55 protein-coding genes, 1 tRNA gene, 1 other RNA gene and 1 pseudogene (1 of these 58 cut by a window edge) are annotated in these 55,575 nt (G+C 57.1%); 34 read left to right on the top strand and 24 right to left on the bottom strand.

Annotation, left to right across the window (positions count from 1 at the left end; genetic code table 11):
* The first annotated feature begins 50 nt into the window (after positions 1 to 50).
* The 3 genes from zapA to AC6CWS_RS16835 all read left to right on the top strand — a co-directional run bounded on the left by zapA (position 51) and on the right by AC6CWS_RS16835 (position 1,301).
* Entirely contained in the window at positions 51 to 380 is a 330-nt protein-coding gene (gene zapA / locus AC6CWS_RS16825) for a cell division protein ZapA (protein ID WP_004205298.1), read from the top strand.
* A gap of 41 nt (positions 381 to 421) precedes the next feature.
* Positions 422 to 605: non-coding RNA, 6S RNA (ssrS, locus tag AC6CWS_RS16830), on the top strand.
* A gap of 99 nt (positions 606 to 704) precedes the next feature.
* Positions 705 to 1,301, top strand: a complete 597-nt coding sequence (locus AC6CWS_RS16835) for a 5-formyltetrahydrofolate cyclo-ligase (protein ID WP_044524691.1) — start codon at positions 705 to 707, stop codon at positions 1,299 to 1,301.
* An 83-nt stretch (positions 1,302 to 1,384) separates the two neighbouring features.
* On the opposite strand, the gene serA is transcribed toward AC6CWS_RS16835, so the two are convergent.
* Both serA and rpiA read right to left on the bottom strand, forming a co-directional pair.
* The gene (serA, locus tag AC6CWS_RS16840; RefSeq protein WP_043520934.1) at positions 1,385 to 2,617 is read right to left on the bottom strand and encodes a phosphoglycerate dehydrogenase; all 1,233 of its coding nucleotides are present in this window, start codon (positions 2,615 to 2,617) and stop codon (positions 1,385 to 1,387) included.
* A gap of 269 nt (positions 2,618 to 2,886) precedes the next feature.
* A complete protein-coding gene (rpiA, locus tag AC6CWS_RS16845; protein WP_002916495.1) occupies positions 2,887 to 3,546 on the bottom strand; it encodes a ribose-5-phosphate isomerase RpiA in 660 nt (219 codons plus the stop codon).
* 167 nt (positions 3,547 to 3,713) lie between these two features.
* Between rpiA and argP the strand changes: the two genes are divergently transcribed.
* Complete coding sequence (argP, locus tag AC6CWS_RS16850; protein ID WP_002916497.1) at positions 3,714 to 4,607, top strand: DNA-binding transcriptional regulator ArgP; 894 nt, start codon at positions 3,714 to 3,716, stop codon at positions 4,605 to 4,607.
* A 54-nt stretch (positions 4,608 to 4,661) separates the two neighbouring features.
* Here the strand turns inward: argP and AC6CWS_RS16855 are convergent, their stop codons facing one another.
* The 7 genes from AC6CWS_RS16855 to tkt form a co-directional block, all read right to left on the bottom strand.
* Positions 4,662 to 5,420, bottom strand: a complete 759-nt coding sequence (locus tag AC6CWS_RS16855) for an oxidative stress defense protein (protein WP_023290983.1) — start codon at positions 5,418 to 5,420, stop codon at positions 4,662 to 4,664.
* Positions 5,421 to 5,509: 89 nt separating this feature from the next.
* Positions 5,510 to 6,145 (bottom strand): arginine exporter ArgO, encoded by a 636-nt coding sequence (argO, locus tag AC6CWS_RS16860; protein ID WP_065883840.1) that lies wholly within the window; start codon positions 6,143 to 6,145, stop codon positions 5,510 to 5,512.
* Positions 6,146 to 6,296: 151 nt separating this feature from the next.
* Positions 6,297 to 7,154: a small-conductance mechanosensitive channel MscS gene (locus AC6CWS_RS16865; protein WP_023290985.1), complete on the bottom strand. Its 858-nt coding sequence runs from the start codon at positions 7,152 to 7,154 to the stop codon at positions 6,297 to 6,299.
* Positions 7,155 to 7,344: 190 nt separating this feature from the next.
* Positions 7,345 to 8,424 carry a class II fructose-bisphosphate aldolase gene (fbaA, locus tag AC6CWS_RS16870; protein ID WP_008806452.1) on the bottom strand — a complete coding sequence of 360 codons (1,080 nt, stop codon included), beginning with the start codon at positions 8,422 to 8,424 and terminating at the stop codon, positions 7,345 to 7,347.
* A gap of 97 nt (positions 8,425 to 8,521) precedes the next feature.
* A complete protein-coding gene (gene pgk / locus AC6CWS_RS16875) occupies positions 8,522 to 9,685 on the bottom strand; it encodes a phosphoglycerate kinase (protein ID WP_023290986.1) in 1,164 nt (387 codons plus the stop codon).
* 39 nt (positions 9,686 to 9,724) lie between these two features.
* A complete protein-coding gene (gene epd, locus AC6CWS_RS16880) occupies positions 9,725 to 10,753 on the bottom strand; it encodes an erythrose-4-phosphate dehydrogenase (RefSeq protein WP_004205289.1) in 1,029 nt (342 codons plus the stop codon).
* 384 nt (positions 10,754 to 11,137) lie between these two features.
* Positions 11,138 to 13,129, bottom strand: a complete 1,992-nt coding sequence (gene tkt / locus AC6CWS_RS16885; RefSeq protein ID WP_023290987.1) for a transketolase — start codon at positions 13,127 to 13,129, stop codon at positions 11,138 to 11,140.
* A 279-nt stretch (positions 13,130 to 13,408) separates the two neighbouring features.
* On the opposite strand from tkt, the gene loiP reads away from it, so the two are divergent.
* Together loiP and AC6CWS_RS16895 are read left to right on the top strand one after the other, a co-directional pair.
* Positions 13,409 to 14,167: a metalloprotease LoiP gene (loiP, locus tag AC6CWS_RS16890; protein WP_017899781.1), complete on the top strand. Its 759-nt coding sequence runs from the start codon at positions 13,409 to 13,411 to the stop codon at positions 14,165 to 14,167.
* A gap of 377 nt (positions 14,168 to 14,544) precedes the next feature.
* The gene (locus AC6CWS_RS16895; RefSeq protein WP_065882673.1) at positions 14,545 to 15,813 is read left to right on the top strand and encodes an OprD family outer membrane porin; all 1,269 of its coding nucleotides are present in this window, start codon (positions 14,545 to 14,547) and stop codon (positions 15,811 to 15,813) included.
* Positions 15,814 to 15,945: 132 nt separating this feature from the next.
* Here AC6CWS_RS16895 and speB read toward each other — a convergent pair whose 3' ends face one another.
* The 4 genes from speB to yqgG all read right to left on the bottom strand — a co-directional run bounded on the left by speB (position 15,946) and on the right by yqgG (position 19,450).
* Positions 15,946 to 16,866 (bottom strand): agmatinase, encoded by a 921-nt coding sequence (speB, locus tag AC6CWS_RS16900; RefSeq protein WP_004205166.1) that lies wholly within the window; start codon positions 16,864 to 16,866, stop codon positions 15,946 to 15,948.
* Between the two features lie 233 nt (positions 16,867 to 17,099).
* Positions 17,100 to 19,076, bottom strand: coding sequence for a biosynthetic arginine decarboxylase (gene speA / locus AC6CWS_RS16905; protein ID WP_004205167.1), 1,977 nt, complete (start codon positions 19,074 to 19,076; stop codon positions 17,100 to 17,102).
* 8 nt (positions 19,077 to 19,084) lie between these two features.
* Positions 19,085 to 19,216 (bottom strand): acid stress response protein YqgB, encoded by a 132-nt coding sequence (gene yqgB, locus AC6CWS_RS16910; protein ID WP_002916578.1) that lies wholly within the window; start codon positions 19,214 to 19,216, stop codon positions 19,085 to 19,087.
* 84 nt (positions 19,217 to 19,300) lie between these two features.
* A complete protein-coding gene (yqgG, locus tag AC6CWS_RS16915) occupies positions 19,301 to 19,450 on the bottom strand; it encodes a small protein YqgG (protein ID WP_418272254.1) in 150 nt (49 codons plus the stop codon).
* Between the two features lie 466 nt (positions 19,451 to 19,916).
* Between yqgG and metK the strand changes: the two genes are divergently transcribed.
* From metK to ruvX, 8 genes are all read left to right on the top strand, one after another.
* Positions 19,917 to 21,071, top strand: a complete 1,155-nt coding sequence (metK, locus tag AC6CWS_RS16920) for a methionine adenosyltransferase (RefSeq protein WP_004205170.1) — start codon at positions 19,917 to 19,919, stop codon at positions 21,069 to 21,071.
* Positions 21,072 to 21,453: 382 nt separating this feature from the next.
* Positions 21,454 to 22,848, top strand: coding sequence for a sugar porter family MFS transporter (locus tag AC6CWS_RS16925; protein WP_004205171.1), 1,395 nt, complete (start codon positions 21,454 to 21,456; stop codon positions 22,846 to 22,848).
* A 77-nt stretch (positions 22,849 to 22,925) separates the two neighbouring features.
* A complete protein-coding gene (locus AC6CWS_RS16930) occupies positions 22,926 to 23,426 on the top strand; it encodes a SprT family zinc-dependent metalloprotease (protein WP_032428989.1) in 501 nt (166 codons plus the stop codon).
* A 94-nt stretch (positions 23,427 to 23,520) separates the two neighbouring features.
* Entirely contained in the window at positions 23,521 to 24,228 is a 708-nt protein-coding gene (gene endA, locus AC6CWS_RS16935; RefSeq protein ID WP_032454045.1) for a deoxyribonuclease I, read from the top strand.
* 91 nt (positions 24,229 to 24,319) lie between these two features.
* Positions 24,320 to 25,051 carry a 16S rRNA (uracil(1498)-N(3))-methyltransferase gene (gene rsmE / locus AC6CWS_RS16940; RefSeq protein ID WP_065882672.1) on the top strand — a complete coding sequence of 244 codons (732 nt, stop codon included), beginning with the start codon at positions 24,320 to 24,322 and terminating at the stop codon, positions 25,049 to 25,051.
* Between the two features lie 20 nt (positions 25,052 to 25,071).
* On the top strand, positions 25,072 to 26,022 hold the full coding sequence (gene gshB, locus AC6CWS_RS16945) for a glutathione synthase (RefSeq protein WP_004205176.1): 951 nt from the start codon (positions 25,072 to 25,074) through the stop codon (positions 26,020 to 26,022).
* 174 nt (positions 26,023 to 26,196) lie between these two features.
* A complete protein-coding gene (locus AC6CWS_RS16950) occupies positions 26,197 to 26,760 on the top strand; it encodes a YqgE/AlgH family protein (RefSeq protein WP_002916603.1) in 564 nt (187 codons plus the stop codon).
* A complete protein-coding gene (gene ruvX / locus AC6CWS_RS16955) occupies positions 26,760 to 27,176 on the top strand; it encodes a Holliday junction resolvase RuvX (RefSeq protein WP_004205178.1) in 417 nt (138 codons plus the stop codon). The genes AC6CWS_RS16950 and ruvX overlap by 1 nt, the downstream gene beginning before the upstream one ends.
* 51 nt (positions 27,177 to 27,227) lie before the next feature.
* Here the strand turns inward: ruvX and AC6CWS_RS16960 are convergent, their stop codons facing one another.
* Both AC6CWS_RS16960 and AC6CWS_RS16965 read right to left on the bottom strand, forming a co-directional pair.
* Complete coding sequence (locus AC6CWS_RS16960) at positions 27,228 to 27,881, bottom strand: LuxR C-terminal-related transcriptional regulator (protein ID WP_032454048.1); 654 nt, start codon at positions 27,879 to 27,881, stop codon at positions 27,228 to 27,230.
* Between the two features lie 348 nt (positions 27,882 to 28,229).
* The gene (locus tag AC6CWS_RS16965; RefSeq protein WP_044524702.1) at positions 28,230 to 29,210 is read right to left on the bottom strand and encodes a type IV pilus twitching motility protein PilT; all 981 of its coding nucleotides are present in this window, start codon (positions 29,208 to 29,210) and stop codon (positions 28,230 to 28,232) included.
* A gap of 16 nt (positions 29,211 to 29,226) precedes the next feature.
* Here AC6CWS_RS16965 and AC6CWS_RS16970 point away from each other — a divergent pair, with 16 nt between their 5' ends.
* The 8 genes from AC6CWS_RS16970 (at position 29,227) to AC6CWS_RS17005 (ending at position 35,677) form a co-directional block, all read left to right on the top strand.
* The gene (locus tag AC6CWS_RS16970; RefSeq protein WP_004205181.1) at positions 29,227 to 29,928 is read left to right on the top strand and encodes a YggS family pyridoxal phosphate-dependent enzyme; all 702 of its coding nucleotides are present in this window, start codon (positions 29,227 to 29,229) and stop codon (positions 29,926 to 29,928) included.
* Between the two features lie 20 nt (positions 29,929 to 29,948).
* Positions 29,949 to 30,515 carry a YggT family protein gene (locus AC6CWS_RS16975; RefSeq protein WP_002916613.1) on the top strand — a complete coding sequence of 189 codons (567 nt, stop codon included), beginning with the start codon at positions 29,949 to 29,951 and terminating at the stop codon, positions 30,513 to 30,515.
* Entirely contained in the window at positions 30,512 to 30,802 is a 291-nt protein-coding gene (yggU, locus tag AC6CWS_RS16980; protein WP_004205183.1) for a DUF167 family protein YggU, read from the top strand. The genes AC6CWS_RS16975 and yggU overlap by 4 nt, the downstream gene beginning before the upstream one ends.
* Positions 30,803 to 30,814: 12 nt before the next feature.
* Positions 30,815 to 31,408: an XTP/dITP diphosphatase gene (locus AC6CWS_RS16985; RefSeq protein ID WP_023290995.1), complete on the top strand. Its 594-nt coding sequence runs from the start codon at positions 30,815 to 30,817 to the stop codon at positions 31,406 to 31,408.
* The gene (hemW, locus tag AC6CWS_RS16990) at positions 31,401 to 32,537 is read left to right on the top strand and encodes a radical SAM family heme chaperone HemW (protein ID WP_065882671.1); all 1,137 of its coding nucleotides are present in this window, start codon (positions 31,401 to 31,403) and stop codon (positions 32,535 to 32,537) included. The genes AC6CWS_RS16985 and hemW overlap by 8 nt, the downstream gene beginning before the upstream one ends.
* A 304-nt stretch (positions 32,538 to 32,841) precedes the next feature.
* On the top strand, positions 32,842 to 33,828 hold the full coding sequence (locus AC6CWS_RS16995) for a TRAP transporter substrate-binding protein (RefSeq protein ID WP_065882670.1): 987 nt from the start codon (positions 32,842 to 32,844) through the stop codon (positions 33,826 to 33,828).
* Between the two features lie 46 nt (positions 33,829 to 33,874).
* A complete protein-coding gene (locus AC6CWS_RS17000) occupies positions 33,875 to 34,366 on the top strand; it encodes a TRAP transporter small permease (protein ID WP_044524703.1) in 492 nt (163 codons plus the stop codon).
* 9 nt (positions 34,367 to 34,375) lie between these two features.
* Positions 34,376 to 35,677 carry a TRAP transporter large permease gene (locus tag AC6CWS_RS17005; RefSeq protein ID WP_032454052.1) on the top strand — a complete coding sequence of 434 codons (1,302 nt, stop codon included), beginning with the start codon at positions 34,376 to 34,378 and terminating at the stop codon, positions 35,675 to 35,677.
* A gap of 178 nt (positions 35,678 to 35,855) precedes the next feature.
* Here the strand turns inward: AC6CWS_RS17005 and AC6CWS_RS17010 are convergent, their stop codons facing one another.
* The 4 genes from AC6CWS_RS17010 to trmB form a co-directional block, all read right to left on the bottom strand.
* Complete coding sequence (locus tag AC6CWS_RS17010) at positions 35,856 to 36,863, bottom strand: DUF1202 family protein (RefSeq protein WP_080901385.1); 1,008 nt, start codon at positions 36,861 to 36,863, stop codon at positions 35,856 to 35,858.
* A 110-nt stretch (positions 36,864 to 36,973) separates the two neighbouring features.
* Positions 36,974 to 37,693 (bottom strand): YggN family protein, encoded by a 720-nt coding sequence (locus AC6CWS_RS17015; RefSeq protein ID WP_032428990.1) that lies wholly within the window; start codon positions 37,691 to 37,693, stop codon positions 36,974 to 36,976.
* Positions 37,694 to 37,743: 50 nt separating this feature from the next.
* Complete coding sequence (locus tag AC6CWS_RS17020; RefSeq protein WP_080901386.1) at positions 37,744 to 38,070, bottom strand: YggL family protein; 327 nt, start codon at positions 38,068 to 38,070, stop codon at positions 37,744 to 37,746.
* Positions 38,070 to 38,789, bottom strand: a complete 720-nt coding sequence (gene trmB / locus AC6CWS_RS17025) for a tRNA (guanosine(46)-N7)-methyltransferase TrmB (RefSeq protein ID WP_004205192.1) — start codon at positions 38,787 to 38,789, stop codon at positions 38,070 to 38,072. The genes AC6CWS_RS17020 and trmB overlap by 1 nt, the downstream gene beginning before the upstream one ends.
* Before the next feature lie 136 nt (positions 38,790 to 38,925).
* Here trmB and mutY point away from each other — a divergent pair, with 136 nt between their 5' ends.
* The 4 genes from mutY (at position 38,926) to AC6CWS_RS17045 (ending at position 42,862) form a co-directional block, all read left to right on the top strand.
* A complete protein-coding gene (gene mutY / locus AC6CWS_RS17030) occupies positions 38,926 to 39,984 on the top strand; it encodes an A/G-specific adenine glycosylase (RefSeq protein ID WP_017899765.1) in 1,059 nt (352 codons plus the stop codon).
* A gap of 27 nt (positions 39,985 to 40,011) precedes the next feature.
* Positions 40,012 to 40,287: an oxidative damage protection protein gene (locus tag AC6CWS_RS17035; RefSeq protein ID WP_004105744.1), complete on the top strand. Its 276-nt coding sequence runs from the start codon at positions 40,012 to 40,014 to the stop codon at positions 40,285 to 40,287.
* A gap of 48 nt (positions 40,288 to 40,335) precedes the next feature.
* Positions 40,336 to 41,418 (top strand): membrane-bound lytic murein transglycosylase MltC, encoded by a 1,083-nt coding sequence (mltC, locus tag AC6CWS_RS17040; protein WP_002916629.1) that lies wholly within the window; start codon positions 40,336 to 40,338, stop codon positions 41,416 to 41,418.
* Between the two features lie 190 nt (positions 41,419 to 41,608).
* Entirely contained in the window at positions 41,609 to 42,862 is a 1,254-nt protein-coding gene (locus AC6CWS_RS17045) for a nucleoside permease (RefSeq protein ID WP_498256428.1), read from the top strand.
* 43 nt (positions 42,863 to 42,905) lie between these two features.
* Here AC6CWS_RS17045 and AC6CWS_RS17050 read toward each other — a convergent pair whose 3' ends face one another.
* Positions 42,906 to 45,044 carry an ornithine decarboxylase gene (locus AC6CWS_RS17050; protein ID WP_065882667.1) on the bottom strand — a complete coding sequence of 713 codons (2,139 nt, stop codon included), beginning with the start codon at positions 45,042 to 45,044 and terminating at the stop codon, positions 42,906 to 42,908.
* Between the two features lie 419 nt (positions 45,045 to 45,463).
* On the opposite strand from AC6CWS_RS17050, the gene AC6CWS_RS17055 reads away from it, so the two are divergent.
* The 4 genes from AC6CWS_RS17055 (at position 45,464) to AC6CWS_RS17070 (ending at position 49,289) form a co-directional block, all read left to right on the top strand.
* Positions 45,464 to 46,177, top strand: coding sequence for a DUF554 domain-containing protein (locus tag AC6CWS_RS17055; RefSeq protein WP_023291007.1), 714 nt, complete (start codon positions 45,464 to 45,466; stop codon positions 46,175 to 46,177).
* A 105-nt stretch (positions 46,178 to 46,282) separates the two neighbouring features.
* A tRNA-Phe gene (locus AC6CWS_RS17060) sits at positions 46,283 to 46,358 on the top strand.
* A 395-nt stretch (positions 46,359 to 46,753) separates the two neighbouring features.
* The gene (locus AC6CWS_RS17065; RefSeq protein ID WP_186924908.1) at positions 46,754 to 48,130 is read left to right on the top strand and encodes a pyridoxal-phosphate dependent enzyme; all 1,377 of its coding nucleotides are present in this window, start codon (positions 46,754 to 46,756) and stop codon (positions 48,128 to 48,130) included.
* A gap of 10 nt (positions 48,131 to 48,140) precedes the next feature.
* Entirely contained in the window at positions 48,141 to 49,289 is a 1,149-nt protein-coding gene (locus AC6CWS_RS17070; RefSeq protein ID WP_065882666.1) for a trans-sulfuration enzyme family protein, read from the top strand.
* Here the strand turns inward: AC6CWS_RS17070 and AC6CWS_RS17075 are convergent, their stop codons facing one another.
* The gene (locus AC6CWS_RS17075; RefSeq protein ID WP_065882665.1) at positions 49,290 to 50,201 is read right to left on the bottom strand and encodes a LysR substrate-binding domain-containing protein; all 912 of its coding nucleotides are present in this window, start codon (positions 50,199 to 50,201) and stop codon (positions 49,290 to 49,292) included. It abuts the gene before it with no gap.
* A 97-nt stretch (positions 50,202 to 50,298) separates the two neighbouring features.
* Between AC6CWS_RS17075 and AC6CWS_RS17080 the strand changes: the two genes are divergently transcribed.
* The 3 genes and pseudogenes from AC6CWS_RS17080 (at position 50,299) to AC6CWS_RS17090 (ending at position 51,721) form a co-directional block, all read left to right on the top strand.
* The gene (locus AC6CWS_RS17080) at positions 50,299 to 50,901 is read left to right on the top strand and encodes a short chain dehydrogenase (RefSeq protein ID WP_065882664.1); all 603 of its coding nucleotides are present in this window, start codon (positions 50,299 to 50,301) and stop codon (positions 50,899 to 50,901) included.
* A gap of 86 nt (positions 50,902 to 50,987) precedes the next feature.
* A pseudogene (locus AC6CWS_RS17085) lies at positions 50,988 to 51,327 on the top strand (hypothetical protein).
* A 205-nt stretch (positions 51,328 to 51,532) separates the two neighbouring features.
* Positions 51,533 to 51,721: a hypothetical protein gene (locus AC6CWS_RS17090; RefSeq protein WP_004205204.1), complete on the top strand. Its 189-nt coding sequence runs from the start codon at positions 51,533 to 51,535 to the stop codon at positions 51,719 to 51,721.
* Between the two features lie 195 nt (positions 51,722 to 51,916).
* On the opposite strand, the gene AC6CWS_RS17095 is transcribed toward AC6CWS_RS17090, so the two are convergent.
* The 3 genes from AC6CWS_RS17095 to AC6CWS_RS17105 form a co-directional block, all read right to left on the bottom strand.
* A complete protein-coding gene (locus AC6CWS_RS17095; RefSeq protein ID WP_023291014.1) occupies positions 51,917 to 53,098 on the bottom strand; it encodes an aminotransferase-like domain-containing protein in 1,182 nt (393 codons plus the stop codon).
* Positions 53,099 to 53,247: 149 nt separating this feature from the next.
* Entirely contained in the window at positions 53,248 to 55,113 is a 1,866-nt protein-coding gene (gss, locus tag AC6CWS_RS17100; protein WP_032454060.1) for a bifunctional glutathionylspermidine amidase/synthase, read from the bottom strand.
* A 76-nt stretch (positions 55,114 to 55,189) separates the two neighbouring features.
* Complete coding sequence (locus AC6CWS_RS17105; RefSeq protein WP_032454061.1) at positions 55,190 to 55,312, bottom strand: hypothetical protein; 123 nt, start codon at positions 55,310 to 55,312, stop codon at positions 55,190 to 55,192.
* Positions 55,313 to 55,332: 20 nt separating this feature from the next.
* On the opposite strand from AC6CWS_RS17105, the gene AC6CWS_RS17110 reads away from it, so the two are divergent.
* Positions 55,333 to 55,575, top strand: partial view of a DsbA family protein gene (locus AC6CWS_RS17110; protein ID WP_004150918.1) — the start only. Its footprint extends 318 nt past the window's final position; only the first 243 of its 561 coding nucleotides appear in the window; the start codon lies at positions 55,333 to 55,335; the stop codon falls past the right edge of the window.

A 55,575-nucleotide genomic window follows, 5' to 3' on the forward strand; every position in this document is an offset into this window, starting at 1 on the left:
GACCCGGGTCAGGGTGTGAAGGCAGCGCAGTCAATCAGCAGGAAGGTGGCATGTCTGCACAACCCGTAGATCTCCAAATTTTCGGCCGTTCACTGCGAGTGAATTGCCCGCCTGAACAAAGGGATGCCCTGAATCAGGCAGCTGAAGACCTTAATCAGCGGTTGCAAGATTTAAAAGAACGCACTAGAGTCACAAATACTGAGCAGCTGGTCTTCATCGCCGCGTTGAACATCAGCTATGAGTTGACTCAGGAAAAAGCGAAGACCCGCGACTACGCTTCCAGTATGGAGCAGCGCATTCGCATGCTTCAGCAGACCATCGAGCAAGCATTGCTTGAGCAAGGTCGCATAAGCGAAAGACCAGGGTCGAAGTTTGAATAACACTTTGCAGTTAACTGTGTTAGAGTAATTCCAGGAACAAAATTTCTCTGAGATGTTTGCAAGCGGGCCAGTCCCCTGAGCCGATATTTCATACCACAAGAATGTGGCGCTCCACGGTTGGTGAGCATGCTCGGTCCGTCCGAGAAGCCTTAAAACTGTGACGACACATTCACCTTGAACCAAGGGTTCAAGGGTTACAGCCTGCGGCGGCATCTCGGAGATTCCCTTCCTTACCTCGCATTATTTCCCCACGCCTGTTTTCGGCTGATGCCGCACTGTATTACACTGTTTTCTATTGTTTCGCCTGTTCGCCATGAGACCTGCATGACTCTACAGCCCGATACCCTGCTCTCCCGCCAGCACATTCGCCAGCAGATCCGCGAGCGTCGACGCGCGCTCAGCCCTGAGCAACAGCGGCAGTTTGCCCTGCAGGCCGCAGAGCGGATGATGGCCTGGCCGCCGGTGGTTCTCGCCCACACCGTGGCGCTGTTTCTCTCCTTTGACGGCGAGCTGGACACCCAACCGCTGATCGACCAGCTCTGGCGGGCCGGTAAGCGAGTCTATCTCCCGGTGCTGCATCCGTTTAGCCCCGGTAACCTGCTGTTTTTACATTACCATCCGCAGAGCGAACTGATAGTGAATCGCCTGAAGATCCGCGAACCGAAGCTCGACGTGCGCGACGTGCTGCCGCTCGCTGAACTCGATGTGCTGGTCACCCCGCTGGTGGCCTTCGATGCCGGCGGTCAACGGCTGGGGATGGGTGGCGGTTTTTACGACCGGACGCTGCAAAACTGGCAGCAGTATCGCCTGCAGCCGGTGGGCTACGCGCACGACTGCCAGCAGGTGGACACCCTGCCGAGCGAAGAGTGGGATATCCCGCTGCCGGCGGTGATCACCCCGGGGAAAATCTGGTGTTGGTAGGTACGCGGGGACGAGAAATTCAGCCTGGAAGGTATTAACAAAAAAACGGGCAGGTACGCGACCTGCCCGAGAGGCAAAAATGATTAGAACAGCAGACGGGCGCGGATAGTTCCCGGGATCGCTTTCATTGCCTGCAGCGCCTGCTGGGCAACGTCTTCTTCCGCTTCGATATCAATAACCACGTAGCCCATCTGCGGCGACGTTTGCAGATACTGGGCGGCAATGTTGATGCTCTGCGCGGCGAAGATCTGGTTGATGGCGGTCAGGACGCCCGGCCGGTTCTCATGGATGTGCAGCAGACGGCGTCCGCCGTGCAGCGGCAGAGAAACTTCCGGGAAGTTAACCGCCGACAGGGTTGACCCGTTGTCAGAGTACTTGGCCAGTTTGCCGGCCACTTCCAGACCGATGTTCTCCTGCGCTTCCTGAGTGGAGCCACCGATATGCGGAGTGAGGATCACGTTATCAAATTCGCACAGCGGCGAAGTGAAGGGGTCGCTGTTAGTCGCGGGTTCGGTCGGGAAGACGTCGATTGCCGCCCCGGCCAGATGCTTACTCGCCAGCGCATCGCATAGCGCCGGAATATCCACCACGGTACCGCGGGAGGCGTTGATCAGCAGCGCGCCCGGCTTCATCAGCGCCAGCTCTTCCGCGCCCATCATATTTTTGGTGGAGGCGTTTTCCGGCACGTGCAGGCTGACCACGTCGCTCATGTTCAGCAGGTCGGAGAGATGCTGTACCTGAGTGGCGTTGCCGAGCGGCAGTTTGTTTTCAATATCATAGAAGAAGACATGCATCCCCAGCGATTCCGCCAGAATGCCGAGCTGGGTGCCGATGTGGCCGTAACCGATAATCCCCAGTTTCTTGCCGCGCGCTTCAAAGCTCCCCACCGCCAGCTTATTCCATACGCCGCGATGCGCCTTAGCGTTGGCTTCCGGCACGCCGCGCAGCAGCAGCAGCAGCTCACCGATCACCAACTCGGCCACCGAACGGGTATTGGAGAATGGCGCGTTAAACACCGGAATACCGCGCTTTGCGGCGGCGTCCAGATCGACCTGGTTGGTACCGATGCAGAAGCAGCCGACAGCAACCAGTTTTTCCGCCGCGGCGAAAATCTCTTCAGTCAGGTGGGTACGGGAACGCAGGCCGATGAAATGGGCATCACGGATCGACGCTTTCAGCTGTTCGGAATCCAGCGCGCCTTTATGAAATTCAATGTTGGTGTAACCTGCCGCGCGAAGGCTATCGATTGCCTTTTGATGCACACCTTCAACCAGCAGAAATTTAATCTTGTCTTTTTCCAGTGATACCTTAGCCATTTCCCCGTCCTGTTTTGTCTTAACTGATGTCGTGCTGAACGAAAGTTCGTCTCAGCAACATATCAAAAAAAACTATCGCGGCAATATGAACGTTTGCGTCGCCGTCCTGAAGAAATGTCATTCAGAAGGAAATGGCAGGACAAAACACCAGAAAGATAATGAACGGTAGCGCGTTAATCAGAATGGTTGCACAAATGTGACAGAAGTCACTAAATTGCACCAGGTGAAAAAATATTTGCGAGGGAGCCGGTTGGCTCCCTGCGGACAGACTATTTTACGATGGTTTTCACACCGTCAGCGGTGCCGATCAGCGCCACGTCGGCGCCGCGATTGGCGAACAGCCCTACGGTCACGACGCCAGGAATGCCGTTAATCGCGTTTTCCAGCGCGATAGCATCGAGAATTTCCAGGCCGTGCACGTCAAGGATCACGTTGCCGTTATCGGTCACCACGCCCTGACGGTATTCCGGACGACCGCCCAGCTTGACCAGCTGGCGTGCAACGGCGCTGCGCGCCATCGGAATGACTTCAACCGGCAGCGGGAATTTGCCCAGAATATCGACCTGCTTGGAAGCATCGGCGATGCAGATAAATTTATCGGCCACCGAAGCGATGATCTTCTCACGGGTCAGCGCCGCGCCGCCGCCTTTGATCATCTGCATGTGACCGTTGATCTCATCCGCGCCGTCAACGTAGATCCCCAGGCGATCGACGCTGTTGAGATCGAAGACGGTGATCCCGAGGCTTTTCAGCTTCTCGGTGGAGGCATCGGAGCTGGAGACCGCCCCTTCGATCTGCCCTTTCATGGTGCCCAGCGCGTCAATAAAATGGGCCGCCGTCGAGCCGGTGCCAACGCCCACAATGGTCCCTGGCTGTACGTATTGCAGCGCTGCCCAACCTACCGCTTTTTTCAGTTCATCCTGCGTCATAATCATGGTCCGAGATGTGAATGCCTGTGGCGCATTATAGAACATCGACAGTGGAAATGTCCCTGCGATGCAGATCACACAACAGAGCAGACCAATTTCGTCTGTATCAAATAAAAATTTATGTCATAGTGCGAGATAACGATTAGTTATGGGGGCACGCCAGAATAATGAAACGACCGGACTACAGGACACTACAAGCGCTGGACGCGGTGATTAGAGAACGAGGATTTGAGCGCGCCGCGCAGAAGCTATGTATTACCCAGTCCGCCGTCTCACAGCGAATTAAGCAGCTGGAAAATATGTTCGGCCAGCCGCTGCTGGTACGTACCGTGCCGCCGCGCCCAACCGAGCAAGGACAAAAATTGCTGGCTCTGTTGCGCCAGGTTGAACTGCTGGAAGAGGAGTGGCTGGGCGACGAGCAGACTGGCTCCACGCCGCTGTTGCTGTCGCTGGCGGTGAACGCCGACAGTCTGGCGACCTGGCTGCTGCCGGCGCTGGCTAATGTGCTGTCGGACTCCCCTATTCGTCTCAACCTGCAGGTGGAAGATGAAACCCGCACCCAGGAGCGCCTGCGCCGTGGCGAAGTGGTCGGCGCGGTAAGTATCCAGCCGCAGGCGCTGCCAAGCTGCCTGGTGGATCAGCTCGGCGCGCTCGATTACCTGTTTGTCGCCTCAAAAGAGTTTGCGCAACGCTACTTCCCGAACGGCGTAACGCGTTCGGCGCTGCTGAAAGCGCCGGTCGTCGCCTTCGATCATCTGGACGATATGCATCAGGCCTTTCTGCAGCAAAACTTCGACCTGCCGCCGGGCAGCGTCCCCTGCCATATCGTCAACTCGTCGGAAGCCTTCGTCCAGCTGGCACGCCAGGGCACTACCTGCTGTATGATCCCGCATCTGCAGATCGAAAAAGAGCTCAACAGCGGCGAGCTTATCGATCTCACTCCCGGCCTGTTTCAGCGCCGTATGCTCTACTGGCACCGCTTTGCCCCGGAAAGCCGCATGATGCGGCGGGTGACCGATGCGCTCATCGACTACGGTCACAAGGTGCTGCGTCAGGATTAAACCGCGGGCATAAAAAAAGCCACTTCGCTGAAGTGGCTTTTTTGTTTCTATCGCTTACTGGGCCGGTTTCGGCGCTTCAGCCGGTTTCGCCGGTGCCGCGGCCTGCGCCGGCTGCAGTTCAAACACGACGTCGACCTGGTCGTCAAACTGGATAGTCGCCTGCTCGTAGGTTTCCTGGGCGGAAACCGGCGCAGCGTCAGCGGCCTTCATCATGCGAACCATCGGGCTCGGCTGATAATTAGAGACATGGTAGCGTACGCTGTACACCGGCCCCAGCTTGCTGTGGAAACCTGCGGCCAGCTCCTGCGCCTGGTGCACGGCGTCGTCGATCGCCGCTTTACGCGCTTTATCTTTGTAGGCGTCCGGTTGCGCAACGCCCAGCGAGACGGAGCGAATTTCGTTCAGACCGGCTTTCAGGGCGCCATCCAGCAGACCGTTGAGTTTATCCAGCTGGCGCAAGGTCACTTCGACGGTGCGCACCGCGCGATAGCCTTTCAGAATGCTTTTCCCGTTCTGATAGTCGTAATCAGGTTGGGTACGCAGATTCGCCGAGTTGATGTCTTTTTTCGCAATGCCGCTCTTTTCGAGGAAAGAGAGGTATTGCGCAACGCGATCGTCAGCCTGTTTTTTTGCCGATGCGGCATCTTTTGCCGCCACGTTCACTTCGATCGCCAGGGTAGCGATATCCGGAACCGCCGCAACGCTTGCTGTGCCTGAAGTCACAATGTGCGGACCGTCCGGCAATTCGCTTGCCTGTGCCGCCATCGTGCTAAATCCGAGTGTTGCCGCCAGGGCTAAGACTTTTAACTTCACTGTCGTTTCTCCATGTTACTTAAATCGCCCTTACGGGACGCATGCCAGCAAGCTTAGCGCGTACAGCAGGAAAGTCCATCGGACAACGCTTAGTTGAGCAACGCCTGGATATGGACGACGCCCTCTTTTGCCAGCTGAAACGCAATAAACCACATGACGGTGCCGACCACAATGTTGATGATCCGCTGGGCTCTGGCGGTACGCAGCCGCGGCGCCAGCCAGGCGGCCAACAGCGCCAGACCAAAGAACCACAGGAAAGAGGCGCTAATGGTTCCCAGCGCAAACCAGCGCTTCGGCTCCACCGCCAGCTGGCCTCCCAGGCTGCCCAGCACCACAAACGTATCCAGATAAACGTGCGGATTCAGCCAGGTGACAGCCAGCATAGTGATAATGATTTTCCAGCGCCCCTGCTGCATCGCCTCGGCGCTGGCGAGCTCAAGATTCTGACTGAACGCCGTCTTCATCGCGCCAAAGCCGTACCACAGTAAAAAGGCCACGCCGCCCCAGGTCACGAGCGCCAGTAGCCAGGGGGACTGCATCAGCAGCGCGCTGCCGCCAAAAATGCCGGCGCAGATCAGCAGCAAGTCGCTGACGGCGCACAGCAAGGCAATCATCAGGTGATACTGACGACGGATGCCCTGGTTCATCACGAAAGCATTTTGTGGGCCAAGCGGCAAAATCATTGCCGCTCCCAGGGCAAGGCCCTGAAAGTAATAGGTAAACATAAGGATTTTTCCGCTGTCTTCGAGAGTGGCGCTGACTATAACGCGAATGGATTATTAGCGGAAATTGAAAGTATTAATCATTAATAAGCGAAGCTAATAATGACCCATTAAAAAAGGCCGGCATGGCCGGCCTGAGTCACTGAGTGGTGGTTTACTCGGCTTTTTCCGGCAGGCGCACCACATGAACATCCATCTGCGGATAAGGGAAACTGATGCCATTGGCGTCAAATTCACGCTTGATGCGCTCGAGGATATCCCAGTAGACGTTTTGCAGATCGCTGCTTTTGCTCCACACGCGCACCACGAAGTTCACCGACGAGGCGCCGAGTTCGTTCAGGCGCACCGTCATTTCCCGATCGCGCAGAATACGATCGTCAGATTCGATAATCGAGGTCAGGAGCTGCTTCACCTTGTCGATATCGGCATCGTAAGAGACGCCGATAATAAACTCATTGCGGCGCGCCGGTTCGCGGGAGAAGTTAATGATGTTGCCGGCGATAATTTTGCCGTTCGGCACCACCACGATTTTGCCATCGACGGTGCGCAGGGTCGTGGAGAAAATCTGCACATTCTGTACGGTACCCGCAATGCCGCCGAGATCGACATATTCACCGGCGCGGAACGGGCGGAACATCACCAGCAGTACGCCAGCCGCGAGGTTAGACAGTGACCCCTGCAGCGCCAGACCGACGGCTAAACCCGCGGCGCCCAGTACCGCAATGACCGAGGCGGTCTGCACGCCCACGCGGCCCAGGGCGGCAATCAGCGTAAAGGCGATAACCGCATAGCGCACCAGCGCGGAGAGGAAATCGGCAACGGTGGCGTCAATTTTACGCGCCAGCATCAGGCGGTTGACGGTGTTAGAGACGACGCGCGCCACGATCATCCCGACGATCAGGATAGCGATAGCCGCGACGATGTTGACGGCATAGCTCAGCAGCAGCTCCTGGTTGCGTGCCAGCCACGTCCCGGCGTGGTTGATGCTATCGACAACGTTCAAATCTTCCATTTAACATTCCTTATGAATCCCCCAGGGGGAAGTAAATAACTCAGCCTGCGACAGGGCAGTCAGGTTATAGGGTAAACAATAAGTGCACGTTTTGCCAAATGGATCACAGTTTTCTGCCGCGCTATCCTGTTGTTAAGCTAATAAAAAAGCCCGCATTGCTGCGGGCTTCAGGGTAAGAAACAGATTTTTCTTACAGAACGTCGATCGCGTTCAGCTCTTTAAATGCCTGCTCCAGACGAGTCACCATGGAAGTCTGTGCAGCACGCAGCCATACGCGCGGATCGTAGTATTTCTTGTTCGGCTGGTCTTCGCCTTTCGGGTTGCCCAGCTGGCCCTGCAGGTAAGCTTCGTTAGTTTTGTAGTACTGCAGGATACCGTCCCAGGTTGCCCATTGGGTGTCGGTATCGATGTTCATTTTCACTACGCCGTAGCTAACGGAGTCTTTGATTTCCTGGGCGGAAGAACCGGAACCACCGTGGAAGACGAAGTTCAGGCTGTTGTGCGGCAGGTTGTGTTTCTTGGAAACATATTCCTGAGAGTCGCGCAGGATAGTCGGGGTCAGAACGACGTTACCCGGTTTGTACACGCCGTGTACGTTACCGAAGGAAGCGGCGATGGTGAAGCGCGGGCTGATTTTGCTCAGCTCGGTGTACGCGTAATCCACGTCTTCCGGCTGGGTGTACAGGGCGGAAGCGTCCATGTGGCTGTTGTCCACGCCGTCTTCTTCGCCACCGGTGCAACCCAGTTCGATTTCCAGGGTCATGTCCATTTTGGCCATGCGCGCCAGGTATTTAGAGCAGATTTCGATGTTTTCGTGCAGAGACTCTTCAGACAGGTCGATCATGTGAGAAGAGAACAGCGGTTTGCCGGTAGCGGCGAAGTGTTTTTCACCCGCGTCCAGCAGGCCGTCGATCCACGGCAGCAGTTTCTTCGCGCAGTGGTCAGTGTGCAGGATAACCGGCACGCCGTAGTGCTCAGCCATCTGGTGCACGTGGTGCGCGCCAGAGATAGCGCCGAGGATAGCAGCACCCTGAGGAACGTCAGTTTTCACGCCTTTACCTGCGATGAACGCCGCGCCGCCGTTAGAGAACTGAACGATAACCGGAGAGCGAACTTTCGCAGCAGCTTCCAGAACGGCGTTGATGGAGTCAGTACCTACGCAGTTTACCGCCGGCAGTGCAAAGTTGTTTTCTTTCGCTACCTGGAACACTTTCTGAACGTCGTCGCCAGTGATGACGCCCGGTTTTACGAAATCAAAAATTTTAGACATGTTACTTAGTCCTGTATCTGTATCTTCGACCGTTGAAGAAGGTTCGCGAGCCCTTAAGCGCGCTGAAAAACAGGCGGGTTTCCCCGCCTGAACTGAATTACTGCTTAGCGCGCTCTTCGAGCATCGCTACTGCCGGCAGGACTTTGCCTTCGACGAATTCAAGGAACGCGCCGCCGCCAGTGGAGATGTAGGAAATTTTGTCAGCGATGCCGAACAGGTCGATCGCTGCCAGGGTGTCGCCGCCGCCAGCGATGGAGAAACCTTCGCTGTCCGCGATAGCGTTAGCCACGATTTCAGTCCCTTTACGGAAGTTCGGGAATTCGAATACGCCAACCGGGCCGTTCCACAGGATGGTTTTGGCGTTTTTCAGGATGTCAGCCAGTTTCTGTGCGGAAACGTCGCCGAGGTCCAGAATCTGCTCGTCATCTTTAATGTCGTTAACAGATTTCAGAGTCGCCGTTGCGGTTTCGGAGAACTCGGTCGCGACGCGAACGTCAGTCGGAACCGGGATATCGCAGGTGCTCAGCAGGCGCTTGGCTTCATCAACCAGATCCGCTTCGTACAGGGATTTACCGACGTTGTGGCCCTGAGCGGCAACGAAGGTGTTGGCGATACCGCCGCCGACGATCAGCTGGTCAGCGATTTTAGACAGGGAATCCAGCACGGTCAGTTTGGTGGATACTTTAGAACCACCGACGATAGCGACCATCGGACGAGCCGGCTCTTTCAGCGCTTTACCCAGCGCGTCCAGTTCAGCGGCCAGCAGCGGGCCTGCGCACGCCACGTCAGCAAATTTGCCGATACCGTGGGTGGAAGCCTGCGCGCGGTGCGCGGTACCGAAAGCGTCCATTACGAACACGTCGCACAGCGCGGCGTATTTTTTGGACAGCGCTTCGTCGTCTTTTTTCTCGCCTTTGTTGAAGCGAACGTTTTCCAGCACCACCAGCTCGCCGGCAGCGACTTCCACGCCGTCCAGGTAGTCTTTAACCAGACGTACCGGGCTGGACAGTTTGTCTTTCAGGTAATTAACAACCGGCAGCAGAGAGAATTCTTCGTTGTACTCGCCTTCGGTCGGACGACCCAGGTGAGAAGTAACCATGACTTTCGCGCCCTGCTTCAGCGCCAGTTCAATGGTCGGCAGAGATGCACGGATACGTGCGTCGCTGGTTACTTTCCCGTCTTTAACTGGTACGTTCAGATCCGCACGGATAAAAACGCGTTTACCAGCCAGATCCAGATCGGTCATCTTAATTACAGACATGGTGAATCCTCTCGTTGATTCATAAAGTTTTGTCGACGTTTACGCGTCGAACCTGAAACCAATAGCCGCCATCGCTAACGTCGTGTCGAGCATTCGGTTAGCAAAGCCCCATTCGTTATCGCACCAGACCAGCGTTTTGATCAGATGCGCGCCACTGACCCGGGTTTGCGTGCCATCGACGATGGCGCTGTGCGGATCGTGGTTAAAATCTGTTGAGACCAACGGTAATTCCGTATAGTCAACTATACCATGAAATGCACCTTGTGCTGCTTTTTGCAGCAACTGGTTGACTTCACATGCTTTTACCGGTTTTTTGACCGTCACGCTCAGGTCAATTGCCGTCACGTTTATCGTCGGCACCCGCACGGCAATCGCTTCAAAACGGTCATTAAACTGCGGGAAAATACGGGTGATCCCTGCCGCCAGTTTGGTATCCACCGGAATGATCGACTGGCTGGCCGCTCGGGTACGCCGGAGATCCGGATGGTAGGCGTCAATCACCTGCTGGTCATGCATCGCCGAGTGAATGGTGGTGACGGTGCCGGACTCGATGCCATAGGCATCATCTAACAGTTTAATGATCGGAATAATGCAGTTGGTGGTGCAGGAGGCGTTGGAGACAATGCGATGCTCGGCGCGGAGTTCATCCTGATTGACGCCGTACACCACCGTCGCGTCGAGGTCGTTGCCGCCGGGATGGGAGAAGAGCACTTTCTTCGCCCCAGCCTGCAGGTGCGCCTCACCGTGTTCACGGCTCCCGTAAACGCCGGTGCAGTCGAGCACCACGTCTACCGCCAGCTCGCGCCAGGGCAGCGCCGCAATGGTCGGCTCGTGCAGCAGACGGATGGCATCATCGCCAACAAACAGCTGCTCGCGCTCCTGACGAACATCCCAGGCGAAACGGCCATGGCTGGTGTCATATTTCAACAAATGCGCGATGCCCGCAGCATCCGCCAGCTCATTGATAGCCACCACGGTGATTTCCGCACGGCGCCCGGATTCATATAGCGCACGAACCACGTTGCGTCCAATACGACCGAAGCCATTAATCGCGATGCGAATGGTCATAGATCTCCTGCAAGGCTGTCCCTGTTATGAGGTGGCTGACAGAGTAATCCAGCTACGCTCTGAGGGAAACCTTACCAGCTGCAAACTGCGACTGATTGATTAATTGTCGAACATTTAAACGACTGAAACGCTTCAGCTAGAATAAGCCAAACGAGGAATAAAAGGAATGTTTGTCCAGCGCAATAAACCAGCTATATGACTCACATCACATTTTCGCTGGAATAATTTACAACCGTATTACATGGTTCAGGAATAGCGGATACAAAAAGCCGGGTGGCGAGGTAAAAGCAAAACGGTAACCCATGGGTTACCGTTTTTGGCGTTTGCACCCTTTCCTGTGGGAGAGGGTTGGGGGGCGGGCATCAGCCCGCACCGTAACCGCAATTACAGCAGCGCTTTCGCTTTAGCGACCACGTTGTCGACGGTGAAGCCGAACTCTTCGAACAGCTGCTCAGCCGGCGCAGACTCACCGAAGGTGGTCATGCCAACGATCGCCCCGTTCAGGCCAACGTATTTGAACCAGTAATCAGCAATACCCGCTTCCACGGCAACGCGCGCGGTCACGGCTTTCGGCAGTACGGATTCACGGTAGGCCGCATCCTGCTTGTCGAACGCGTCGGTGGACGGCATGGAGACCACGCGCGCCTTCACGCCTTCGGCGGTCAGTTTGTCCCACGCGGCCACCGCCAGCTCCACTTCGGAACCGGTGGCGATGAAGATCAGCTCCGGCTGGCCGGCGCAATCTTTCAGCACGTAACCGCCGCGGGCCACGTTCGCCAGCTGCTCTTCGGTACGCTCCTGCTGCGCCAGGTTCTGACGGGAGAGGATCAGCGCGGTCGGACCGTCCTGACGCTCGACGCCATATTTCCACGCAATCGCGGATTCAACCTGGTCACACGGACGCCAGGTGGACATGTTCGGCGTTACGCGCAGAGAAGCCACCTGCTCTACCGGCTGGTGAGTCGGGCCATCTTCGCCCAGACCGATGGAGTCGTGGGTGTAGACCATCACCTGACGCTGTTTCATCAGCGCGGCCATACGTACCGCGTTACGCGCGTATTCCACGAACATCAGGAAGGTGGAGGTGTACGGCAGGAAGCCGCCGTGCAGCGCGATACCGTTGGCGATAGCGGTCATACCGAACTCACGCACGCCGTAGTGAATGTAGTTACCCGCGGTGTCTTCGTTGATCGGCTTAGAACCAGACCACAGGGTCAGGTTGGACGGCGCCAGGTCAGCGGAACCGCCGAGGAATTCCGGCAGCAGCGGACCGAAAGCTTCGATGGCGTTCTGAGAGGCTTTACGGCTGGCGATTTTCGCCGGGTTGGCCTGCAGCTTCGCGATGAACTCGTTGGCTTTCGCGTCGAAGTCAGACGGCATCTCGCCTTTCATACGACGGGTGAATTCGGCTGCTTCCTGCGGGAAGGCTTTGGCGTAAGCAGCGAACTTCTCATTCCATGCCGCTTCTTTCGCCTGACCGGCTTCTTTGGCATCCCACTGCGCATAGATGTCAGACGGGATGTCAAACGGCGCGTGGTTCCAGCCCAGCGCTTCGCGGGTCAGGGCGATTTCGGCGTCGCCCAGCGGCGCGCCGTGGGAGTCGTGGGTACCGGCTTTGTTCGGCGAACCGAAGCCGATGATGGTTTTGCACATCAGCAGGGACGGTTTGTCGGTGACCGCGCGCGCTTCTTCTACTGCGCGTTTGATGGCGTCAGCGTCGTGACCGTCAACGCCGCGCACCACGTGCCAGCCGTAGGCTTCAAAGCGTTTGGCGGTATCGTCGGTGAACCAGCCTTCAACGTGGCCGTCGATGGAGATGCCGTTGTCATCATAGAAGGCCACCAGTTTGCCCAGCTTCAGGGTACCGGCCAGGGAGCACACTTCGTGAGAAATGCCTTCCATCATGCAGCCGTCGCCCATGAAGGCGTAGGTGTAGTGGTCGACGATGTCGTGGCCCGGACGGTTGAACTGCGCCGCCAGAGTTTTCTCGGCGATAGCCATCCCGACCGCGTTAGCGATACCCTGGCCCAGCGGACCGGTGGTGGTTTCCACGCCCGCAGTGTAGCCGACTTCCGGGTGGCCCGGCGTTTTGGAGTGCAGCTGGCGGAAGTTTTTCAGCTCTTCAATCGGCAGATCGTAGCCAGTGAGGTGCAGCAGGCTGTAAATCAGCATCGAACCATGGCCATTGGACAGTACAAAACGGTCACGGTCAGCCCAGGCCGGATTGTTCGGGTTATGGTTCAGGAAATCACGCCACAGCACTTCGGCAATGTCAGCCATACCCATCGGGGCACCCGGGTGGCCGGATTTGGCTTTCTGTACAGCGTCCATGCTCAGCGCACGAATAGCGTTAGCAAGCTCTTTACGTGAGGACATTTTGACTCCAGTTCGGACTGTTGAAGGCCATGCCCTTAACGACTTGACGAGAGCGCGTTTTGGGCTACGCCGGAAAAAAGTGTGAACAATGTAACCCAAGCGACAAGTCATGTACATGGAGCATCCTTTTGCCCTTTAAGAAATCTCTGGAACAGGTTGTGCTACGCCGGAATCCGCTCGCCCGCATCCTGCGATACTCTTTATAATTTACGCAGAATACGGTTCCCTGCCGTCGCCGTATTGTCGGATAAACAACCATAAGATTGTGGAAGATAAAAAATGAAAATTCGCTCAACCGTACTTGCTCTTGGGATCGCAGCAACGCTCACCGGATGTCAGAACATGGACTCCAACGGCCTGCTCAGCTCAGGGGCCGAAGCCTTCCAGGCATACTCTCTCAGCGACGCGCAGGTGAAAACCTTAAGCGACCAGGCCTGTAAAGAGATGGACGCCAAAGCGAAAATCGCCCCGGCCAGCAGTGAATACAGCCAGCGGCTGAACAAAATCGCGGCCGCGCTGGGCGATAACATCAATGGTCAGCCCGTGAACTACAAGGTCTATGAGACCAAGGATGTCAACGCCTTCGCCATGGCTAACGGCTGCATCCGCGTCTACAGCGGGCTGATGGATCTGATGAACGATAATGAAGTCGAGGCGGTGATCGGCCACGAAATGGGCCACGTCGCGCTGGGCCATGTGAAGAAAGGCATGCAGGTCGCCCTGGGCACCAACGCCGTGCGCGCGGCGGCGGCCTCCGCCGGCGGCATCGTCGGCAGCTTGTCCCAGTCGCAGCTCGGCGATCTGGGTGAAAAACTGGTGAACTCGCAGTTCTCCCAGCGCCAGGAGTCGGAAGCGGATGACTACTCTTACGACCTGCTGCGTAAGCGCGGCATCAATCCGTCGGGACTGGCCACCAGCTTCGAGAAACTGGCCAAGCTGGAAGCCGGCCGTCAGAGCTCGATGTTTGACGATCACCCGGCCTCAGAAGCGCGCGCCCAGCATATTCGCGATCGCATGAAGGCCGACGGGATTAAATAATCGCCAGCGGGAGGCATGACTGCCTCCCTTTTATATCTGCCAGTAAAAATATTTAGCCGCATCAATTGATAACTTAAGCGCACAAACCGTTAATTATTATTTCACCTCGTCGCAGCCAATTATTTTATATGCTGTTACTCAGCAAAATATTATTTGGCAAATGAAAAACGGCGTACACAATCCGCCTTTCAGAAGCGGGTTAGACCAAATATTAAATAGTCCACCCCTCTTCGCCAAACCTGGCCGGCGCGCGCCACACCGCTTGTTTCCTGCCGATACCATTGCTCACACAATGATTGCTTTTGACATTATTTCAGGAGAATATCGCGATTGCAGTGATTCCCTTGAATATATCGACAGACAGAGAAGTGCCCTCAGTGAAAAAAGAATTATCATTCATCGCACTTGGCATTATTGCCGCCGCGCCGGCTTTCGCCAGCCAACAATCTACCAGCCAGGGCTTTATTGAAGACAGCCATCTGGATCTCTTTTTACGTAACGCGTATATCAAACGCGATTATCGCGATGGGCTGCCGGATAAAGCCGAATGGGGCCAGGGAATTATCGCCACCTTCGAATCCGGCTTTACCGAGGGGCCGGTCGGCTTCGGCGTGGACGGCATCGCCCAGTACGCCGTGCGCCTCGACGGCGGCCGCGGCCGCAGCGGCGCGGGCGGGATCGACTTTTTCGCCCAGGATGACGACGGCCGGGCAAAATCCGACCTCGCGAAATTCGGCGCCACCGGCAAAATGCGCTTTTCGAATACCGTGCTCAGCTACGGCAGTCTGCGCCCGATGTTGCCTATTGTCTACGCCGACGACTCGCGCCTGCTCTACGAGAGCTATACCGGCACCATGCTGACCTCACGCGAAATCGACGGTCTGGAAATTAACGCCGGCTACCTGACCGATCAGCAGCGTAAAAGCGACGACAGCCATAACAGCGGTCTGAAAAGCCTGTCCTTCGGCGGCGCCAGCTACCGGTTCAACGACCAGCTCAGCGGCGCGCTGTACGCGTCGCATGTCGAAGATGTGCTGAACAAACAGTATCTCGGCCTGAACTATCAGCAGCCGTTCGCCGCCAACCAACAGCTGGTTCTCGACTTCAACGGCTATCACTCACGCCTGGATCAGCAATATGCCGATGCCAATGACACCGGACGCAGCAACAATATCTGGAGCCTGGCCGCCAGCTACATCTGGGATATCCATACCTTTAAGGTCGCTTACCAGCAAAGCAGCGGCAGCACCGGCTACCACTACGGCGGCTACCAGAACCAGGGCGGCGTCGGCGATGGCGGGAACACCATCTGGCTGGCCAACTCCTACTGGTCTGATTTTAACGGCGAAGATGAACGCTCCTGGCAGGCATCGTATGGGCTGGATTTTGCCGGGCTGGGGCTACCGGGGCTGACCTGGACCACCGCCTACGTGCGCGGGGATAACATAAAAACGTCAGAGACCAGCAACGGCAAAGAACATGAATGGTTCAACCAGGTTCAATATCAGGTGCAAAACGGGGCGGCGAAAGATTTGAAATTCAGGCTCCGCTATTCGGTACTGCGGGTTTCCAGCAACGCCAGCGACTATAACGTCAGCGGTAATGAAGTACGCTTCTACGTCGAATATCCATTTAACGTGTTTTAAGCACGTGATGAACCCTCTCCTGCGGGTCGGCCCTCTCCCGGCCCGCAGGAGCAACCGTCCGGCGCCTTGATTAACCCCCTGTGCCGTGCGGTACCCTCTCCCCGGAAGGGAGAGGGTTGGGGTGACCTCGGGTTATTCGCCCTTCTTCGCCGCCTGGATGTACAGCATCTCCAGCGCGAGGGTCGCCGCCGCCAGGGCGGTGATTTCGGACTGATCGTAGGCCGGGGCGACCTCCACCACGTCCATCCCGACGATGTTCAGATCCTTCAGACCGCGCACCAGCTTGATCGCGCGGTCAGAGGTGAGCCCACCGATAACCGGGGTACCGGTTCCTGGCGCAAACGCCGGATCCAGGCAGTCGATATCAAAGGTCAGGTACACCGGCATATCGCCAACGATCTGCTTCACCTGGGCAATCACGTCATCGACGCTGCGGTCGTTAACCTGGCCCGCATCAAGCACGGTGAAACCGTTATCTTTATCGAATTCGGTGCGAATACCGATCTGTACGGAGTGGTTCGGATCGATGAGCCCTTCGTTCGGCGCGGTGTAGAACATGGTGCCGTGGTCGAACTCGCAGCCGTTGGCGTAAGTGTCGGTGTGGGCATCGAAGTGCACCAGCGCCATTTTACCGAAGTGCTTGGCGTGGGCGCGCAGCAGCGGCAGCGTAACGAAGTGGTCGCCGCCAAAGGAGAGCATGCGCTTGCCGGCCGCCAGCAGCTTCTCGGCGTGGGCCTGCAGCTTCTCGCTCATTTCGCGCGCGTCGCCGAAGGCGTACACCAGATCCCCGCAGTCAACCACGTTCAGGCGTTCGCGCATGTCGAAGTTCCACGGAAAACGGTTGTGCTCCCAGGCGAGATTGGTGGAAACCTGACGGATCGCCGCCGGGCCATGACGGCCGCCCGCGCGCCCGGAGGTCGCCATATCGAACGGGACGCCAGTGATCACCCAGTCAGCATCGCTGTCGTAGGGCATGAAATTCATCGGCAGACGCAGGAAGCCAAAGGCATTGGATACCAGGGAGTTATCGTATTGATGACCTAAAGTGCTCATGGATATGACCTCTTTTCACAGTCGTGGAACGTAAAAAATAAGTATAAAAAAACCCCTCCGCGTCGTTAGGCCCGACGAGGAAGGGTTTGATAGATAAATCGCTTATTGGCGTGAATTATCGCCGGTAATGCATACGGGTTCAAGTGAGTATCGCCTTCTGCCGGATGACGGCTTCGCCTTGGGCGGCCGCCATACGCAGGCCCGGTAAGCGCAACGCCACCGGGCATCAGCGGTTACTCGTCTTCCAGATAAGTGTACCCGTACAGACCCGCCTCGAACTCTTCGAGGAACTGCTGCTGCAGCGCGTCGTCCAGGCCGGTGTTTTTCACCTGATCGCGGAACTGGGTCAGCAGCGTGTTGGGATCCAGCTGCACGTACTGCAGCATATCCGCCACGGTATCGCCCTCGTCGGACAGCTCAACCTCAACGCTACCGTCAGGGAAGACGAACACGTCTACCGCCTCGGTATCGCCGAACAGGTTGTGCATGTTGCCAAGGATTTCCTGATAGGCGCCGACCATAAAGAAGCCCAGCATCGGCGGGTTCTCCGGGTCATATTCCGGCATCGGCATGGTGGTGGCGATCCCGTCGCCGTCCACGTAGTGATCGATGGCGCCATCCGAGTCGCAGGTGATGTCCAGCAGCACCGCGCGGCGCTCCGGCGACTTGTTCAGCCCTTCCAGCGGCATCACCGGGAACAGCTGATCGATCCCCCACGCATCCGGCATCGACTGGAACAGCGAGAAGTTGACGTAGATTTTATCCGCCATGCGCTCCTGCAGCTCATCAATAATCGGGCGATGGGCGCGGTTGCTCGGGTCGAGTTGCTTCTGCACTTCATGACACATGTTCAGATACAGCTGTTCTGCCCAAGCGCGCTCCTGCAGGTTGAAAGTGCCGGAGGAGTAGCCGATATGGATATCGTGCAGGTCCATCTGGCTGTCGTGCAGCCATTCGCGCAGCGAGCGGCGATTGCCGGTTTCGTGCATCTCCAGCCAGGTTTCCCACATGCTCTGCAGCGGGCGCGCGGCGTCTTCCGCCGGCGGGGTCGCCTCGGTGTATTCGTTGCGCTCCACGCCGATGATGTTGGAAACCAGCACGGTGTGGTGCGCGGTCACCGCGCGGCCGGACTCGGTGATCACCGTCGGGTGCGGCAGGCCGTTCTCTTCGCAGGCGTCGCCGATGGCCCAGATGATATTGTTAGCGTATTCGTTCAGGCCGTAGTTCACCGAGCAGTCAGACTGCGAGCGGGTGCCTTCGTAATCCACGCCCAGGCCGCCGCCGACGTCGAAGCACTGGATATTGACGCCCAGCTTATGCAACTCGACGTAGAAACGCGCCGATTCACGCACGCCGGTGGCGATATCGCGAATGTTAGCCATTTGCGAGCCGAGGTGGAAGTGCAGCAGCTGCAGGCTGTCGAGGTGTCCTGCGGCACGCAGGATCTCCACCAGCTGCAGAACCTGGGTCGCCGCGAGGCCGAACTTGGACTTCTCGCCGCCGGAAGACTGCCATTTACCGGACCCCTGCGAGGCCAGACGCGCACGCACGCCAAGGCGCGGCACCACGTTCAGGCGCTCGGCCTCTTCCAGCACGATGGCGATCTCCGACATCTTCTCGATGACCAGATAGACCTTGTGGCCCATCTTCTCGCCCACCAGCGCCAGGCGGATGTATTCGCGGTCTTTATAGCCGTTACAGACGATGACGCTGCGGGTCATCCCGGCGTGCGCCAGCACGGCCATCAGTTCCGCTTTCGAACCGGCTTCCAGACCCAGCGGCTCGCCGGAATGGATCAGCGATTCGATGACGCGGCGATGCTGGTTCACCTTGATCGGGTAGACCAGGAAGTAATCGCCGTTATAGCCGTAGGATTCGCGCGCGCGCTTGAATGCAGCGTTGATTGAGCGCAGGCGGTGCTGCAGGATCTGCGGGAAGCAGAACAGCGCCGGCAAGCGTTGCCCTTGCGCTTCGCGCGCTTTGACTAATTCAGCGAGGTCAACGCGCGCTTCCGGGACGTCCGGATCCGGGCAAACGCTGATGTGGCCCAGTTCGTTGACGTCATAATAGTTATTGCCCCACCAGGCAATATTATAAGTACGCAGCATCTTGCTGGCTTCCTGGGAGCTCATCGCTACCTCCTGCATGGAACGTAGTACACCGTGTTCGCCTGCTGACGAAGGCGAAACCATAGACATGTCGTCAGACATAGCGAACCTCAATTTTTAATAATAAGTGTAAGACAGTTAACTACTATCGCAGTCCAAAGATGCGATAACAACCCATGAACAGTCCTAAAGCCCAGCACTATCTGCTGGTTTTGCGACTGCGCGACCGGTTTCTTATTCATATCATCGTAAAACACGTAGCCGAACAGAGTATGACAGTCCGGAGAAACCACGAGAAAACTCTTGCCAGGCAAGAGCGCCCTTGTTCAGTTTTCTGACGACCGACCGGCCCTGGAATCCTGAGAAGCGCCGAGATGGGGTGAACATCGGCTGGTTTGCATGAGAGAGATGCAGGTTGCGGAGTGCTGACGCGCGACAGAACGACGCGACGAATCAAGCGAAAAACGTTGGTTCATTATCTGGTATCACCTCCACACCGCCCTGGGTCAGGGTCGGCGACAAGCCAAAGCTATACATACCGGGCAACAGGCGCTATGCCGTTGCGAGATTCTGTAAATACAGACTGCTTAACCCGGCTGGAAGTGGCACCACGGGGAGATCCCCGTGCGCTTTTTTAATGAGCCGCGCGCGGCGTTTTATACCGAGAAGCGGGGTAAAAAGCAAAATAAAAATGTGTAGGTTTGCGCGGTTGTCAGGAAAATTTGCCAGGCGAGTTTTCCGATAAATGCGACCGCCATCAAAAAAGGCTGGAAATGGGCTTAAGATTTGACCTAAAATAGCCGTCCAGAAGTTAATCCGTCTATACTGATTAACACTCAGACTGCTCGTGTCGCTACCTGCGCGGCTTTGCGCTGATTATCCACCAAAGCCACATTACACAACAGTATGAGCTATCCGAATCGTCCACAGGTGAAATAAAATATGGCAAAACACCTTTTTACGTCTGAGTCCGTATCAGAAGGGCATCCTGACAAAATTGCTGACCAAATCTCTGATGCCGTGCTGGATGCGATCCTCGAGCAGGATCCGAAAGCGCGTGTCGCATGTGAAACCTATGTCAAAACTGGCATGGTGCTGGTAGGCGGCGAAATCACCACCAGCGCATGGGTTGACATCGAAGAGATCACCCGCAACACCGTCCGCGAAATTGGCTACGTGCATTCCGATATGGGTTTTGACGCCAACTCGTGTGCCGTACTGAGCGCCATTGGTAAACAGTCTCCGGACATCAACCAGGGCGTTGACCGTGCCGATCCGCTGGAACAGGGCGCAGGCGACCAGGGGCTGATGTTTGGCTACGCCACCAACGAAACCGACGTGCTGATGCCGGCGCCGGTGACCTACGCTCACCGTCTGGTGCAGCGCCAGGCTGAAGTACGTAAAAACGGCACCCTGCCGTGGCTGCGTCCGGATGCGAAAAGCCAGGTGACCTTCCAGTATGACGACGGCAAAATCGTCGGCATCGACGCGGTGGTGCTGTCCACGCAGCACGCGGAAGATATCGACCAGAAATCGCTGCAGGAAGCGGTGATGGAAGAGATCATCAAACCGATTCTGCCAACCGAATGGCTGAGCGCGTCCACTAAATTCTTCATCAACCCAACCGGCCGTTTCGTTATCGGCGGCCCGATGGGCGACTGCGGTCTGACCGGTCGTAAGATCATCGTCGATACCTACGGCGGCATGGCTCGTCACGGCGGCGGCGCCTTCTCCGGTAAGGATCCATCTAAAGTTGACCGTTCCGCAGCCTATGCGGCGCGCTATGTGGCGAAAAACATCGTTGCCGCAGGCCTGGCTGACCGTTGCGAAATTCAGGTTTCCTACGCCATCGGCGTTGCAGAGCCGACTTCCATCATGGTGGAAACCTTTGGTACAGAAAAAGTGCCTTCTGAACAGCTGACCCTGCTGGTGCGCGAGTTCTTCGACCTGCGTCCGTACGGCCTGATTCAGATGCTGGATCTGCTGCACCCGATCTACAAAGAAACCGCTGCCTACGGTCACTTTGGTCGCGAACATTTCCCATGGGAAAAAACCGACAAAGCGGCCCTGCTGCGTGAAGCGGCTGGTCTGAAATAATCTCCCCCGCTTCCACTCTTCAAGGCCAGCCTCGCGCTGGCCTTTTTATGTCCGTTACCCACCCTCCCATGCCCTGCTTCAGCGAACCGCGGCGATGCAATGAAAGCGATTACATCATGACAATGGTCGATTGCTGCCTGCAAGCGCCTTCTCATGCGCGCATTTTTCACAATGTTACATATTGTTTCGGTTAACTCTGATTACCGTTTTTAAAATTGTCGTCTATCCTTATTTATATTGCTGATTTAAAAAGCATTTAATGAATTACGTTTCTTTACCTTTGTGGAAACGATTACACAGCCGTGACTATAATCACGTTTTTTTACCGACGAGTGTCCTACGCTAACCATCGACAGAATCAATAACTCAACTGGAGGGCGTTATGCCTGACAACAAAAAACAAGGGCGTTCAAACAAGACCATGACGTTCTTCGTCTGTTTCCTCGCCGCGCTGGCTGGCCTGCTGTTCGGCCTTGATATCGGTGTTATTGCGGGTGCGTTACCCTTTATTGCCAATGAGTTCCAGATTTCCGCTCACACTCAGGAGTGGGTGGTCAGCTCCATGATGTTCGGCGCCGCCGTCGGTGCGGTCGGCAGCGGCTGGCTCTCCTTCAAACTGGGCCGTAAAAAGAGCCTGATGATCGGCGCCATCCTCTTCGTCGCCGGCTCTCTGTTCTCCGCCGCCGCGCCAAACGTCGAGATCCTGCTGGTTTCCCGCGTGCTGCTGGGCCTGGCGGTGGGCGTCGCCTCCTACACCGCGCCGCTGTATCTGTCGGAAATCGCTCCGGAGAAAATTCGCGGCAGTATGATTTCCATGTACCAGCTGATGATCACCATCGGTATTCTTGGCGCCTACCTCTCCGACACCGCTTTCAGCTACAGCGGCGCATGGCGCTGGATGCTCGGCGTAATCATTATTCCGGCGGTATTGCTGCTGATCGGCGTTATCTTCCTGCCGGACAGCCCGCGCTGGTTCGCCGCTAAACGTCGCTTTGTCGATGCCGAGCGCGTGCTGCTGCGCCTGCGCGATACCAGCGCCGAAGCGAAACGCGAGCTCGACGAGATCCGCGAAAGCCTGAAGGTAAAACAGTCCGGCTGGTCGCTGTTTAAAGACAACAGCAACTTCCGCCGCGCGGTGTTCCTCGGCATTCTGCTGCAGGTGATGCAGCAGTTCACCGGGATGAACGTCATCATGTACTACGCGCCGAAGATCTTTGAGCTGGCGGGCTATGCCAACACCACCGAGCAGATGTGGGGGACAGTGATCGTCGGCCTGACTAACGTGCTGGCTACCTTTATCGCCATCGGTCTGGTCGACCGCTGGGGCCGTAAACCGACGCTGATCCTTGGCTTTATCGTCATGGCCGCGGGGATGGGCGTGCTGGGCAGCATGATGCACATCGGCATTCACTCCTCAACCGCCCAGTACATCGCCGTCCTGATGCTGCTGATGTTTATCGTCGGTTTCGCCATGAGCGCCGGCCCGCTGATTTGGGTACTATGTTCCGAAATCCAGCCGCTGAAAGGCCGCGACTTCGGTATCACCTGCTCCACGGCGACCAACTGGATTGCCAACATGATTGTCGGGGCCACCTTCCTGACCATGCTTAATTCGCTGGGCAGCGCCAACACCTTCTGGGTGTACGGCGGTCTGAACGTGCTGTTTATCCTGCTGACGCTGTGGCTGATCCCGGAAACCAAAAACGTCTCGCTGGAACATATCGAACGCAACCTGATGCAGGGTCGTCCGCTGCGCGAGATCGGCGCCCGCGATTAACCCGCCTGAGCTTCCTCCCCTCACGGGAGGAAGCTTCCTCTTGCTCTCCCCCCTCCGCCGCACTATCCTCTGGCGCTATGAAAACACCCCGTATTCCCATCGCTATTCAGCAGGCCGTGATGCGCAGCCTGCGGGAGCATCTCGCCAAAGCGAACCTCAAGCTGGAACGCCGCTACGCGGAGCCGACGCTGGTCTACCAGCAGCGCGGTACCTCCGCCGGCACCGCCTGGCTGGAGAAAAACGAAATTCGTTTAAACCCGGTGCTGCTGCTGGAGAATCAGCAGGAGTTTATCGATGAAGTGGTGCCCCATGAACTGGCGCACCTGCTGGTGTGGCAACACTTTGGCCGGGTAGCCCCGCACGGCAAAGAGTGGAAATGGATGATGGAGAGCGTCCTGGGCGTTCCCGCGCGTCGCACCCACCGTTTTGAACTTGATTCGGTCCGCCAGAATACCTTCCCCTACCGCTGCCGCTGCCAGCAGCATCAGCTCACCGTTCGTCGCCATAACCGGGTGGTGCGCGGCGAAGCCACTTACCGCTGCGTGCGCTGCGGCGATCTGCTGGTGGCTGAAAAATAACCATTGGAATTAATTAGAAACTTTCTGATCTGACTGATTGCATCCGGCACCCTCATTCGCTACGTTGCGGGCTCGTTTTGACACGGAGTGAACGATGTCCCGTATGCATGTTTTAGCCGTTGCAGTATTGTGCACGGCAGTGAGTGGCCCGCTTGCGGCCGCCGAAATTACCAGTTTTTCCCAGGCCAAGGCCGCTGGCGTCAAAGTAAACGCCGACGTTCCCGGCGACTTTTACTGCGGCTGTAAAATTGACTGGCAGGGTAAAAAAGGCGTTATCGATCTGGAATCTTGCGGCTATAAAGTGCGTAAAAATGAGAACCGCGCCAGCCGGGTTGAATGGGAACACGTGGTGCCGGCGTGGCAGTTCGGCCATCAGCGCCAGTGCTGGCAGGAGGGCGGACGTAAAAACTGCGCCAAAGATCCGGAGTACCGCAAGATGGAAAGCGACATGCACAATCTGCAGCCGGCGGTGGGAGAAGTGAATGGCGATCGCGGCAACTTTATGTACAGCCAGTGGAACGGCGGTGAAGGCCAGTACGGCCAGTGCACCATGAAGGTCGATTTTAAAGATAAAATCGCCGAGCCCCCTGCCCGCGCACGCGGCGCCATCGCCCGCACCTACTTCTATATGCGCGACCGCTACCAGCTGAATCTTTCCCGCCAGCAAACTCAGCTGTTTACCGCCTGGAATAAACAGTACCCGGTTACCGCCTGGGAGTGTGAACGCGATGAACGCATCGCGAAAGTACAGGGCAACCATAATCCGTATGTCCTGCAGGCTTGCCAGGCGCAAAAGAGCTAACCTACACTAGCGGCAATTGTTAATTTGCAGCCCTGTGCTTCCCGCCCAATGGCGGGAAGCTGGCATCTGCGCAAAGAACGGAATATCAAGCATGCGCATTCCTCGCATCCATCATCCAGAACGCCTCATTGTCGGCAGCCTGATCGCGTTGAGCGATGACGCGGCCAACCACGTCGGCCGCGTCCTGCGCATGACCGCTGGTCAGCACCTTCAGCTCTTCGACGGCAGTAACCAGGTGTTTGACGCCGTCATCACCGAGGCCGGTAAGAAAAACGTCGCGGTTGAAATCCTCAGTGGCGAACCCGACGATCGGGAATCGCCGCTGCATATCCATTTAGGCCAGGTGATGTCCCGCGGCGAAAAAATGGAATTCACCATCCAGAAATCGATCGAACTCGGGGTAAGCCTCATAACGCCACTGTTTTCCGAGCGCTGCGGCGTTAAACTGGACGCCGAACGTTTGCAGAAAAAGATCCAGCAGTGGCAGAAAATCGCTATTGCCGCCTGCGAACAGAGCGGTCGTAACGTGGTACCGGAAATTCGTCCGGCGATGCAGCTGGAGGAGTGGTGCGCCGAGCAGGACAGCGGGCTGAAGCTCAACCTGCACCCGCGCGCCAGCGCCAGCATTAACACGCTGCCGCTGCCGGTTGAACGCGTCCGGCTGCTGATTGGCCCGGAAGGCGGGCTGTCGGCTGAAGAGATAGCGATGACCGCGAAATACCAGTTTACTGATATCCTGTTGGGACCGCGCGTTCTGCGTACAGAGACTACTGCGCTCACCGCCATCACCGCCCTGCAGGTGCGTTTTGGCGACTTAGGTTGAGGCGTTAACGGAGAAGAACCATGATCAAGCTCGGCATCGTGATGGATCCCATCGCAACCATCAACATCAAGAAAGACACCAGCTTCGCTATGTTGCTGGAGGCGCAGCGTCGCGGCTATGAACTCCATTACATGGAGATGAACGACCTCTATTTGATCAACGGCGAAGCCCGCGCCCGGACGCGCACGCTGAGCGTCGAACAGAACTACGACAAATGGTATGACTTCACCGGCGAACAGGACCTGCCGCTGGCGGATCTTGACGTCATTCTGATGCGTAAGGATCCGCCGTTTGATACCGAATTTATTTATGCGACCTATATTCTGGAGCGAGCGGAAGAGAAAGGCACGCTTATCGTCAACAAGCCGCAGAGCCTGCGCGACTGTAACGAGAAGCTGTTCACCGCCTGGTTCTCCGAGCTGACCCCGGAAACGCTGGTCACCCGCAATAAAGCCCAGCTGAAAGCCTTCTGGGAAAAGCACGGCGATATCATCATGAAGCCGCTCGACGGCATGGGCGGCGCCTCTATTTTCCGCGTCAAAGCCGGCGATCCGAACCTTGGGGTGATCGCCGAGACGCTGACCGAGCTGGGCAGCCGCTACTGCATGGCGCAGAACTATCTGCCAGCCATTAAAGATGGCGACAAGCGCGTGCTGGTGGTGGATGGCGAGCCGGTGCCTTACTGCCTGGCGCGCATTCCGCAGGGCGGCGAGACCCGCGGCAATCTGGCCGCCGGCGGCCGCGGCGAAGCCCGCCCGCTAACCGAAAGCGACTGGGACATCGCCCGCCGCGTCGGCCCGACGCTGAAGGCCAAAGGTCTTATCTTCGTCGGCCTGGATATCATCGGCGACCGTCTGACGGAAATTAACGTCACCAGCCCCACCTGCGTACGTGAGATCGAAGCCGCCTTCCCGGATATTTCGATCACCGGCATGCTGATGGACGCTATCGAAAGACGTCTCGCCCGATAAGCGCTACGGCGGACGAACGTCCGCTCAGGGCACAGCGAGCGCGGATCGCCGCGCTGGTGAAACCCTTCCAGCCAGGCGCCGCTCAGGCGCCTGCCAGATAAAGTGCATCGACACCATTCTACTTTGCCCGCATACTGGGTGTTGCTTTTTGAACCAGGAACAGAACCTCTGACAATGAATTTACAGCATCACTTTCTGATTGCCATGCCTGCGCTTCAGGACCCCATTTTCCGCCGCTCCGTGGTCTATATCTGCGAGTATAACGACGAGGGTGCCATGGGCATTATTATCAATAAGCCGCTGGAAAATCTGCAGGTGGAAGGGATCCTTGAGAAGCTCAAAATTGTCCCGGAGCCGCGTAATCCGGAGATCCGCCTGGATAAACCGGTGATGCTGGGCGGCCCGCTGGCGGAAGACCGCGGCTTTATTTTACATACCCCGCCCTCTGACTTTTCCTCAAGCATCCGTATCTCGGATAACACGGTGATCACCACCTCGCGGGATGTCCTCGAAACCTTAGGCACCGACCGGCAGCCGGGCAACGTGCTGGTTGCGCTGGGCTACTCCTCGTGGGAGAAAGGGCAGCTGGAGCAGGAGATTTTAGATAATGCCTGGCTCACCGCCCCGGCGGACCAGAATATTCTTTTCCGTACGCCCATCGCCGATCGCTGGCGCGAGGCGGCTAAACTGATTGGCATCGACATCGTGACGATGCCAGGCGTCGCGGGGCATGCATGATGAGCGGAACCTTTCTCGGCTTTGATTTCGGGACGAAAAGCATCGGTGTGGCGGTGGGGCAACGCATCACCGCCACCGCCCGGCCACTGCCGGCGCTGAAGGCGCAGGACGGTAAACCGGACTGGAATATCATCGAAAAACTGCTTAAGGAGTGGCAGCCTGAGGCGGTAATCGTCGGCCTGCCGCTGAATATGGACGGCACCGAGCAACCGCTGACGGCGCGCGCACGTAATTTCGCCAATAAAATTCATGGCCGCTTTGGCGTCGCGATCCTTCTCCACGATGAACGTCTGAGTACGGTTGAGGCCCGGGCGGGCCTGTTCGAACACGGCGGCTATCGGGCGCTGAATAAAGGCAGCGTCGATTCGGCCTCTGCGGTGGTCATTCTGGAAAGCTACTTCGAGCAGAGCTTTTAAGCTCTGTCTTCTGCGCCGCCGGCGAACCGCTAACGGCGCAGATCCTCCCGCCTAGTGGCGCAGATGTTCGTTAGCCCAGCTCACCGCCTGGGTGCGATTCTTAACGCTCAGCTTACGGAACACGTTATACAGGTGCGTCCGCACCGTGTTCTCGCTGATAAACAGCGCGCGGGCAATATCCAGGTTGGTCGCGCCGCAGCGCAGTTCGTTGAGGATCTCGCATTCTCGTTCGGTCAGCGGCGAGTTTTCAACCGGCGCCGATGTATGGTCCGCAGCGTACATCGCCGGGTGCATCACGCTCAATTCAGCCGTCTGTTCGCCGTTCAGCACGGCCTTGACGCCCTCAATTAAGCGCGATTCATCATCGTCATGGCGGAACACGCCATATAAAGCCGGCCACTGCGCCATTTCGTATAACTCATACTTTTGCGCGCTGTTGATAATCAGCAAGCGGGGATTATCTGACTGCAGCCGAATAATATCTCGCCACACCCCGTTTAATTTCTTATTTGAAACGGCGATATCAAATAATATTACAGAGTCTTTCGCCAGTCGCTGCGCCAGCGGTTTATTAATATTTTGTAAAACTACCGGTGCCATCAGGGTTTCACTGAGATAGCTGGCAAAGGCTTTACTCTGGATTGACGGGTGGGTAATAAATGTAACCTGACGAGAAGATGATGAATTTCCATTTAAATTAATCACTTAAAACTCTCCTTAGCTGCTATCCACCGTCATGGTGGTTAAATGAATAAAAAAATATACAATCAGTCATGAATTTATAAATAGCCTTAGCAATTTACAAATTGAAACGTTATTCCATGAGAATCATCCTATTCCCGTAAACAGCATAAATCGAATACCGCAAAGCTGTCAAAAGGTAATCAAACTTTTTTCCTGGAAATGCGTATTCACTGTCGAAATATCTCAGCTGAATGTCTTATTTGAATTTATTCAGAAAGATTATTTGTATTATCAAATAATATCCAGAAACAGCATTTAAACATTCAGTTAACACATCATTTTAACCACCCAACCCGCTTCACGCCCCCCTTACAGCTGGCCTGCGGCCACACGTTGCTGAAAACTCTGGGTAAATGTCAGCATTCCGGCCTGCATCCCGGTCTGCATAACACCGGGCAACTGGTGCACTTTTCCTTCGCGGATCAAATTCGCCACCGCCGGCGTATTGACCAGAAGCTCGTATAGCGCAACTCTGCCGCCCTGACGTGCGGGTAATAATTTTTGCGCCAGCACCGCGCACAGGCTTCCGGCCAGCTGACTACGAACCTGATCTTTCTCCTCTGCCGGAAAGACATCGATCAATCTCTCCACCGCCGGCGCCGCGCCGCGGGTGTGTAATGTCGCCATCACAAGATGCCCGGTTTCCGCAGCCGTCAACGCCAGGCGGATGGTTTCGCTGTCGCGTAATTCCCCAAGCAGGATCACATCCGGATCCTGGCGCAGCGCCACCCGAAGCGCCGCGGAGAACGAAGGACAGTGACGGCCAATCTCCCGCTGCTGGATCAGGCAGCGCTCGCTGTGATGAATAAACTCCACCGGATCCTCCAGCGTCAGAATATGGCCATCAAGATGCTGGTTGAGATGCCCGACCATCGCCGCCAGGGTAGTCGACTTGCCGCTGCCCGTCGCCCCGGTGACCAGCAGCAAGCCACTCTCTTCCGCCAGTAGTTCGCTTAGCGCAGGCGGCGCGCCCAGCGTCTCCAGACGCGGGCACTGGACGGGCAGCAGGCGCAGCACCAGCGATATTCCGCGCGTATGGGCGAAAGCGCTGGCGCGTAGCCGCGAACCGCAGGCCAGAGTCAGCGCAAAGTCAATCTGGCCGTGCTCCTGCCAGTGCTGGAACTGTGCGGCATCGAGCCAGTCGTTGAGTAAATCCGCGATATCCGGCGCGGGAAAGGGAGCGGACTCCAGCTTGCCCTGCCGCCGCCAGCGCGGTGCGGCGGAATTGCACAGGTGTAGATCGGAGACATTATGCTTTACACTAAGGGCTACGATTTCTTCCAGCTTCATAACTCATCCTCGGAATATGAACGATATTGCGCATAACCTGGCACAGGTCCGGGACAAAATCTCCGGTGCCGCCGCCCGTTGCGGGCGTGCGCCAGAAGAAGTGACATTGCTTGCAGTGAGTAAAACGAAACCTGCGAGCGCGATCGAAGAAGCCATCGCGGCAGGCCAGCGGGCATTTGGTGAAAACTACGTCCAGGAGGGCGTGGAGAAGATTAACCATTTCCAGCAGGCAGGCGTCAGCGGTCTGCAGTGGCACTTTATTGGCCCCCTGCAGTCCAACAAAAGCCGGCTGGTGGCCGAACATTTTGACTGGTGCCACACCGTCGATCGGTTGAAAATCGCCACCCGCCTGAACGAGCAGCGCCCGGCGCATTTGCCGCCGCTGAAGGTACTGATTCAAATCAACATTAGCGATGAGCAGAGTAAATCCGGCATCCCGCTGGAAGCGCTCGATGCTTTAGCGGCGGAGATCGCTGAGTTACCTCATCTGGAGCTGCGCGGCCTGATGGCGATCCCCGCGCCTGAGTCAGAATATGTAAGGCAGTTTGCCGTCGCCCAGCAAATGGCGGTAGCATTTGCGCGGTTAAAAACGCGGTACCCCACGGTCGATACGTTGTCTCTGGGAATGTCGGACGATATGGAAGCCGCTATCGCGGCGGGAAGCACCATGGTGCGCATCGGCACGGCCATTTTTGGTGCGCGCGACTACAGCAAATAATAAGGAATCTGAGGAACGCCATGAAGACGTTGACTTTCCTGCTTTCAACGGTCATTGAGCTTTACACGATGGTCGTGTTGTTACGCGTCTGGATGCAGTGGGCGCGCTGCGACTTTTACAACCCGTTTTCGCAGTTTGTGGTAAAGGCCACGCAGCCGATTGTCGGGCCGCTGCGCCGGATTATCCCGGCAATGGGGCCGATTGACAGCGCCTCGCTGCTGGTGGCATTCATCCTCTGCGTCATCAAAGCGATCGTACTGTTTATGGTGATCACCTTCCAGCCGATCATCTGGATCTCCGCTCTGCTTATTCTGCTGAAAACCATCGGCTCGCTGATCTTCTGGGTGCTCCTGCTGATGGCGATCATGAGCTGGGTCAGCCAGGGACGCAGCCCGGTGGAGTATGTGCTGATGCAGCTGGCGGACCCGCTGCTGCGCCCTATCCGCAACCTGCTGCCGTCGATGGGCGGTATCGATTTCTCACCGATGGTGCTGGTGCTGCTGCTGTACGTGATCAATATGGGTATCGCCGAGGTGCTGCAGGCCACCGGTAACGTACTGCTGCCGGGGCTGTGGATGGCGCTATGAGTGCCGTTGAAAGCTGCGCTGACGGGCTGGTGCTGAGGCTGTATATTCAGCCGAAGGCCAGCCGCGACAGCATCGTGGGCGTGCATGGCGACGAGCTCAAAGTCGCCATTACCGCCCCGCCCGTTGATGGCCAGGCCAATGCCCATCTGGTGAAATTTCTCGCCAAACAGTTCCGCGTCGCCAAAAGCCAGGTACTGATTGAAAAAGGCGAGCTGGGCCGCCATAAGCAAGTTAAAATCATCGCCCCACAACAGATCCCGACTGCGGTCGCGGCGCTAACTGAATAAACAGGATTCATCATGCAAAAAGTCGTCCTCGCTACCGGCAACGCCGGTAAAGTGCGCGAACTGGCCTCGCTGCTGGAAGATTTTGGTCTCGATATCGTCGCTCAGACCGAGCTGGGCGTCGAGTCTGCGGAAGAGACCGGCCTGACCTTCATTGAAAACGCGATTCTGAAGGCGCGTCATGCGGCGCAGATCACCGGCCTGCCGGCTATCGCCGACGATTCCGGTCTGGCCGTCGATGCCCTGGGCGGCGCGCCGGGCATCTACTCCGCCCGCTATGCCGGCGTCGACGCCAGCGACCAGCAGAACCTTGAGAAACTGCTCGATGCCCTGCAGGACGTGCCGGACGACCAGCGCCAGGCGCAATTCCACTGCGTACTGGTCTATCTGCGCCATGCCGAGGATCCCACGCCGCTGGTGTGCCACGGCAGCTGGCCTGGGGTGATCGCCCGGAAAGCCGCGGGTCAGGGCGGTTTCGGCTACGACCCGATCTTCTTCGTCCCGTCAGAAGGAAAAACCGCGGCCGAACTGAGCCGTGAAGAAAAGAGCGCTATTTCCCATCGCGGGCAGGCGCTGAAACTGTTACTGGAAGCATTACGTAATGGCTAATTTGCCGCCGCTGAGTCTCTATATCCATATTCCCTGGTGCGTGCAGAAATGCCCGTACTGCGACTTTAATTCGCATGCGCTGAAAGGCGAAGTGCCGCACGATGACTACGTCCAGCATCTGCTGAACGATCTGCGGGCCGATGCGCAGTATGCCCAGGGACGGGAAATAGGCACCATTTTTATCGGCGGCGGTACGCCGAGCCTGCTGTCCGGCCCGGCCATGCAAACCCTGCTCGATGGCGTCCGCGCCTGCCTGCCGCTGGCCGCCGGGGCGGAAATCACCATGGAAGCCAACCCGGGCACCGTCGAGGCCGATCGCTTCGTTGATTACCAGCGCGCCGGGGTGAATCGCATCTCCATCGGCGTACAAAGCTTTAGCGAACCGAAGCTGCAGCGGCTGGGGCGGATCCACGGCCCGGAAGAGGCCAAACGCGCGGCACGCCTCGCCAGCGGCCTGGGCCTGCGCAGTTTCAATCTCGACCTGATGCACGGTTTGCCGGACCAGTCTCTGGAGGAGGCGCTGGACGATCTGCGTCAGGCCATTGCTCTCAACCCGCCGCATCTCTCGTGGTACCAGCTGACCATTGAGCCGAACACCTTGTTCGGCTCCCGGCCGCCGGTGCTGCCGGATGACGACGCGCTATGGGATATTTTCGAGCAGGGGCATCAGCTGCTGAGCGCCGCCGGCTACCAGCAGTACGAGACTTCCGCTTACGCCAAACCGGGCTATCAGTGTCAGCATAATCTCAATTACTGGCGCTTTGGCGACTACCTTGGCATCGGCTGCGGCGCGCACGGCAAGATAACCTTCCCGGACGGGCGCATTCTGCGTACTGCCAAAACCCGCCACCCGCGCGGCTATATGGAAGGCCGCTACCTCGAACGTCAGCATGATGTGGAAGAGGCGGATAAACCGTTTGAGTTCTTTATGAACCGTTTTCGCCTGCTGGAGGCCGCGCCGCGCGCGGAATTCCGCCGTTATACCGGTCTTGATGAAGCGGCGATCCGTCCGCAGCTGGACGCGGCGATAGCTCAGGGCTATCTCCAGGAAGACGAACAGAACTGGCAGATCACCGAGCATGGAAAGCTGTTTTTAAATACTCTTCTCGAACTATTCCTTAGCGAATAAATATCGTTATCCCATTCCCGCCAGGCAGAGTGCGGGAATGGGAATAACTCGATTCCTCCGCCATATATACCTTATTATATCCGATTCATTCTTATTAAATATTCCACCCTTAAATTAATTTGCAATAATTAATACAAGCCAAATATCAATCCAGCAATAAGATCGGTTATTTCCTTACCTCATTGCCAGAAAGTGTGAGTCAGGTAGCTTAAAGATGTACGACAACAAAGATAATATGTCATACAGAAATAAAGCATGATGCTAAAGATATTGACCAATTATCCCAAGTGCATGGAGCCAACTCATGAAAAAATACCCTTTTTCTCGTTCTCTGGTAGGTATAGCTTTACTGGCCCTACTCTCCGCAGGGGCCGTCGCGGCTGAAAAAGTCACGTTAAAACTGGCACATAACCTTGAGCGCAGCCATGTGGTGCATCAGGCGCTGGAGGAGATGTCCAGAGAGGTAAACCAGCTTTCTGACGGTAAGATGAAGATTCGTATTTACCCCAGTAGTCAGATGGGCAGCGCGCGCGAGACCATGGAGTTATTACAAAATGGCGCGCTGGATATGACCAAAGGTTCCGCCAGCGATCTGGAGTCTTTCGATAATATTTATGCCATTTATAATTTACCCTTCCTGTTTAACGACCAGAATCACTTCAATAAAGTCGTCTTCGGCGAGGTGGGCAAGGAAATAATGAACTCGACGAAAGAGAAAGGATTCTTTGCCCTTTCCGCTTATGTCGCCGGGACGCGAAGCTTTTATGCCAAAAAGCCCATTACTAAACCGGAAGATTTAAAAGGACTGAAGATCCGCGTCCAGGCCAGTCCGACAACGTTAAAAATGGTCGAATTAATGGGCGGTTCCCCGACCCCCATCTCCTTCGGTGAAGTTTATACCGCCATGCAGCAGGGGGTGGTAGACGGCGCGGAAAATAACGTTCCCTCCTGGGTGCAGACGCGCCATATCGAAATCGCGAAAGTATTCTCTGAAGATGAGCACGCCTCCATCCCTGACTTCCTCGTTATCTCCAGCAAAACCTGGGACAAACTGACGCCGGATCAGCAGCACATTCTGATCAAAGCGGCGAAAGCCTCAGAGATTTATCAGCAACAGCTGTGGCGGAAGATCGATGCCGATACCCGCTCGCAGGCCAAAGCCTTGGGCGGAGAAATAGTCAAAGTAGATAAAGCGCCGTTCCGCGCCGCCGTGCAGCCGCTATACGATGACTTTAAAAAAGATCCCAGCCAGGCCGCCCTGCTGGCCAAATTTGAAGCTGCCGCGGAATAACCTTTAACGGGCCGGCCGCTGGCCCGTTTGCACCAGGAAATCAACGATGATACTTAACCGCATTAAGCTGGCGGTGGACCGCACCATCGCCGCCTTCTCTGTCGCTGTAATGATTGCGCTGGTTGTCTGCGTCGTCTGGCAGGTATTCAGCCGCTACGTGCTCAACCAGCCAAGCACCCTGACCGACGAGCTGGCGCGCTTCTTAATGATCTGGGTCGGGCTACTGGGCGCGGCCTATACGGTCGGCGCCCAGCGTCACCTGGCGATTGATTTACTCACCATGACGCTCTCTCCCCGCAGGCAGGCGCTTTTCAGCGTCATCATTAACCTGCTGATCCTGCTGTTTGCCGGCGCAGTGATTGTGACCGGCGGCGTAAAACTGATTGCAAAAACGCTGTCGACCGCCCAGGTCTCAGCCGCGATGCAGATCCCTATGGGCTACGTGTATCTGATCCTGCCGCTCACCGGCATCATGATGATGTTTTACGCATTGTGTTTTATCAGTAACGGCCTGAAAAACATCAAACATGCAGAATAAGGAGCACTCATGGATAGCTATATTGCACTGACGCTGTTTGGCGCTTTCTTTATTCTGGTTTTTATTGGCGTTCCCATCTCCTTCGCCATCGGTATCGCTACCGTTGGTTCGATGCTGCTGATGTTTCCCTGGGATATCGCGGTGATTACCGTGTCTCAACGCCTGGCGAACGGGCTTGATAACTTCGCGCTGCTGGCCATCCCCTTTTTTATCTTTGCCGGAACCCTGATGAACAGCGGCGGGATTGCCATACGTTTAATCAATCTGGCGCAGGTGATGGTCGGACGCGTGCCGGGCTCTCTGGGCCACGTCAACGTGCTGGCCAATATGATGTTCGGCTCGATTTCCGGTTCAGCCGTCGCCGCCGCCGCGGCGGTAGGCGGCACGCTCAACCCCATTCAGACGCAGAAAGGCTACGATCCGACCTTTTCCACAGCGGTAAACGTCTCATCCTGCATCACGGGTCTGCTTATTCCGCCGTCAAACGTCCTGATCGTCTTTTCCCTGACCGCAGGCGGCGTCTCGGTCGCCTCGCTGTTTATGGCCGGCTATTTGCCGGGCATCCTGATGGGCCTGGCTATTATGCTGGTCTGCGGCTGCATCGCTAAACGCCGCGGCTATCCGGTTTCCGAACGGCCGACCTGCGCCCAGGCGGCAAAGGCCTTTTTCGATGCTCTGCCCAGCCTGCTGCTGGTCATCATTGTGATGGGCGGGATCCTTGGCGGCATTTTTACCGCGACGGAAGCCTCTGCCATCGCCGTGGTCTACACCTTTATCCTGTCGGTACTGATCTATCGGGAAGTGAAGTGGCGCGATCTGCCGAAGCTGATTCTGGAATCGGTAGTCATGACCTCTATTGTGCTGCTGCTGATTGGCTTTTCCGTGGGCATGTCGTGGGCGATGACCAACGCCGACATTCCCTACATGATAAGCGATGCGCTAATGGGGGTGTCGGAAAACCCGGTGGTGATCCTGATGTTGATAAATATCGTGCTGCTAATCGTTGGCATTTTTATGGATATGACCCCTGCGGTGCTGATTTTCACGCCGATATTTCTGCCCATTGCTGAGGATTTAGGCATGAATCCGGTTCATTTCGGCATCATGATGGTCGCTAACCTGTGCATCGGCCTGCTGACCCCGCCGGTAGGCAGCGCGCTGTTTGTCGGCTGCTCCATTTCAGGAGTGAAAATTCAGCAGCTCATCAAACCGTTGCTGCCGTTCTACGCCGCCCTGCTGATCGCGCTGATGATGATTGTTTATATCCCGCCGATCTCGCTGTTTATTCCACAGCTGCTGGGGCTGATGTAGGGTTTTGCCCAGGAGAAGGGGCTCTCCTCCCTGAGGAAAAACGAGCGTTAGCCCCCGTGCTAACGCTTCTGCCCGGGCGGCGCTTAGCGCCCTGCCCGTCAGGCAAAAATTTTCAGTATCAGAACATTGTGTCACTATACCCGCCAGGCGCAGCCGGGCCATTCCGAACCTGATTCGGCTACTTAAGGACCCCGTCGCGGCGCATCTTCTCCAGCCCCTCCTGCCAGTATTTTTCGTCGCGAGCCAAATCCCGATAGCGTATCTCCAGCGCCATCAGCTGAGCGCTCAGTTCGCCTTTTTGCTTCTGCAGCGGCGCTATCTTTTTATCGCGCGCGGCCATCTCCGCTTTGATATTTTCACTCATCTCTTTATGCTGGCGATAATAGTTACGCTTCTGCTCATTCAGCACAGCATCGCGCTCGGCGCGCAGCGGCCCGGCATCGCAAACCGCTTTTTTCTGACAGGCGGTCAGGGCGGGTTCATAGATAGTTTTGTAGTAATGATTCTCGAATTTCAGCGGATCGTTTTGCCGGTCTACTTCATACATTTTTTCCAGCATCGCCTGCTGCACGTCGCTGCGATCGAGCGGCTTGCCGTTCGCATCCGTACCCCATGAACGGTTAATCCGCTCCTCTAACGCGGCGATCTCGGTTTTCAGCGCATCCTGTTGCCCTTGCAGCGTCTTCATCGTGGCTTTGCTGGCGGCAAAGCTGGCGTCAATTTTGGCAAATTGCGCCATAAATTTGTGGTCATTGACGATCAGGGTTTTACTTTCATCCCCTCCGATTTCCTTAAAGGTTCTCCCGCCCCTGTTCGCCGCCATCTGCAGCGAAAAGAATTCTGTCTGCCAGCCGGAGTCTTTGGTCCCTACCGCGGTCATCATGGCGGAGAACTTTACCGGCCGCCCCCTGGTCCAGACTCGCTCATAAAAAAAGTAATCTCCCGCGACGCCGACGCAAATATAGAGATCTTCCGCGGCGGCCATATCGCCTTCCAGCATATAGGTCGCCTGATTTCCCCGGGCGTCGAGCTGCTTTAGCGTCACACTTTGCAAGCGCATAATCCCGCCAGTCTGTTCAGCAAACTGTTTTTTCACCACGTCGTCTGTTGGCGTGTTGGCATCCGCCAGCACGTAACAAGGGGAAGCGATCATCAGGACGGTGAGCGTTTTCCATGCCTCTTTCATCAGCAAATTCCTTTTATGAATACAGCAGGCATCATAAGGCGTTCGCCACCGCAGGCAGGATAAATGAAATCTGATTTTGCTACCTGCGGACGCAGGTAGCGGGATGTCGCTTACTTTAACGAGCCCACCAGCGCTTTGCGGCTGTCCTCAAGGGAGACCACTCGGCTGCAGACGTCTTTACCAAACTGCTGGAAATCGGCCTCCTGGTTTTTCCACTCGTCCTGAATCGCGGTTTGCAGACCGCCGAGGCTGCCGAGAATGCCCTGCAGCGGGTTGCCGCCGCCTTTGAGCACCGCTTTCGCCCCCATCTCGTTAATGCTGTCCTGCAGAATGCCGCCCATCGCCTGATTCACCAGCTGCTGGCCGTCGGCGCGCACCTGGTCGATGGCTTTATAGTGGAAGGTCAGGCCATCGCTTCGGCGCTCAATGATGCGGTTCATCTGTTCTTTCAGCTGCGCGTCCAGCTTAGTCAGACGACCGTGCATACTGCTGTCGGCGCCGACCTGTTCGGTAATGATTTTATCCAGCGCCTTGCGGCCTTTTTCGACTCGCGAACGCGCGCCTTCGTCAATCCACGGCAGGCTGCTGCGCAGACCGGCCTGATAATCCTGGGCCTGCTCGCGCTGGGCGGCGCTGAGGGCATAGGCCTTGCCGTTAAAGGTCAGGTTACCGTCCGGTTTGATCACCAGATTGCCATTTTCCCCTTTCACCTGGACCTGCTGCGGGGTGAGGATCACATCGTCACGCGGCGTGACGCTACACTGGTAGTCTGCATGGGCAGACAAAGCGGTGACGGAGAGCGCCACCGCCAGCAGCGTTTTACGCATCATAAAACTCCCTTAAGACAAAACGGGCCGGCAGTTGCCGACCCTTGTCAAACTTAGTCCCACCAGACGTCAAAAAGTTCGCTGGTGCGCACATCCTCTAACTTACGCGCTTCCAGCCAGTTGCGCACGATGGCCTGATGCTCTTCGGTACATTTACCGATCTCCTGCATGCAGATCAGCCCCTCCCAGGAGAGATAGCCGCTGCCGTCAAAGGCCAGCTTGTTCGGCTCAATCACCTCTTCGATCAGATCGTTGACCGTCTGGTCGATCTGTTCTTCGCTGGTCCCTTCCGGGAAACGCCAGGCGACGGAGAAGCCTAACTCCTGAAACTCGTCGATATGCATTTTTTTCCGCAGACGACGGCTACGATTCTTGGCCATTATTTCACCCTCTCGAACATTAAGTCCCATACGCCGTGGCCGAGACGATGGCCACGCTGTTCAAATTTGGTTACCGGGCGCGATTCCGGGCGCGGTACGTAATCGTTGCTTGCCGACTGGTTACGGTATCCTTCCAGCGAGGACATCACTTCCAGCATATGGACGGCATAGGCTTCCCAGTCGGTCGCCATATGGAAGACGCCGCCGAGCTTCAGTTTACTTTTCACCAGCTCGGCGAAAGGCGGCTGCACGATACGACGTTTATTATGGCGCGCTTTGTGCCACGGGTCAGGGAAAAACAGCTGCACCATATTCAGCGAGTTATCCGGAATCATAGTGTGCAGCACTTCCACCGCATCGTGACACATCACGCGCAGGTTTTGCACACCTTCTTCTTCGGCCGAGGCCAGACAGGCGCCGACGCCCGGGGAGTGTACTTCGATGCCGAGGAAATTCTGCTCCGGTTTGGCTTTTGCCATCGCCACCAGCGAGGCGCCCATCCCGAAGCCAATTTCGAGGGTGACCGGCGCTTCGCGGCCAAACAGGGCGGCGAAATCGAGCGGCGCATCGTTGAATTCAACGCCCATCACCGGCCAAATGTTATCCAGCGCATGCTGCTGCCCTTTCGTCAGGCGGCCCTGGCGACGGACGAAGCTACGAATACGGCGCAGCGGACGGCCGTTTTCATCAAATTCCGGAGAGATGACGTCGTTTTTCATAAAAGTTAGGTCTGCTAGTGAAAGTGTTCGGAAAACGGGCATTATCCAAAGTTACCCGGCGGATGCAAGGGTTTACAGCCACTCGGCCTTGTGCTGCAATCTGCCACCCTGTAATCGCGATCCCGGAGCCGTAGCTTTGACTTTTCTCGCCACGCAATTTTCAGCCCAGGTCCTGGACTGGTACGACAAATACGGGCGTAAAACCCTGCCCTGGCAAATCGCCAAGACGCCCTACAAAGTATGGCTCTCCGAAGTGATGTTGCAACAAACCCAGGTGACCACGGTTATCCCGTATTTTGAACGCTTTATGGCGCGTTTCCCCACGGTGGTCGATCTCGCCAACGCGCCGCTGGATGAGGTGCTGCATCTGTGGACCGGACTGGGTTACTACGCGCGGGCGCGCAACTTACACAAAGCGGCGCAGCAGGTGGCGACGCAGCACGGCGGCGAATTCCCGCAAACTTTTGACGAAGTGGCGGCGCTTCCCGGCGTCGGGCGCTCAACGGCGGGGGCCATTTTATCCCTTTCGCTCGGTCAGCATTATCCGATTCTCGACGGCAACGTGAAGCGCGTGCTCGCCCGCTGCTATGCTGTCAGCGGCTGGCCGGGGAAAAAAGAGGTAGAAAAACGGCTGTGGGAGATCAGCGAAGCGGTCACGCCGGCGAAGGGCGTGGAGCGCTTTAACCAGGCGATGATGGATCTCGGGGCGATGGTCTGCACCCGCTCGAAGCCGAAGTGCGAACTGTGCCCGCTGAGCAACGGCTGCGTGGCCTACGCCAATCATTCATGGGCAGAATATCCGGGCAAAAAACCGAAGCAGACCATTCCGGAACGCACCGGCTATTTCCTGCTGATGCAGCACGGCGACGAGGTGTTTCTCGCCCAGCGTCCGCCGGTGGGCCTGTGGGGCGGATTGTTCTGTTTTCCGCAGTTTGCCGACGAAGCGGGCCTGCGCGAGTGGCTGGCACAGCGCCAGATTAAGGCCGATAATCTGACGCAGCTCACCGCTTTTCGCCACACTTTCAGCCATTTCCATCTGGATATTGTGCCGATGTGGCTTACAGTGCACTCATCTGGCGCATGCATGGATGAAGGCAACGCACTCTGGTATAACTTAGCGCAGCCGCCGTCGGTCGGTCTGGCGGCCCCCGTGGAGCGCTTGTTGCAACAGTTAAAAGCCGGAACGCCGGTATAAATTTTCGGCTATCAAAGAGGATTGATTATGAGCAGAACCATTTTTTGTACCTTCCTGCAGCGTGAAGCGGACGGCCAGGATTTTCAGCTGTATCCGGGCGAACTCGGGAAGCGCATTTACAACGAAATCTCCAAAGAAGCCTGGGCGCAGTGGCAGCACAAGCAGACCATGCTGATCAACGAGAAAAAGCTCAGCATGATGAACCCGGAGCACCGCAAGCTGCTGGAGCAGGAGATGGTGCAGTTCCTGTTTGAAGGGAAAGACGTGCACATCGAAGGCTATACGCCGCCGGAAAAACAGTAAGGGCCCTGCGGCCTTTTAAAAACAAACACAACACGCACGCCCGGAATGATGAAAAAATACTTAGCGCTCGCGCTGATTGCGCCGTTGCTCGTTTCGTGTTCCAGCTCCAATAAAAAAGGCGCCGAATACAACGAGGCCTGGGTCAAGGATACCAACGGTTTTGATATCCTGATGGGCCAGTTTGCCCACAACATCGAGAACATTTGGGGGTACAACGAAGTCCTGCTCGCCGGGCCGAAGGACTACGTCAAATACACCGACCAGTATCAAACCCGCAGCCACATCAACTTCGATGAAGGGACGATCACCGTCGAGACCATCGCCGGCACCGATCCGCGCGGACGACTGCGCCAGGCGATCGTCAAAACCCTGCTGATGGGCGATGACCCCAACTCCATCGACCTCTATTCCGATGTCGATGACATTCAGATCTCCAAAGAGCCGTTCCTCTATGGCCAGGTGGTGGATAACACCGGGGCATCGATTCGCTGGGAGTGGCGCGCCGCGCGCTTTGCCGACTATCTGCTGCAAACCCGCCTGAAGAGCCGCAACAACGGCCTGCGCGTGGTCTATAGCATCACCATCAACCTGGTGCCGAACCACCTTGACAAACGTGCGCATAAATACCTCGGCATGGTGCGTCAGGCCTCGCGTAAGTATGGGGTTGATGAGTCGCTGATCCTCGCGATTATGCAGACCGAATCCTCCTTTAACCCTTATGCGGTCAGCCATGCCGACGCCATGGGGCTGATGCAGGTGGTCCAGCACAGCGCCGGCAGAGACGTCTTCCGTTCCCAGGGTAAATCGGGCCTGCCAAGCCGCAGCTATCTGTTCGACCCGGCGAATAACATTGACACCGGTACCGCCTACCTGGCGATGCTGAACAATGTCTACCTCGCCGGCATCGATAACCCCACCTCGCGTCGCTACGCGGTGATCACCGCCTATAACGGCGGCGCCGGCAGCGTGCTGCGGGTCTTCTCCAGCGATAAAGTCCAGGCGGCGAATATCATCAACAGCATGGCGCCAGGGGACGTCTACCAGACCCTGACTACCCGTCATCCTTCGGCGGAATCGCGCCGCTATCTGTATAAAGTTAACACGGCGCAGAAAAGCTACCGCCGTAAATAACCCCCTCCTGACACCGGCCTCAGCCCCGCGCTGAGGCCGCGTTTTTTCTGCGCCATACGGTGCAATATCTTTCGGTTTTCTGCGGCAGTTAACAGAAGCCTTCGCTTGGCGAATGATAGAATCGCATCAAAATAACGGGTTTAATGTTATTTTAAAAACATAACAAGCCCACATTCGTGAGGATAACTACATGAATCTTAAGCTGCAGCTCAAAATACTGTCGTTCCTGCAGTTCTGTCTTTGGGGGAGCTGGCTTACCACGCTTGGCTCATACATGTTTGTCACCCTGAAGTTTGACGGCGCAGCAATCGGCGCGGTTTATAGCTCACTCGGTATCGCCGCGGTGCTGATGCCGACGCTGCTCGGCATCGTCGCCGACAAGTGGATTAGCGCCAAATGGGTGTATGCCGTTTGTCACCTGGTGGGTGCGCTGACGCTGTATCTGGCGGCGCAGGTCACCACGCCGGGCGAAATGTTCCTCGTGATCCTCCTCAACTCACTGGCCTATATGCCGACGCTGGGGCTGATTAACACCATCTCTTACTATCGCCTGCAGTCGGCGGGGCTGGATATCGTTACCGATTTTCCGCCGATCCGTATCTGGGGCACTATCGGCTTTATCTTCGCCATGTGGGGCGTCAGCTTCTCCGGCTTTGAGCTGAGCCATATGCAGTTGTACATCGGTGCGACGCTGTCGGTATTGCTGGCGCTGTTCACCCTGACGCTGCCGACGATCCCGGTGGCTAACGCCCAGCGTAATCAAAGCTGGACGGAGATGCTGGGGCTTAACGCTTTCGCGCTGTTTAAAAACAAGCGCATGGCCATCTTCTTTATCTTCTCAATGATGCTCGGCGCCGAGCTGCAAATCACCAACATGTTCGGTAATACCTTCCTGCACAGCTTCGATAAAGTTCCGCTGTTTGCCGGCAGCTTTATCGTCGAACACGCCTCGGTGCTGATGTCGATCTCGCAGATCTCCGAGACCATGTTTATCCTGACCATCCCGTTCTTCCTCAGCCGCTACGGCATTAAGAACGTCATGCTGATGAGTATCGTGGCGTGGATGCTGCGCTTCGGCCTGTTCGCCTTTGGCGACCCGACGCCGTTCGGCACCGTGCTGCTGGTACTGTCGATGATCGTCTACGGTTGCGCCTTCGACTTCTTCAACATCTCCGGTTCAGTGTTCGTTGAGAAAGAGGTGCGCCCGGAAATCCGCGCCAGCGCCCAGGGGATGTTCCTGATGATGACCAACGGCTTCGGCTGTATTCTCGGTGGCATGGTGAGCGGCAAAGTGGTGGAGCACTTTACCGTCGAAGGGATCACTAACTGGCAGAGCGTGTGGCTGATTTTCGCCGGCTATTCGCTGGCGCTGGCTTTTGCCTTCGTAGCGCTGTTCAAATACAAACACGTCAGACAGCCGACCGCCGCGCAGCAGAGCGCGTGATCGGCAAAAGTAAAACGCCCCGCCTGTTCGGCGGGGCATTTTTTTATCCCTTCAACACGTAGCCATACAGCCGCTTAATGCCGTCCGGATCCGTCTCGCTATATACTCCCTGCAGCTCCGGCGAGAAGCCTGGTAGCATATTGACCCCCTCCTCCAGCGCGAGGAAATAGCGCAGCACAGCGCCCCCCCAGACCTCACCGGGCACCACGCATAATACCCCCGGCGGATACGGCAGCGCCCCTTCCGCCGCGACGCGGCCCTCCGCCTCGCTCAGACGCACCAGCTCCACGTCGCCGCGGATAAATTCGCGGTTGGCATCCTGGGGATTCATCACCACCCGCGGGAAGCTCCGTTTACGGAACATCTCTTTTTGCAGGCTCTTCACGTCAAAGCTGACGTACAGATCGTGCATCTCCTGGCACAACTCGCGCAGGGTATAGTCGCGATAGCGCACCGGATATTTGTTGTAGATGGTTGGCAACACATCGGCCAGCGGCGTATCCGCTTCAATATGCTGTTCAAACTGCCCCAGCATCGCCACCAGCTGCGCCATTTTTTCGGCGCTTTCCGCCGGCGTCAGCAGGAACAGAATCGAGTTGAGATCGCACTTCTCCGGCACGATGCCGTTTTCCCGCAGGTAATGCGCCAGAATGGTCGCCGGGATACCGAACTCACTGTACTCCCCGCTCTCCGCGTCGATGCCAGGGGTGGTCAACAACAGCTTGCACGGGTCGACAAAATACTGGTCGTCGGCATAGCCCTCGAAACCATGCCAGCGCGCGCCCGGTTCGAAGCTGAAGAAACGACGCTCCCGGGCGATCGCTTCGGTCGGGTGATCCTGCCACGGGCGCCCCGCCACCATCGGCGGAATAAAGGGCTGAATCATCTTACAGTTGGCGATGATCGCTTTGCGCGCCTCGATGCCCAGCGCCACGCATTCGGCCCACAGGCGGCGGCCGCTCTCGCCTTCGTGAATTTTGGCGTTGACGTCCAGCGCGGCGAACAGCGGATAAAACGGGCTGGTGGAAGCATGCAGCATAAAGGCGTTATTCAGCCGCTTGTGCGGACAGAAGCGCGCCTGGCCGCGCAGATGGTTATCCTTTTTATGGATCTGCGACGTCTGCGAGAAACCGGCCTGCTGCTTGTGAACGGACTGGGTGACAAAAATGCCCGGATCGTCCGGGGTCAGCTCCAGCAGCAGCGGCGAACAGTCGGCCATCATCGGGATAAACTGCTCATAGCCCACCCACGCCGAGTCGAACAGGATGTAATCGCAGAGGTGGCCGATTTTATCGACCACCTGGCGGGCGTTATAGATCGTGCCGTCATAGGTTCCGAGCTGGATCACCGCCAGACGAAACGGGCGAGAGGCCGTGGCTTTCTCTGGCGCCGCTTCACGGATGAGATCCCGCAGGTAGCGCTCATCAAAGCAACGCTCGTCAATGCCGCCGATAAAGCCGAACGGATTGCGCGCGGCTTCAAGATAGACAGGCGTCGCCCCTGCCTGAATCAGCGCCCCGTGATGGTTTGACTTGTGGTTGTTGCGATCGAACAGCACCAGATCGCCACGGGTCAACAGCGCGTTGGTCACGACTTTGTTGGCCGCCGAGGTGCCGTTAAGGACGAAGTAGGTTTTATCCGCATTAAATACCTTCGCGGCGAACTTCTGCGCATGCTTGGCCGACCCTTCGTGGATCAGCAGATCGCCTAATTTTACGTCGGCGTTACACATATCGGCGCGAAAGACGTTTTCGCCAAAAAAGTCATAGAACTGACGGCCTGCGGGGTGCTTTTTGAAAAAGGCCCCGTGCTGGTGTCCCGGACAGGCAAAGGTGCTGTTATCCATTTCGACGTACTGGGTCAGCGTATTGAAAAACGGCGGCAGCAGACGCGCTTCATAATCGCAGGCCGCCGCTTCCAGCTCGAGCCACTCCTGATCTTTACCGGCGATCACCGCCTGTACCCCCTCCGGCTTATCGACCGCCGTCTCGCTCAGCAGGTAGACCGGCAGGTTAAATCCGCTACGCCTGAGGAGGGCAAGGATACCGCTGCGACTGTCCGCCGCGGTGATGACGACTGCCGCCACATCGGTAAAATCGGTACTGTCCAGCGCCACAACGCGGCGGTGGGTGGACAAGCGGGTGACCAGCTCGCAGCTGGCGGCAATGTGCATGGATTTCATAAGCGCAAATGCCCGTATCGGGAGTGTAAAAATCTCAGACAAGGGAAACCTTGCCCAACGATGTGTCCGGGTCTGACGGATTCAGCTCCGACCGCCGGACATCAGTAAAAGCAGACGCGTCCGATCTTACTGTTGCCCTACAGTGAGCATACGTGTCCTTCACCGCATGGTGAACGGAGGGGTAAGCGTAGCAAGATGAGGCAGCCCACGCATCTGTGCGCGGCGTCGCTGGCGAGGTAATGGCAGTGTCGTCATCGGCGGCCTCATATCAGGGAGGAGAAAATTCGCGCAATCATGGCACCTTTCCCTGACAGGCGCAAGATGAAAACCGTATGCACTTATATCACGGATACACAAGCTTTCACGGCGGGTTAACGTCATAATCAGTCGGTTATCAGGGATATTTAACAGGAGTCAGCGTGGTTACAGGACCTTTTATTAATGCCAGCGCGGTGCTGGTCGGCGGCGTGTTAGGCGCCTTACTCAGCCAGCGGTTGCCGGAACGGATCCGCACATCCATGACCTCAATTTTTGGCCTGGCGTCATTAGGCATCGGTATTTTACTGGTGATTAAATGCGCCAATCTGCCGGTGATGGTGCTGTCGACCCTGGTGGGAACGCTGCTCGGCGAAATATGCAATATGGAAAAAGGCATAAATACGCTGGTCAGTCAGCTTCAGCAGTTGCTGTCATCGAAGGGTAAGAAAAAGGCCTCGGCTCATGACTCCTATATTCAGAGCTATGTGGCGATTATCGTCCTGTTCTGCGCCAGCGGCACCGGCGTCTTCGGCGCCATGCGCGAAGGGATGACCGGCGACGCCAGCATTCTGATTGCCAAAGCGTTTCTTGATTTTTTCACCGCCACCATTTTCGCCTGCACCCTGGGCATTGCCGTCGCCGCCATCAGCGTGCCGATGCTGCTTATCCAGCTGACCCTCGCGGCCTGCGCGGCGATCATTATGCCGCTCACCACGCCGATGATGCTGGCGGATTTCAGCGCCGTCGGCGGTATGCTGCTGGTGGCCACCGGGCTGCGCATCTGCGGAATAAAAATGTTTGCCGTGGTGAATATGCTGCCTGCGCTGGTGCTGGCGATGCCGATTTCAGCGGCCTGGACGCTGTTTTTTGCCTGAAGACGCGTGCTTTTAGCGCAATGTGGTGATAGATTGTTCAGTCTGCTGCAAAACAGATAAATTTCGTTGACGAGGCGCGGCGATTACGGTTTAATGCGCCCCGTTGCCCGGATAGCTCAGTCGGTAGAGCAGGGGATTGAAAATCCCCGTGTCCTTGGTTCGATTCCGAGTCCGGGCACCACTATTTAAAGAACCCGCCCAAAAGGCGGGTTTTTGCTTTTCTGCATCCGGACTCTTCATCGAACTGCGTAAACCCGTGATTTCTCTGCTGCGTTTTTCTCCTGGCCAGCCCGCTGCCACTTAACGGCAAGCGCAGGCCTGTTCCCCATAGAATCTTTTCGCAAATACATTGCCAGATATCAGATAACACGCTGATTAAAATCGTCTTTTTTTCGCCAAAAGCGGCTAAAAACGCCCTTTTCTGGCAATCGATCCGCCCAGGTGGCTACCCTGCTTTCCCTCCGGATGGCTAAACAGCATCTTATATTCCATTTTGCGCTAAATGACAGAGAAATATTCTTTAAATAACCGATTTCACAGACCTACCATGCAAAAATATCTTAAACGAGTGGGTAAATGGTTATGTCACTGTTTCATTCCGTGAGCGACCTGATCGGTCATACTCCCCTGCTCCAGTTGCACAAACTGGATACCGGCCCCTGCAGTCTGTTTTTAAAACTGGAAAATCAGAACCCGGGCGGCTCAATTAAAGATCGGGTCGCGCTGTCGATGATTAACGAAGCCGAGCGCCAGGGAAAACTGGCGCCCGGCGGGACAATTATCGAAGCCACCGCCGGCAATACCGGCCTCGGCCTGGCGCTGATTGCGGCGCAGAAAAATTACCGCCTGATCCTGGTGGTGCCGGACAAAATGAGCCGCGAGAAAATCTTTCACCTGCGGGCGCTGGGCGCGACGGTGCTGCTCACCCGCTCCGACGTCAATAAAGGCCACCCGGCCTACTACCAGGATTATGCCTGCCGCCTTGCCGATGAAACGCCGGGGGCTTTTTACATCGACCAGTTTAACAACGACGCGAATCCGCTGGCGCACGCTACCTCCACCGCGCCGGAGCTTTTCCAGCAGCTGGAGGGCGACATAGACGCCATCGTCGTCGGCGTTGGCTCCGGCGGCACACTGGGCGGGCTTCAGGCCTGGTTTGCAGAACATTCGCCGAAAACGGAATTTATCCTCGCCGATCCGGCGGGCTCGATCCTTGCCGATCAGGTTGATACCGGACGCTACGGCGAAACGGGATCCTGGCTGGTCGAAGGGATTGGAGAAGATTTCATCCCGCCGCTGGCCAGGCTGGAAGGGGTGCATACCGCCTATCGCGTCAGCGACCGCGAAGCGTTCCTCACCGCGCGCCAGCTGCTGCAGGTCGAGGGGGTACTGGCCGGCTCCTCCACCGGCACCCTGCTCAGCGCCGCGCTGCGCTACTGCCGGGCGCAAAGCCGTCCGAAGCGGGTGGTGACCTTCGCCTGCGACAGCGGCAATAAATACCTGTCAAAAATGTTCAACGACGACTGGATGCGCCAGCAGGGGCTGATCGCCCGCCCCGAACAGGGCGATCTCAGTGATTTTATCGCCCTGCGCCATGACGAAGGCGCCACCGTCACGGCCGCGCCGAACGACACCCTGGCCGCAGTATTTACCCGCATGCGGCTGTATGACATCTCCCAGCTGCCGGTGCTGGAGGATGGCCGCGTGGTCGGCATCGTCGATGAGTGGGATTTGATCCGCCACGTTAAGGGCGATCGCCAACGCTTCTCTCTGCCGGTTAGCGAAGCGATGAGCCGCCATGTTGAAACTCTCGATAAGCGTGCGCCAGAGAGCGAACTGCAGGCCATTCTCGATCGCGGTCTGGTGGCGGTGATCGCTGACAACGCGCGTTTTCTTGGCCTGGTCACCCGCAGCGATGTACTGACCGCCTGGCGTAACCGAGTCGCACAATAAGGAATTTTTTATGTCATCTATCCACACCCTGAGCGTACATAGCGGAACCTTCACCGACAACCACGGCGCAGTGATGCCGCCGATTTACGCCACCTCCACTTTTGCTCAGCCGGCGCCGGGGCAGCATACCGGCTATGAATATTCCCGTAGCGGGAACCCTACCCGCCACGCGCTGGAGACGGCGATCGCCGACCTGGAAAACGGCACGCGCGGCTACGCGTTCGCCTCCGGGCTGGCCGCCATCTCCACCGTGCTGGAGCTGCTGGATAAGGACAGCCACCTGGTGGCGGTCGATGATGTGTATGGCGGTACTTATCGCCTGCTGGAAAACGTTCGCCGTCGTAGCGCTGGTCTGCAGGTGAGCTGGGTGAAACCCGACGACCTGGCGGGGATTGAAGCGGCGATCCGCCCCGATACGCGCATGATCTGGGTGGAGACGCCCACCAACCCGCTGCTGAAGCTGGCGGATCTCAGCGCCATCGCCGCCATCGCGCGCCGCCATAACCTGATCAGCGTCGCCGATAACACTTTCGCCTCGCCGGCGATCCATCGCCCGCTGGAGCATGGGTTTGATATTGTGGTCCACTCCGCGACCAAGTACCTCAACGGCCATTCCGATGTCGTCGCCGGCCTGGCGGTGGTTGGCGATAACGCTGAGCTCGCGGAAAAGCTTGGCTACCTGCAGAATGCGGTAGGCGGTGTACTCGACCCGTTCAGCAGCTTCCTGACGCTACGCGGCATCCGCACCCTGGCGCTGCGGATGGAGCGACACAGCGCGAACGCGCTGCAGCTCGCCGAATGGCTGGAACAGCAGCCGGAGGTGGACCGAGTCTGGTTCCCCTGGCTGGCCTCGCACCCGCACCATCAGCTGGCGCGCCAGCAAATGGCCCTGCCCGGCGGCATGATTTCCGTCGTGGTGAAGGGCGATGACGGTTACGCCGAACGCATCATCAGCAAGTTGCGCTGGTTCACCCTTGCGGAGAGTCTGGGCGGCGTGGAGAGCCTGGTGAGCCAGCCCTTCAGCATGACCCATGCCTCGATCCCGCTGGAGAAGCGCCTGGCGAACGGCATCACGCCGCAGCTGATCCGCCTGTCGGTCGGGATCGAAGATCCTCACGATCTGATTGCCGACTGGCAGCAGGCGCTACGGGAGGAGTGATTATTCCGACGCGCGGGTCGTCGCCAGCGCGTCGGCCATTCCCTGCTGAAGGTGGGCGATAAACTGCGTCAGCTTCGGCAGGGGCCGGCGATCCTGGCGCCAGAGCAGATGCACAGGCCTCGGCTGTGGGGTCCACGCCTCCAGCACCCGCATCAGGCTGCCGCTGGCCAGCGCATCGGCCAGCAGCACCTCCGGCTGCATCAGCAGCCCGGCCCCGGCGATCGCCGCCTGGCGCAGCGCATAGCCATCGTTGCAGCGCAAAACCGCATCGCGCTTCCAGCGCACTTCCCCCTCCATGCCCGGCAGCCGCCACTCGTTGCGCGCGGTCCAGACCGTATGGGACAGGCAGAGATGATCGGCGAGATCTTCCGGCATCCCTGGCGTTCCGTAACGCGCCAGATAAGCCGGCGCGGCGCAGATCACCATCCGATAGGGCGCCAGATAGCGGGCCACCAGATCCTCCTGATGGATCTCGCCAATGCGGATCGCCAGATCGAAACCTTCATCCACCAGATCGACCATCCGGTTGGTCAGATCCAGTTCCACCCGGACCGCTGGCCAGGCCTGCAGAAAGGTGGCGGTCAGGGGCGCGATCACGCTGGCGCCGAACGAGGTGGGCGCGCTCACCCGCAGGGTGCCGGCGGGCGCCAGCCGCAGCCGCTCAACGGCGCTTTCGGCGATGGAGACCTGCTCCATCACCCGTTTCGCTTCGTCAAAATAGACCCGCCCTGCGTCGGTGAGGCTCTGGCGTCGGGTGTTACGCTCCAGCAGACGCGTCGCCAGCTGGGTTTCCAGCTGGGCGATGTATTTCCCGACCATTACCGCCGACAGCCCCAGGCGCGACGCCGCCCCGGTAAAGCTGCCGCACTCCACCACGGCAATAAACGTCTCCATCCCTCGCAGCTTATCCATATTGCTAACCTCTGGTTAGTAATGTTCTAACTTTTAGCCAGTTTATCCGATATTCGTTTTATTAAAGAATAGGCTTTCACCTCACGAGGAGTCAGCCATGAAAATTATCGTTATCGGTGCCAGCGGCACCATTGGTCGCGCGGTCAGCGAAGAACTGGGCCAGAGACATGACGTTATCCGCGTCGGCCGCACCCGGGGGGATTATCAGGTGGATATTACCTCCCAGGGGAGCGTCGAGGCGCTGTTTGCGCAGACCGGCAAAGTAGACGCCATCGTCTCCACTACCGGCAATCTGCACTTTGGGCCGTTAAGCACCATGACCGATAGCCAGTTCAACCTCGGTCTGCAGGACAAGCTGCTGGGGCAAATTCGCCTGGCGCTGGTCGGCCAGCATTTCCTGCGCGACGGGGGGTCGATTACTCTGGTCAGCGGTATTGTCGCGCAGGAACCCATTGCTCAGGGCGTCAATGCCACGACGGTCAACGCCGGTCTGGAAGGCTTTGTGCGCGCCGCCGCCTGCGAACTACCGCGCGGGATCCGCATTAATCTCATCAGCCCCACCGTGCTCAGCGAGTCGCTGGCGGCCTACGGCGACTTTTTCCCGGGCTTTGCCAGCGTCCCCGCCGCCGCCGTGGCGCAGGCCTATCGCCGCAGCATTGAAGGAGTGCAGACCGGCCGCATTTACCCGGTCGGCTACTAGCCCGTGCCGGCCCGCCGGGGCCGGCGCTTACATCCTGACGTCGTTGCAGGTACACTAACGGCTGATTGTCTCCGGCCGAAAAACTGATGTTGAAAAAATTACCCTTTATTATCCCGCTGCTGGCGCTTACCGCGCTGCTGGTCTGGTGGTTCACCCCGCATTACACCGAGGAAGACGAAGCTTACTACCGGGCGGTATTTTGCGTGATCGATCATGACGACAGCCGCCAGTTCCTCGACGATATGCAAAACATCGTCGAGGGGGGGGAATTCTGACTACGCGCTGCATAAAGCGCATTACCTGCCGGCGCTGGGGCAGCGGATGCTGGACACCTGGCATCAGCTCAGCCCGCAGGAACAGCAGACGCTGCGTCAGGACCGGCAGCGCTGCGGCGAGATATTACGGGCAAAACAGCAGGGTGAATAATCCCGGCGGGCTGGCGAAACAGCAGCCCGTCCCAGCGTCCGATAAGATCCCGCTGTTGATGAGCCGATCGCTGTCACAAAATCCTCCCCTATCGCCGAGCCACGGGATGACGTTTTTTTCTGCGGTCGCATACGATAAAAAGTAGTTGATCTGGTACGAACTAACTCTTATTTTGCTTCTCAGTTTTCAAAATGAGATAAAACTGATGCCTGTCATTATTGCCAGTAGTGTTAAAGAAGCCAAAGCGTTAATTAACGGTGGGGAATACAGGGAAATTATTCTTAACTTCGATATTGATGCCGATGACTTTTTCTCTCTCGCCAGCCATTCGGCTGGGACAAAAATCTCCATCTCCGACCGAAACGATCGCTCTCCGGTAAAATCAGCAAAATAATTAACCCGTGAGGGACATCTATGTGGTTGTTTATTGGTACCTTTGCGGTGGCTTTTCTCGCAGCGCTGATGTTGGTCTGGCTGGATGATCGCATCGCCGATACGGAGTGACCCCAGCGCTGAACGCTAGCGTCACCCCCTCTCGCTACTGAGGCGAAGAGGATGCGCCGCCGCTAAGCGGCGCACAGCAGGGTCGTTACAGGGAGGCCGCCAGCCGCTCAACGGCGGTCAGCAGCCCCGCTTCCGACACCGTGGAGTAGGAAAGGCGCAGAGTACGGGTATCCGGATTATCGTGATAGAACGCTTCCCCCGGGACGTAAACAACGCCGTTTTCCAGCGTTTTCTTCATCCATGCCATGGTATCGAACGGATAACGGAAACGCGCCCACAGGAACATCCCACCCTGTGGGCGGCTGAATTCCAGATGCTCGCCAAGGCGACTCTCCAGCGCGTCGGCCAGCGCCACGCACTTCTTGCGATAGTCTTCGCGAATCAACGCAATCTGATTTTGCAGCCGGTTCAGGCTGAGGTATTCCGCGGTGATCACCTGCGACAGCATATTGGTATGCAGATCCGCCGCCTGCTTAACGATCACCGTCTGCTGCGCCAGCCAGTCCGGCATGACGATCCAGCCGATACGCATCCCCGGCGCGAGGATCTTTGAAAACGTCGAGGTGTAAACCACCTGATCTTCACAGCCCAGCTCAACGGCGTGCTGATAGAGCGGACGTCGCACGGCGTCAGTAAAGCTAATTTCACCGTAGGGATCGTCTTCCAGAATGACGAAGTCATATTTTTTCGCCAGCTCGACCAGTCGGCGACGACGCGCCTCGCTCAGCGTTTTACCGCCGGGGTTGCCGAACGTCGGCACCAGGTAGACGGCTTTGACGCGGGTGGTCTCCAGCAGGTCGGCCAGTTGCTCCACCAGCATCCCGTCATCATCGGTATCGACGCTGAGGATATTGGCCTGCGCCAGCTGAAACACCTGCAGCGCCGCCAGATAGGTGGGTCGCTCAACGACGATAGTATCGCCTGGATCGAGCAGCGTGCGGGCAACGATATCCAGCGATTGCTGGGAGCCGGAGGTGATATAGACCTGAGCGGCTGAACAGGTCACGCCACGGGCGTGGCAGATTTCACTCACCGCCTGACGCAGCGGCGGGTAGCCTTCGGTCAGACCATACTGAAATGCGTCATGAAAACGCTCGCTCATCACCTTCTGCACCGCCAGCTCCAGGCCTTCGGTATCAAACAGTTCCGGGGCCGGAATGCCGCCGCCAAGCGAGATCACGCCCGGCAGTTTACTGTGCTTGAGAAGTTCGCGGACGGCGGAGGGCTTGAGTTCACCCGCGCGGGCGGCGAGACGCCGATCGTGCATACTATTTTCCTTTTCTGTCTTGTTGTTGTGTTAATTATCTTGGCTTTGTTGCAGGTGTTCCCCGGCGGCGCTTACCGGACCGGGCTATCCTGGCTCGTGTCTCTGCGCTCTCCCCGGACAGGGCGCGAGCCGCTATCCGGGTCAGCACATCACGCTTTATCTTTCAATACGATCAGCGGCTCTATGTCGCTCTCTTTTTTCACCACCAGCGACGAATCGCCGCGCAGGCAGGTACCGCCGTAGTTACCACCGACGGTAAAGGTGCACACCTGGATATACTTGCCATCCACTTTCGGCAGGCACCACAGCTGCTGGTAGATATTCTTACGATCGACAAACTGGCCGCTGGTCTGATCCAGAACCTCATCCTGAGGCCCGATCAGGTCGATATTGTTTCCGCAGCGTCCGGAAATGGGCTTCACGGCATAACCGGTTTTCGCCAGCTCGTCGTTAACCACAAAATCGGTATCCAGCAGATAGCGATGATGCGGGAACAGCGACCACAGCACCGGCAGGATCGCTTTGTTGCCCGGGATCACCGTCCACAGGGGTTCGAATACCAATACTTCAGGACGCAGCAGGACGTCAATCAGTCGCACCTCATTCTGCGGATGTCCGGTACGAATCGGCACCGCCGCGTACTCATCGGCGCTGACTTCGCGCACCTGCTCAATGGCGGTTTCCCATGCCCAGGTTTTCCAGACGCAGTTGACCAGCCGCCCGTCGGCGTCGATCAGCTGGCCGGCGGCATCCCAGCGCAGCTCATCAAGGCCAAAGAGAATTTTGCTCTCGAAACCGGCCTGGGTCAGCGAACGCTGGATAAACTTCGCGTGGTAATTCTCTTCCAGATCCTTGTCCTGCATGATGTGCACGAAAGGCCGCGCCCGGCTGTGTTTCCACGCCCCCGCCAGCTCATCGAGCAGACCTTCGGCCGGATTGTGACCCGTGCCGTAGTAGCCCTGCTTCAGCCACTGCTCGAGGATCAGCCCGCCTTCGGTATGGCAGGAGGCGGAGTCGGCATTGTACTCGTACACCTTCAGCCCGCGCTCGTCCATGCAAAAATCCATGCGCCCGGTGATCATATGATGACGCCGGCGCTGCCACGAGAGACGCAGACGCGGCCAGAGGATTTTCGGGATATCAAACAGCGCCAGCAGGTTATCATCCTTCATTACCTTATCGGTGGCGTGCAGATACATCAGGTGCAGCTCGTTGGTGGCTTTAATCAGCTCCTGTTCGGCGCTTTCGCTGATGGTGAAATACTGATAGGGATCCTGATTGATAAAATGGCCGTTGGCCGCCACGTAGGCTTTCTGCAGCGGATCTTTCTCGTTCAGCCATTTGCCGCGGAACTGGCCGTTGTTCGGCAGCCGCGCGCCCTTGATCGCCATCGCCTCGCCCGGCAGCACCGGCTGCGGCAGGCTGTGTTCGGTATCGGCGGTCTGGATCATCCAGCCTAAAATTTCGGTATCGGCAAAGGTATCTTTGATGGTGTACCGGCCGGCGTTGACCTCGAGGGTCAACTCGCGGGTCCACTGCTGGCCCTGCGGCAGCGGCGAGTGAATGACGTTCTGCTCGGCGATACGCACCTTATTGCCGACAAGCTGGGTGATCACCGCGACGTGGCCGGTGTGCTTGAACTCGCCGCCCTTCTGCCAGATCAGTAGCGAACCGGCGATCGGCGGACGACGGGCGCCGTTGGCGAAGGCCTGCAGCGGGAGAATATTGTCATTGACCACTTCGCGCAGAAAGCGCAGGGAGAAGATTTCATAGGCCATCCCCACATCGGTAAAGACAAACCCGTAGGTCAGGAACAGAAAGCGGCGCGCAAATTCAACGCACTGCCATTTATGCCCCATATACTCATTGCCGATGTAGCTGCGAAACGTCGCGTCATCCGGATAGTCCTGCGGATTTAAGCTACTGTAATTCGATGAATAAATTGCCACGCCGCCGGGCGCGTAGCCTAACAATGTCCCAAACGGGGCGTCACTGCTTGTCGATCCTTTGCTCATTTAGCCTGACCTCAAATAAATGCAGCCCGGGCAGTTGGCGAAACAAAACTCCCTCTTCTTATCCTGCCGCAGGCACTTACCAGACAGAGGTGTAACGATGATACCACTCATTCGTTTCGCTAATCGTGCCGTTAAGGAAAATAACCCTGCAGCCGAAAGCAGAAGTGATATCGTTATCGGTGATATAACAAAAAAACAACGCAACATCAGGAGTCGACAATGAGCACACCCTCGCATCTGAATGCCCAACCGCTGGTCTGGGGACACGGCCCGCGGACGTTTGAGGTGTTCCTTGAGCCCACCTGCCCCTACTCTGTCCGCGCGTTTAATAAACTCGACGATCTGCTCGATGAGGTCGGCGCCGATAACGTAACCATCAAGATACGGCTGCAGTCGCAGCCGTGGCATCTGTTCTCCGGGGTGATTGTCCGCTGCATCCTCGCCGCGTCCACCCTGCCGCAT

The sequence above is a fragment of the Klebsiella sp. M041 genome (assembly GCF_059759695.1).

Excerpts from the sequence above, each read along its gene's own strand:
- zapA (WP_004205298.1), top strand. The coding sequence starts at position 51 with ATGTCTGCACAACCCGTAGATCTCCAAATTTTCGGCCGTTCACTGCGA.
- AC6CWS_RS16835 (WP_044524691.1), top strand. The coding sequence starts at position 705 with ATGACTCTACAGCCCGATACCCTGCTCTCCCGCCAGCACATTCGCCAG.
- serA (WP_043520934.1), bottom strand. The coding sequence starts at position 2,617 with ATGGCTAAGGTATCACTGGAAAAAGACAAGATTAAATTTCTGCTGGTT.
- rpiA (WP_002916495.1), bottom strand. The coding sequence starts at position 3,546 with ATGACGCAGGATGAACTGAAAAAAGCGGTAGGTTGGGCAGCGCTGCAA.
- argP (WP_002916497.1), top strand. The coding sequence starts at position 3,714 with ATGAAACGACCGGACTACAGGACACTACAAGCGCTGGACGCGGTGATT.
- argO (WP_065883840.1), bottom strand. The coding sequence starts at position 6,145 with ATGTTTACCTATTACTTTCAGGGCCTTGCCCTGGGAGCGGCAATGATT.
- AC6CWS_RS16865 (WP_023290985.1), bottom strand. The coding sequence starts at position 7,154 with ATGGAAGATTTGAACGTTGTCGATAGCATCAACCACGCCGGGACGTGG.
- fbaA (WP_008806452.1), bottom strand. The coding sequence starts at position 8,424 with ATGTCTAAAATTTTTGATTTCGTAAAACCGGGCGTCATCACTGGCGAC.
- pgk (WP_023290986.1), bottom strand. The coding sequence starts at position 9,685 with ATGTCTGTAATTAAGATGACCGATCTGGATCTGGCTGGTAAACGCGTT.
- epd (WP_004205289.1), bottom strand. The coding sequence starts at position 10,753 with ATGACCATTCGCATCGCGATTAATGGCTTCGGTCGTATTGGACGCAAC.
- tkt (WP_023290987.1), bottom strand. The coding sequence starts at position 13,129 with ATGTCCTCACGTAAAGAGCTTGCTAACGCTATTCGTGCGCTGAGCATG.
- loiP (WP_017899781.1), top strand. The coding sequence starts at position 13,409 with ATGAAAATTCGCTCAACCGTACTTGCTCTTGGGATCGCAGCAACGCTC.
- speB (WP_004205166.1), bottom strand. The coding sequence starts at position 16,866 with ATGAGCACTTTAGGTCATCAATACGATAACTCCCTGGTATCCAATGCC.
- speA (WP_004205167.1), bottom strand. The coding sequence starts at position 19,076 with ATGTCTGACGACATGTCTATGGTTTCGCCTTCGTCAGCAGGCGAACAC.
- yqgB (WP_002916578.1), bottom strand. The coding sequence starts at position 19,216 with ATGAATAAGAAACCGGTCGCGCAGTCGCAAAACCAGCAGATAGTGCTG.
- yqgG (WP_418272254.1), bottom strand. The coding sequence starts at position 19,450 with ATGAACCAACGTTTTTCGCTTGATTCGTCGCGTCGTTCTGTCGCGCGT.
- metK (WP_004205170.1), top strand. The coding sequence starts at position 19,917 with ATGGCAAAACACCTTTTTACGTCTGAGTCCGTATCAGAAGGGCATCCT.
- AC6CWS_RS16925 (WP_004205171.1), top strand. The coding sequence starts at position 21,454 with ATGCCTGACAACAAAAAACAAGGGCGTTCAAACAAGACCATGACGTTC.
- AC6CWS_RS16930 (WP_032428989.1), top strand. The coding sequence starts at position 22,926 with ATGAAAACACCCCGTATTCCCATCGCTATTCAGCAGGCCGTGATGCGC.
- endA (WP_032454045.1), top strand. The coding sequence starts at position 23,521 with ATGTCCCGTATGCATGTTTTAGCCGTTGCAGTATTGTGCACGGCAGTG.
- rsmE (WP_065882672.1), top strand. The coding sequence starts at position 24,320 with ATGCGCATTCCTCGCATCCATCATCCAGAACGCCTCATTGTCGGCAGC.
- gshB (WP_004205176.1), top strand. The coding sequence starts at position 25,072 with ATGATCAAGCTCGGCATCGTGATGGATCCCATCGCAACCATCAACATC.
- AC6CWS_RS16950 (WP_002916603.1), top strand. The coding sequence starts at position 26,197 with ATGAATTTACAGCATCACTTTCTGATTGCCATGCCTGCGCTTCAGGAC.
- ruvX (WP_004205178.1), top strand. The coding sequence starts at position 26,760 with ATGAGCGGAACCTTTCTCGGCTTTGATTTCGGGACGAAAAGCATCGGT.
- AC6CWS_RS16965 (WP_044524702.1), bottom strand. The coding sequence starts at position 29,210 with ATGAAGCTGGAAGAAATCGTAGCCCTTAGTGTAAAGCATAATGTCTCC.
- AC6CWS_RS16970 (WP_004205181.1), top strand. The coding sequence starts at position 29,227 with ATGAACGATATTGCGCATAACCTGGCACAGGTCCGGGACAAAATCTCC.
- AC6CWS_RS16975 (WP_002916613.1), top strand. The coding sequence starts at position 29,949 with ATGAAGACGTTGACTTTCCTGCTTTCAACGGTCATTGAGCTTTACACG.
- yggU (WP_004205183.1), top strand. The coding sequence starts at position 30,512 with ATGAGTGCCGTTGAAAGCTGCGCTGACGGGCTGGTGCTGAGGCTGTAT.
- AC6CWS_RS16985 (WP_023290995.1), top strand. The coding sequence starts at position 30,815 with ATGCAAAAAGTCGTCCTCGCTACCGGCAACGCCGGTAAAGTGCGCGAA.
- hemW (WP_065882671.1), top strand. The coding sequence starts at position 31,401 with ATGGCTAATTTGCCGCCGCTGAGTCTCTATATCCATATTCCCTGGTGC.
- AC6CWS_RS16995 (WP_065882670.1), top strand. The coding sequence starts at position 32,842 with ATGAAAAAATACCCTTTTTCTCGTTCTCTGGTAGGTATAGCTTTACTG.
- AC6CWS_RS17000 (WP_044524703.1), top strand. The coding sequence starts at position 33,875 with ATGATACTTAACCGCATTAAGCTGGCGGTGGACCGCACCATCGCCGCC.
- AC6CWS_RS17005 (WP_032454052.1), top strand. The coding sequence starts at position 34,376 with ATGGATAGCTATATTGCACTGACGCTGTTTGGCGCTTTCTTTATTCTG.
- AC6CWS_RS17010 (WP_080901385.1), bottom strand. The coding sequence starts at position 36,863 with ATGAAAGAGGCATGGAAAACGCTCACCGTCCTGATGATCGCTTCCCCT.
- AC6CWS_RS17015 (WP_032428990.1), bottom strand. The coding sequence starts at position 37,693 with ATGATGCGTAAAACGCTGCTGGCGGTGGCGCTCTCCGTCACCGCTTTG.
- AC6CWS_RS17020 (WP_080901386.1), bottom strand. The coding sequence starts at position 38,070 with ATGGCCAAGAATCGTAGCCGTCGTCTGCGGAAAAAAATGCATATCGAC.
- trmB (WP_004205192.1), bottom strand. The coding sequence starts at position 38,789 with ATGAAAAACGACGTCATCTCTCCGGAATTTGATGAAAACGGCCGTCCG.
- AC6CWS_RS17035 (WP_004105744.1), top strand. The coding sequence starts at position 40,012 with ATGAGCAGAACCATTTTTTGTACCTTCCTGCAGCGTGAAGCGGACGGC.
- mltC (WP_002916629.1), top strand. The coding sequence starts at position 40,336 with ATGAAAAAATACTTAGCGCTCGCGCTGATTGCGCCGTTGCTCGTTTCG.
- AC6CWS_RS17045 (WP_498256428.1), top strand. The coding sequence starts at position 41,609 with ATGAATCTTAAGCTGCAGCTCAAAATACTGTCGTTCCTGCAGTTCTGT.
- AC6CWS_RS17050 (WP_065882667.1), bottom strand. The coding sequence starts at position 45,044 with ATGAAATCCATGCACATTGCCGCCAGCTGCGAGCTGGTCACCCGCTTG.
- AC6CWS_RS17065 (WP_186924908.1), top strand. The coding sequence starts at position 46,754 with ATGGTTATGTCACTGTTTCATTCCGTGAGCGACCTGATCGGTCATACT.
- AC6CWS_RS17070 (WP_065882666.1), top strand. The coding sequence starts at position 48,141 with ATGTCATCTATCCACACCCTGAGCGTACATAGCGGAACCTTCACCGAC.
- AC6CWS_RS17075 (WP_065882665.1), bottom strand. The coding sequence starts at position 50,201 with ATGGATAAGCTGCGAGGGATGGAGACGTTTATTGCCGTGGTGGAGTGC.
- AC6CWS_RS17080 (WP_065882664.1), top strand. The coding sequence starts at position 50,299 with ATGAAAATTATCGTTATCGGTGCCAGCGGCACCATTGGTCGCGCGGTC.
- AC6CWS_RS17090 (WP_004205204.1), top strand. The coding sequence starts at position 51,533 with ATGCCTGTCATTATTGCCAGTAGTGTTAAAGAAGCCAAAGCGTTAATT.
- AC6CWS_RS17095 (WP_023291014.1), bottom strand. The coding sequence starts at position 53,098 with ATGCACGATCGGCGTCTCGCCGCCCGCGCGGGTGAACTCAAGCCCTCC.
- gss (WP_032454060.1), bottom strand. The coding sequence starts at position 55,113 with ATGAGCAAAGGATCGACAAGCAGTGACGCCCCGTTTGGGACATTGTTA.